Genomic DNA, 56,795 nt, shown 5'->3' on the forward strand with positions numbered 1-56,795 from the left:
TAGTTAATAATATCATTTATATTAATAATAACCAGTATAATGTCAGCGTACATCGAACATCTGATTTATCCCAATTGCTCACAAAAAATCTAATTGAAAATCCAATTATCAACGAATTTATTTTACCGAATGGTGATGTAAATTATTTACAATTCGATGATGTTTTAGATGTTGATTTAGCTAAATTATTATTGCCAAAGCATAGATTGATTTTTGGAAATGATCAGTTATTATTTATCAATGAATCTTTTGTTGCATCTTTTTTAAAACCCCAAAACAAGTATTCATTTCAAAAATTAAGTAATAAATTTCCCTCATTAGATTTACCAATTAATTCTAAAAGATCAGCGAAATTCATTCAGGATGAGAATTATTATAATTATCCTCAAAATATATCAAGAAGTTTTGCATACTATTTAAACTTATTCGATAACGATAGTTTATATGAACAGTTAAATAATTATTTAATTGATTTAAATGGAATAAAGCTACCTCAAATTAATAATGTGATAAATCCAATTTTAATAACTGGCACACAAGAAAATGAAGAGCAAATAATTTATCTTTACCTTTTATCAGAACAATATGATTTTTTAGATAAGATAATATTAAAAAATTATTATGGCGCAACAAGAGATGAGGCAACAAATATGTATCCAGCCGGTTTTGGGGGTTACAATATAGACAAAAACTATTCCATTGAACGCCAACAACGCTTTGAAGATGAAACAATAGAAATACAACATTTTCAAATTACAAAAGAAGGAAAGTTTCAAGAAATACCGGTTACGTCTAATTGCTATAGCAAATGGGCTACTAAAGATCCAAATAAACATTCGGCTAGAAGTCTTTTGTTAACAAGTAAGCAAGCTAATAATTATTTACGTTTTGAGGGTGGTCAATTAGAAGAGCTTGATAGTGCGACATTAACTTTAAACGCTAATGAAAAAAAACTTTGTGTTAATTATCAACAAGTTTATCCGGTAAACTTTGGTAAGACTAATTCAAAACAATTTTTTGATAATGAGGCATTATATCAACAGCAAGTAGAAAATTTTAAAAAATATCACATTGATATCAGTAACGAATTGGAATATGCCACATTTGAAAATATTGATGAACTACCTATAGCTAAATTTTTATTAAATGGCAATCAAGCCATTTATATGAACAATACATTATTTATTGTAGGTAAAGATTATTTTGTGGCTTACAGACAACCAAAAAAAGAGGAGTTAGTGTATACGCAATAGCACAAAGGTATTAATGATTTGCCATGAAACGAGCATTAGCAGATGGATTACTGGAAAGTGAAAAGACAATCATATTAGTTGAAAAAGAGGCCCAATTAGTTAAAGCTGCTAAACTAGCAGGTTGTTTAAGCCCTGGCGTGGGGATTCATTTTACCGATAATACCGAAAACTACTATATTAAAATCAATCCGGTCTATACCTTTAATCTTCCCGCAAGATTTTTTTATACTTCAAACGCGCAGTCAGTATTCGGCACGGAGATTGACAAGGTAGTTAATGGTATTAATGGAAAAATACCGGCGAAAAAAGACGCATCGCAATCGTACATCTTAACGGCGAGCGAGAAAAAGTATTTAATGCTAATGTACCATTCACGTTATCCTGAATTAACCGAGGAAGATATCCCCGATAAAGTTGAGTTAGTTAGTGGCGGAAAAGAACAAGATACGAGGCTACCGAGCGTCTATTCTGAGCCTGCGAATAATGAGGATTTTTTTACAATTCGTTTTATGCTTGAAAACAAGCCGTACTGGATAGAATTAGATAATGTATTACACCTTCAAGGCGAAGATGGTCAACTCAATTCAAGCGCAAGTTATTGGCATGATTTTCCGTTATCATTAGCGAACATCCCTACAGAGGAAGACAAAAATACGGTATTAAGCTCACGCACCCTATCGCTCAATGCATTAGCGCATGACGGCTTGATAGCGATAGATGAAGACAACACAACATGGGTAAAAGTGACAGCACTGGATAAGCAAAGCCTAATGATACACGGTTGGGTCAATATAAAAGACAATGCGCAAGCACATATCAAACGGTGTAGCCCATGGCACTGGCCTGGGTTTGAAACGATAGAAGAAAAAGCCTCGATAGGTGAATTATCTAACAAGATTGGCAAAAATAAAGTGGCGAAATTGGATTTAGAAGATTACACGCCAGCGATGCACGCATTACACCAAATTTTGACAGGAACACTGATATATTCAACACAACGAAAAAAAGGTCTACCGCCACCTACTTTTACAGAAAGGGATTTAAAGGAAGCGCTACGCAGAAGTTGGGCCGCAGAGCTGATAGGGCATTTACTGGTAAAATATGAAAGTGAATGGTATGCCGATGAGGCATTAAGCAAATGGAACGAAGTTGATGAACTGTTTGAAGAAGAGAGACAACAGAAAAAAGAGATGATTGAAGCAGGCTTAAATGAGCTCGGCATCACCCAACCTTACCTACGTGATTATGTCTTCAAGTTGGTGGACGAAGCGTTTAAATATATTCAAACTAATTGGAAAATAGAAAAAGAGCAACGCATTAAACCGTCACTGTGGTGGAAAGAAGTGGCACAAGCACAAGCTCAAAACCCAACCGCAAACACTGATGCCAATACGCCTAAACTGTCCAATCTATCCGCAGACGGCAAGGCGTGGTTTATTCATCCCGTGGCAATGGTGGATTATTTTAAAATAATTGAAAAAAAGAAGTGTTGGGCAGAAAGTCCGTTTGCTTTATTATTAGGAAAAGTAGAATCCAATAATGATTATTCAGCTTATAACCAAACCAAACCAAACCAAAATTAAGGGCTTTTTTTAATACTAACTTGACCTCTATGACAATAGAAGAATTAATTGATAAGCAGACAAAAAGGGAAATATTTGCTGCAGGACGTTTTCAAATAATTCCACAAACTTTAAAAGCTGCTGTAGCTTATTTAAAGTTAGATTTATCACTGAAATATAATAAAGAAACACAAGATACTTTATTTGAAGAATATTTAATAAAAATTAAAAGAAAAAACATAATAAAATATTTAGAACATAATGGTGATATTGAAGATGCAATTTATGATTGGGCTAAAGAGTTTGCATCAGCTGGGGTACGTAAAGGTAAAGCAATAAGTGGAGGACGAGTTGCTGCTTTTGAAGGTTCATCATACTACCAAGGTGATGGATTAAATTCGGCTCATATACTTCCAGATCAAATGGTTGAAGCATTGAGAGAATCAAAAAACGGAAATTGGAGATAAATATGAAAATATTTAAGTATTCTATTTTATGTTTTATTCTGTTTTCAACTAGTTATACTTGCATAGCTCAAGAGAAAGAGCATATTAACTTAAATTTTAACGATTTTACTATTAAAACTAAAACAAAAATAAAAATAAAAAATGCAAACTTTGCTTATCATTATTTAGTAAAGGTCTATGGATGTGGCGGTGGTGCTATTTGCGGAGAAATTAGCAACTTACTATCAAACAAAGTTATTGGTTTACCTAATGCTTATTTAATAGAAGATGAAAATGGAGAAAACGAGTTTTTAATAGAATATCATTTAGATAGTAGCTTGATTGTTATTTCTGGAATAATAGCAGATCCTGATGAAAATGAAGATAAAAACGGTTACAGAAAAAGATACTATAATTTTATTAATGATCAACTAGTGTTAATTAGTTCAATAAAAGAGGATTAGCGCAATAGTTTTTGCTTAATCTGACATTTAAGTTATTTTATAACCAAAAAGTAGCCATGCCATTGAAATTAATTCTAAGCAAACAAAAAATATAGACCATTATTAATTATTGATGATCGCATTATTTATATGTTGCATTTAGAATATTATTCAGGTGAAAACGCTTTAGATTTGAAAAATCCATTCACCAATAGAGCAAACTTACCATACCAGAAGTGTGCAGGTTTATTAGACCCTCTAATTATTAAAAGAAGGGTACAGTAACAGCTTTGGGCTGACCCTGAATAATTAGGAATAAAAGTATGAAAAATATTATATTAAAAATCTTATTATTAATTTTATTATCACAAGTTGTTTATGCATCAGATTTTGATTCAAATAACAATTATTATAGATTAATCAATGAGAAATTAACTCCTGAAACAGACAAAAACATAAAAAAATCATTAAGTAATTTGATTATAGATAATCAGCAAAAGATAACATTTTTAGGTTGCGATTTTAAAGAATTAACTGGAAGTGAAGGCGATATAAATAATGAATTAAATAAACATAATTTTTTTAAAAATTATAGTGATGAATTAAAAGAATATCATCTAACCACTACTAATTTCGCTAAAATTTATACAAATGATAGAGATAGTTTATCAGAAATTTGTAACCGTAATGATTACATGAATATTATCCAACTTGATAACAATGAATTAATGGTTACTTATAAAAAACAATTAGTTTTTTACCAACGGTTACCAGAACAAGAAGAGAAAAACCTTAATAATTATTATAGTAATACAAAATGTATTGCATTAGAACAAGTTGATATGAGTTATACGGATATTTGCTATTATAACAATATGACTATTTTGGATGTTTATAATGCAATGAGTTTTGATCTTGATAAGGTATTTAGAAAGAAAATTAAAGTGGGCGAAAATTTCTCTGTTAACTATGAGGACCGAGATGTGGATATTGATTACAAATGGTATGGTAAAAATAAACTAGAAATTACTCAATATTTTCAAGGAGGCATAACAACTTATACTTTTATTTATCAGAACGGTAAAACAAAATTAATAACAGTTCTCTCTCCTGATTAATTATAAAAAATAAGAAAGATAAAACTTAGCACACATAGAACTCTTTACCTGTGATGATTTACCTGAATTTATCAATAATATCTGAGTATTAGCAGATAAATCACCAGAAAGAAAAAAGACAATTTTGTTAGTAGAATGAGACGCAAAACTAATTCAAGCATCTAAACCAACTGGTTTTTTACCAGCAAGGTCGGGGGGATAAAATTTGTCAGGGATACGAGTCATTATTACGTTAAAGTCAAACCAAAATATACATTGTGGTTATTAGCAAACACTTGATCACGTATGTAATCGTTTTAAAAGTGAAAGGTGATGATTTGCGCGCATCTCGAAACGATTATACGTTGGAGTTTTCAGGAAAAGGAAAAAATGAGTTTATACAAGCGAGCGATTTTGATATAAACAGTGATTATTTTTATATTCGATATTGCCATTTACATGAAGATCTAAAAGTATCTGGAATACAAAAAGGTACCAAAGTTAAAGCTGGTGATCATATCGGTTATACATCCGACACAGGAAATTCGAAAGGGCTTCCTAATACTCATTTACATTTAGAAATTGCTATGAATATTGATAATAATATATCTCTAGAGAAAAATGAAAAAGATCCTCAAAAAAGAAAATTAGGCTATAAGATACCCCCTGATTTTTTTGTCAATTTAAATCATATAGATATAGACGATCAAACAGAAACGGTAATAAATGGTAAGAAGTATTATATTCAAAAATAAAGGTAGAAATACATGAACAGAATAAAATATTTATTAATAATAATCCTATTGCTACCGCAGTTAGCTCAATCTATCTATCGTGTATATACTGGAAATATAGGTGATAGAAAAGTAGAAATTTATATGTATGCTATCTCTGACGATGATTTTCACATTATTTGCGTTGATAATGAAACACACGAAATTACATACTTAGGATTACCTAAAAGAATAGATGATAACTATTATTTTAAAAACTATTCTATTAATTTAAAAGATAACATAAATTCGTTGATTATAAAAAACTTTGATTTTAGCGAAAATCAAACAAAATCCCAAAACGATTTTTTAATAGGATCTTTAAATGAATTTGGTGATTTTAAGTTGAAAAAAGTTTTTGAATATAATTTAGCATGGCCGTGGGATGACAAAGATAAAGTAAAAGAAAAAGATGCTGAGAGAATATTTAATGACACTGAATTTAAAAATGTTGAATTTTTACAAATGAATTCAACCAAAGAATTCTATTTTAAAGTTTTAATATCTAAAGAGAGGAAAGGAGAAATTACAATCACAGGAGTTAACGTATATAGTAAAAAGAACGGCAAGTTAGTACAGACAATTAATAATATAAAAGGTTATGGTTTTTTTGCTTTTAATGCGATTCAAATAGGCGATTTTGATTTTGATGGTAATGAAAATGATTTTTTACTTGCTGATGGCGAAGCACATGCGGCTAATGTCCCACAAACCTATTACATTTATGATGGATTGCAAAATAAATTTATTGATCCTAATTTAGAAGGATATACCATTCGTTTTGATTCAGAAAAAAAAATCGCGACTAGTACTAAAACTTGCGGTAATGAATTTATAGATCCAACAAGTATCACCATAAATAAAATGTATTATTTTAATGAAAACACTAAAAAATATAATTATTTAGATCAATATTGTATTGCTTATGATAATAAAAAGTTTTTTCAAAAAAAGTGTACTAAAAAAGAAAGACAAGATTGTGAAAAGGCGGTCGTAGAGGTCGGTGATGAGCCATAATCAAATGAATAGAAATTTATTTTTTATAAAGAACAATTCAATCTTGCCTCCTAAATTTATTGCTCATTAGTGGTTAAAATGAAACGCTAATATTAAAATATAGTTAAGCCCAAAGAAGCACTTTATAGACGAAAAAAGGGAAAATAATCTAAAAGTGAGGTTGGAATGATTTGTATAAAAAGAATGGTTTTTACCATGGTGTTTTTTTCTAATTTTGTATTTGCAAATTATAGTATTTATGAAGGCACTATAGATAAGTATAAAGTAGAATTCTATTTTGATGCCTTTTATAAGGATGACATTAATATTATCTATATAGATAATAAAACCTATGAACCCAAACAACTTAATAGTACTAATAAATATCAAAATGACAAAAGTATAATATTTAACATTCCTGAAACAAACTTTAGCACATCGAGCATAGATACTATCGTAATAAAAAATATTGATTTTGATGAGGATAGCACCATTATTTTTAATAAAACATTAGAATGTGAGTCAAAATTATATGGCACATTTAAATTAAATAAAAAATTTGACTATGATTTTAAAACACATGTTAATGCTGTTGACCATAATTTAAAACTAGAGAAAAATGTGGAATTTAATAATGTAGAAATTATACAACGAGAATCTACTAAAGATTATTACTTTAAAACTATTATTTCCAAGAAGAAAGGTGAATTTTTACAAGTTGTCGGGATCAATATTTACAGGAAAAAGGATGGTAGTTTATTTCAAACAATCAATAATCTGAAAGATTTTGGTTTTCTTTCTTTCACTAGTATAAATACAGATAGAGATGCTAATTTTGATGGTAAAGATAATGATTTTTACATTTCTAAAACTACAGAAAGCCTTAATGAAAGAAATATCATTGACGCTTATTACTCTTATGATAAGAAACAAGATAAATTTGTTTATCTAAACTTAACAGGTCGTTTTATTGCTTTTGATTCTGAAAAAAAGACAGCAGAGAAAGTAAAATATTGCCCTAAAGATTACTTTAATCATGTCATTTTAACTGATTTATATCAATATACAGATAAAAAAAAATACACTTTATCAAATTCTGAATGTAAGTTTGAAAAGAAATCCGAGGATAATAATAAATTGTTATTTACTCGCCAATGCAATAATGAAGAAAGAAAATTTTGTATCAATGCTAGCGAATTATTAATCGATGATTATTTTGATTAAATATGGTTTTATTAATAAATACAATAAAATTATTTATTAGTGATAACTTTTCTTTACTAGCTAACATAGGCTATATATCGATTTGACAATGGAAATATGGGTGACAAAGAAATAGAATTTCAGATAGAAGAAGCTATAGGTTACATCATCCATAATGTCAGCCAATCCGAACGTTTTGACAAGCCTAAAAAAATCCCTTTATCTAACATGAAGCGAGTGTTAAATAGTGAATTACCACCATTAGCTCATTGGATAATTTACCCAAAGCAACACCGTCTACTTTCCACGCACGGTATTACTTGACACATCGGGGGATGAGAGTTTAATGGCGGTCGATGATGCTAACCCTATTCGGTATGGCGTTATATTCAGGCATTGAATCAACAAGGGGTACTGATACAAGGTTGGGTATGTAACTACCCCCCTAAAATAGTACAGCAAAAAAGTAGAAAATTCTCTATGATAAAAGTAAAAGAGGATTCAATTATGAAAAAAATGACTGAACATCAAATCGTAGCTATTTTAAAAGAAGCTGAAGCGGGTATTCCCGTTAAAGAGCTGTGCCGTAAATAGGACATGGGTAATTCAACTTTTTATAAATGGCGAGAAAAATATGGCGGTATGGAAACTTCGGATATCAAACGTCTAAAAGAACTCGAAGCGGAAAACCGCAAGCTTAAGCAGATGTTTGCCGAACTGAGCTTAAAATCCCAGCTTCAGGAAGAAATCATAAAAAAGCTTTAGTGCCCGCAAAGGTACGTAAAACGTGGGCGCAGCAACTACAAAAAAATCATTTAGTTACTATTGCTATGAGCTGTGCCATTGTTGGCTTAAGCCGTTGTGCTTACTATTACCAACCTAAGTTTCAGGATGATTCCGTGATTATTTCGGTGTTGAATACTGTCACAGACCGGCATTTACGCTGGGGCTTTCCTAAATGTTTTAATCGTATCAGAAAGCTGAGATATCAATAGAACCATAAACCTGTTTATCGGGTGTATTGTGAGTTGAACCTTAATATTAGGGCTAAACGTAAAAAACGTATCCCCCACGAACACAAGAAAAGCTATTGGTGCCTAATAAACAAGGTGAATGTTGGTCAATGGATTTTATGAGTGACAGTAGCCGTAATCAACGTCGCTTTAGGACATTCAATGTCATCGATGACTTTAACCGTGAGGCGTTAGGTATTGATATTGCAGTAAGCTTACCAGCAGGAAGGATTACCCGTTACTTAGATAAACTGGACGAATATCATGGGTATCCATTAAAAATACGGGTCGATAATGGGCCAGAATTTACAGGAAAAACCTTTATAAACTGGGCTAAATCACATGATATAACCATTGATTATATCCAACCCGGTAGCCCATATCAAAATGGCTATATTGAACGATTTAATCGTACCTATCGTACTGAAGTACTCGATTTATATCTTTTTAACAACTTAGCGCAAGCAAGGAGAATAACCGAAGAATGGTTAACGATTTATAACACCGAAAGACCGCATGAAGCATTAAATAACATGACACCGATTGAGTATAAAACACTAAAACAAGCAGCATGATTTTCTACGTGAGTTGTGTACTAAGTTTGGAGTATTTACAGTAGCCACTATCGCAATTATCATCTTTGACGATAATGCGTTGCAAAAATGGTTAGATCGTTGCTGCTTTAGTAAAGATGCCAAACGTGATCAATGTAATGAGCTAACCAAGGATCTAAGTGCGTTTTTATCCAGCAGTTCAGGGGACATTTTAATGTATATAACCTATTTTTACGTAAAATATGTAGAAAAACATTGGTGAAATATTAACTTCATAATAAATATTATAACGTTATAATATATACGATAAATGTAATTAAAAGAAAAAGTGAATTGGCAATTACTGATTATTCGTTATCTGGTTTTAGGAAATTATCAATTAAGATTTATTGTTGTGAGCAAACGCCAATACTAAAAACTCTTGATAACGCGTTATTGTGGGCGTAATGCAGATAACGATTATGATGTTTTTTGGACTAGTGGAATAACAAAAGATGAAAACAAAGCAATATTGGTTTACTTAAATCATATGAGTTTTAAATTGAAGCGTATTTTTTAAGTTGATAGCTAAATTGGTTGTACTAGGAATTGCGTCGGTGGCGGTTAATCGCATTAGCGGTTAAAAATGTATTGGAAAGTAAAAATAAACAGCTTGTAGTAGTAGCATCCCCCCCCAAATTACTATTCTGGTTGTACCATATCCACAATTAAGCTAAAAGGTGAATCTTAGAATAAAAAATTACATATAAAGATCGAATGATTTATCAAGGCTAGATAGGGAATTGCTTTTTCAATCCAGAGAAGGGCGTTAACGTGATTTTTGAATAACGAAATGATCATCATAAGCTATTATAAAATAGCTAATTTTAATATGCTTATATGAGCTTAGTGGTAAAATAAGTGATTTGATGTATAGCTTTAAATTTTTTGTGATTAACATTTTTGCTTATTATTGTTGTTATGAGTGTATTATTTTATCCACATATGAAGTACATGATATTATCAATTTAAGCAATCAATATTTTGGATTTATTGGTTTCTTATAGCATTACTATTGGTGGTTATATTGGTATGTTTATAACATTAAAAGGCAATTATAAAATAAAGGCAAAAATGCTTAAGTAAAGATTTAAAGGCCTAAGCGGGGGAAGACGTAAAAAATTAATGCAAGGCAATTGACCAATAAAAAGTTAGAAAATTAGGCCACCAAAGAAAGATTAAAATTGGTGAAAATTAACCTGTAACTAAATATTTATCAAATAATTATGATGCAAATTTTTACTATTAAAAAGAATATATAGGAAAAGTGTTATACAGATATGAGTGTTTAAATTATTAAATAAAATAGAAGAGTAAGCAAAGATGTGATCATGGCATAAATAGCCAACCTATCTGGCTTTATCTGTTCTAGGCGATGATTTTTTGAAAAACAATGGTATAGAAATTTGTCATATGAAGTTATAATTTAGTCAAACCTAACATGTTACATATAAATCAATAATCATATTAGTAACAAACATAAAAAATTAAGGAATAAAAACAATGGGAAAAAATGTGGTTCGATTAGGTGACCCAACAACACATGGTGGGTCTGTAATATCTGCATCTTCAACGGCAATCATTGAAGGCAAACCAGTTGCTTTAATTGGTGATCTTGTAAGTTGCCCTAAAAAGGGACATGGTATAAATAAAATTATCGAAGGGGCTAAAATGAGCCTTTTTGATGGTAAAGCTGTAGTTATTGATCAATGTTTATGTGAATGTGGCTGTAAAGTGCTTTCTACAATTAGCTCAGCGGTAATGGAATAAATATTATGTCTTGGCCTAAACCTACTGTTATTGATCCGCTAGAAGCACCAAAAGCATTACATCTTGGAAGATGGTTATTCTTTTTTATCCTATTAATTCTCATTACAGGCATTGTGCTTGCATTAATGTGGCCTGATAAAAACTCTTTTTTGCAATGGACGTTTTGGTTAAGTATTGCATTTATTTCGGCAGCAATAGGAAGCATTGCTGTTAGTGTTCGGTTTTATCTTTATGGTCTTGCGCAAGAAGAATATGAAATATGGCAACTTGAGCAAAAACAAATTGAACAAAATTGGCAAGAGTGGGCAATGCAATCATTAATTGTTCTTAATAGTTTTTATGCTTTACCGAGTAAAATCAGCATAGACGATATTATGGAGAATAGTCAAAATCTGACTTCTCATGCAAATAAACCGTTAATTTTTAATGATGATTTTGATATGGCTGGATGTGTTGAAAGCTTATTTTCTTCAATGCAAGATGTATTATCTTTACTTTCTCCGAAAGAATTTATCAATATTATCGTTTACTCGTCACCTGAATCATATGGTCTTTCTGAAAAAGATATCGATGTTGCTTATAAAAATGCAAAAATTAAACAACCTTATACGATGTCTTATCAGATTATGAGTCAAGTAGATACTGACAAGTTAATTGAGCGGATAGAAAGCCCTCAATCCTCCATACAATTAATCATTATCAATAATACTGGCTCATCGGGTTCTGCTTTCATATGTGCTTTTTTATTTACTGATAAAAAATACTATCAAGATTTAGCTATTGATATTGGCAAAAACGAAATTTTACGACCTATGATAACTCAAGATATGCCGATAGGCATTCAGCAGATGGCTGAAATGCAATCAGTAATTCATCAGGTAAAACAACTTTGGTTTTCTAATTTAGATAAAAAACAAGAAGTTAATGTTGCTAAACAGTTGGCGGAATGGGATATATCTCCTGAACTGATGTATCACTTAGAAAATATTGCTGGTAATCAAACTGAGCTATCTTACTGGCTTTCATTGGTATTGGCATGTGAAATGGTAACTAAAACAAAACAAAATAATTTAATTGCTGCAATGAACCATAATCAATGGTTATTTTCAGTTGTGACAACAATAGATAGGGAGTCGTAAATGAAAAATAAATGGAAATGGATTGGCTTAATTTTTATTATATTATTGATTGCACTATTGTTAGCGTTAGGGCTCTTTTTTTGGGGGGATTGGTTTGGCTATGCAACAGTAAGAGAAAAATCTCAATTATGGATACAAGGGATGTTATTGTTATTTGGTTTACTGCTAACCCCTATTCTTATTACAAATAGCTATAAATTGTGGGCAAAAGACAAAACTAAGCGTGAATCTCTCAATCCCGTCAAAAATAAAAAACCAAAAGAGCCACAGCCATTTGCTGAATTTTTGGATATTAAAAAACAGTGTAGATATCGTTTAGGACCATTTTGGCGTTATAAAATTTGCAAATGTTTAGTATTAGGTTTTCATTCCGACGTTGAGCTTTTGTTACCTAATTTACCAAAAGATCAGTGGCAGTTGTGCGATAATACGTTAATGGTATACGGTGGTGATATTCAAGATGAGCCAAATATACCGTGGTTGCAAGCCTTAAAAAAGCATTTTTCGCGTATTTTGCCATTTTTTACTAAACCAATAGATGCTGTTGTTTGGGTTACACCTAAACAGTACCTTGATAATAATCGCCGGCAACAATTATTGCTCGAAAAGGCTGTACTAAAATTACAAGCTCGCAATAAGGCTTTAAAATGGTGTCCGCCACTTTATTTAGTTGCAGGACAACAAAGCCAATGGTCACAAAAAGGGCGAATAGAACAAAGTGTTGGTTTGCTTTTTACTGAATTAAAACAAGAGGCAATGGAGCCGGTTGTTGTATCTCTTAATCAATTAGCTCAAGAATGCAGCCAACGAGGCGTGAGACAAATCAAAGATAATACCAATTATTCGTTTTTACTCAAATTAAGCCAAGACTTGGTTAAGCGCGATATTTCTAATATTAAGCGTTATTTGACTTCTTTGATTTCCTTTCCTTATTCTCCGAATGTTCGTGGGCTTTTTTTTACTCCTCACCAATCACAGACCCATGAAGAAACGTCTATTTTTGAACATTCCTTAGCAATGACTCCGACATGGCAATCTATTCGAGATGATGCCAACGCACAAATGGGTCGGCGAATGGGGATACAATGGGATATTTGGTCCTGTTATGCTGTAATTTCATTTATGGGAATAATGTGTATAGCACTATGTACTTCATATTTTCGAAATGCATCTCTCATTGATGATAGTTTTGAGCTTGTAAAGCAAGCGGACGGTTCGATTAAGAAAGATTATACCTCACGGTTACAGATACAGCATCAGTTACAACAACATCTAGAACAGTTACTTTATCGCCAAGAAAAAGGCGCTCCTTTATTTTATCGTTTTGGTTTAAATCATAATGATGAAGTGCTTAAAAGAATGTGGCTTACCTATCGTGCAACTAACTCACGTAATATTGCAACGCCACTTCATAATATCATGACTGACTATTTGACTTTATTAACCGAATTACCGCCTGGTGATTCTAGAAGGGAAAAATTGGTCGATTCAGCATATGATGTGTTAAAAGCCTATTTAATGATGGGTCGCCCAGATAAGAGCGATGGGCTTTATTTGAGTGAATTTGCCACAAAAAAATGGCGTACGCCAGAAGGTGTGAGTGATGGTGATTGGCAAAGGTTGATGCCCGACTTAGTTCGCTTTTGGGGGCAAATGCTTAACCTACACCCTAATTGGGCACAAAATAATGATGCGCGTTTAGTTAAAGATGTTAGGCAAATTTTAATTAATAAAATTGGTGTGCAAAATGCACTTAATACTCTTTATCAAGAATTGATTCAGCGAGCGAGCCAACATTATGCAAATCAAAATTTGAATCAGTTACTTGAAGGCTTAGACAGCCAAATGCTGTTTTCAACCGATGTTGAAATACCCGGCGTTTATACCCGCAAAGCTTGGGATGACACCATTAAAAGCGAAATTGCTGAAATGGCAAAATATCGCAAAGAACAAATTGACTGGGTGTTGAGTGATGGAGAAAGCGATTTAACTGCTTCGATTTCTCCTGATACGTTAAAAAAACAACTTACCGATCGGTATTTTAGTGAGTATGGTGCTGCATGGCAATATTTTCTAAATACGATACAATGGCATTCATCTAATAATGTTTCAGATGTTATTGAACAACTTACCTTACTTGCTGATACTCGGCAGTCCCCTTTAATTGCTCTAATTAATGTGGTCAAATATCAGTCTGAAGTGGCGTATTCGGGGGACGGGTTATCAGATAACTTAATTCGTTCAGCGCAAGAACTGATTGGGAATAAATCAAAAACAGGATTACCGATAAATAACGAAGCGTCAGGGCCGTTAACTGCTACATTTTCACCGGTTACTAGCTTGCTTAATAGTAAAAATACCGATGGGCTTTCTTTACAAACTTACTTATTACGTATTACACAAGTTCGCTTAAAATTACAAAATATAGCTAATAGTGCCGACCCTCAGGCCATGATGCAAGGATTAGCAAAAAGTGTTTTTAAAGGTACTTCAATTGATTTAACCGAAACACGAGATTATGGTAATTTAATTGCTGCTAATTTAGGTGAAGAGTGGTCAGGATTTGGTTATAGCCTATTTAAACAACCATTAGAACAATCTTGGCAAGTGGTGTTAGCACCCGCAGCCAATAGCTTTAATGAGGTTTGGCAAAATTATATTGTTAGCCAATGGGAAAAATCTTTTGCAGGGCGTTATCCTTTTAAAAATAGTGGTAACGAGGCATCATTAGCTGAACTTGCACGTTTTTTGCGTGCCGATACAGGCCTTATTGATAATTTTATTACCAGTGAACTAAGTGGCGTATTAGAAAAGAAAGGGGGAAGCTGGGTTGTTAACTCTGTAAATGCTCAAGGCCTTAACTTTTCGCCTAAATTTCTTGATACATTAAAATTATTTAATGAAATATCGGCAGAATTACTTGCAACAGGGGATGTGGCTTTGTCATTTGATCTGATGCCACGTAGTGGTAACAAAATTGCGCGGACCGAATTGTTGATTAACAAACAAAAAATAGATTATTTTAATCAAACCCCTACATGGAAGCGCTTCAATTGGCCTGGTGATGGATACTCATCTTACTCACAATTAAGCTGGAGTAGTGATACCTCAGGACTACGACTTTATCAATATCATGGCGGTGATTGGGCATGGATTCGTTTGCTTGAGTCTGCATCTGTTAAACCGTTAGATTCAAGTCGCTATGAACTTATTTGGAAAACGCCTGATCACCGTAAGTTAAAATTCATTTTACGTACTCAGTTAGGTGGTGGGCCATTAACGTTATTGAAGTTGCGTAATTTTACTTTACCGAAAACGGTATTTGAATAACGATTAATTAAAATAAAATGTTGGATTATTATTATGTTTAGCCAATTACTAAGCCGTTTTTTGGGGCAACAAGCTCCTAATGAGTCAGTGAAAGTAGAATTAAATCAACATTGGGATAATTGGTTACAACCAATTACGCCCGATAAGCCTACAGGAGAAGACCTAACATATCACGATACGTTTCAAAATATTAAAGAAGAGATCACAAAATTATCAGGGATTGATTACTCTCTGATTGTTACGGAAAGTGAAACAATATTAAAACAACATAGTAAAGATATCCGTGTTGTAACTTATTATTGTTTGGCTCGTTTATATATAGATGGTGCTGAGGGGTTTGCTGATGGTGTTGAGCTATTAGCTGGATTATTAGATAAATTTGGCTCATCAATTTATCCTTCACGGCAAAATATCCGTAAAAACGCGATAGAATGGCTTGCTAATGCAAAATTTATTGATCAGCTTACTCACTTGCAACCTTTATCTGAGCATTGTTTGACGCGTATTATTGTTGCATTAAATCAAATTGATCATTGCTGCCAAAAGTTATTTGTTAGCGATAATCCTGATCAATCTATCGATCCTCCTAACTTATCTGCATTAGTTCACTTTTTTAATAGTGGTATAAATCAATCGGTTAAACTTTCCAGTGTAGAAAATACAGCTTCAGCTACGCCAGTTTCTTCTCCGCAGCAAGAACCAGCTAAAAATATAACCGAAATAAAGATCAGCTCTCAACGTGATGTACTCGATCAGGCGCGTAAAATGGCCTCTTTTTTGCGTGAAAAACCAGAAGGGTACCTTGCTGCTGGTCGTTTTTTACGAGTGCTTAGGTGGGATACGGTTATTGATTTGCCACCCGCTGATCATAGAGGAAAAACGCGATTACCAGCACCAAGAACAGAGCTTAAACAACATATTAGCCGTTTAATTCTTCAACAACAGTGGACAGAACTTTTTGAGCGTGTTGAAGCGGCTTTTATGGAAAGTGCTAACCATTTCTGGTTAGACTTGCAACGAGCAACGGTAATGTCGCTACAAAAAATGGGAGAGCCTTATCAATCATGGGCTGATATTTATTTAACGGACATTGGTTTAATGTTAGAACGGCTAAATGGTATTGAGCGCCTATTTTTTGAAAATGGTATGCCATTTGCTGACGATGAAACATTAAACTGGATTGCAAATAATGCTCGCATTCATCATTTAGATGAAGGTGACAGCATGGTACCTATAGCTGTATCTGGCGAGAATGATTGGAACGAAATTGAAAAACAAGCTCTTGAGCTTGCTCATGCTGAAAACTTAGAAAAAGCATTTTATTGGCTACAAAATTTGCCATTACTGCGCTCTCCTAAACAACGATATTTGTTGCGCTATACTCAGGCGAGAGTGGCAGAACAGCTTGGTAAACAAGATATTGCATTAAACTTATTAATTGGGCTAAATAATCAACAGCAGTCTTTAACTTTATTACAATGGGAGCAGGAATTATTATTTGATGTTAAGCGATGTTTATTGCGTTTAATTAAGCAAAAAAATAAATCCAAAGAGATAATAAAGCCACATTTATTGGAGTTAAGAGAGTTGTTACAGCAAGAGCTAACCGAACTCGATCCAGCTAGAGCATTAAGTGTGATGTAATTTTATAAACTATAAAAAATAATCAAACTAACGAATATGAAAATAAAGAGATAAATAATGGATGATCTAATTTTACGTTATTACGAATCTGAAATGCGCTACTTGCGAGAAGCTGGAAAAGAGTTTGCTAAAATTCATCCTGATAGAGCAAGCCAACTTAATTTAGATCGAGTTGGTGATCGCGATCCTTATGTGGAGCGATTATTTGAAGGTTTTGCCTTTTTAACGGGGCGATTACGCCAGAAGATTGATGATGATTTGCCTGAACTTACCGAAAGCTTAGTTAGCTTACTTTGGCCTCACTATTTACGGCTGATTCCGTCATTATCTATTATTGAGTTGACGCCAAATTATGAGTCTTTATCTCGCCCTGAAGTTATCCCGATGGGGTTGCAAGTGCAAACAGAGCCACTTGGCCCGACGGGCACAAGATGCCCATATCGTACGACGCAAGCGGTGAAGCTACAACCTATGAACATCAGCCAAGCCAAACTTGGCATCCATCATGATGGTCGCAGTATGATTACGCTTCGCCTAAGTTTTAGTGCGTTAGCCGATTTTGAACAACTTGACTTATCTCAACTACGATTATATTTGAATGCTGATGGGCCAATTGCATCAACATTACATTACATGTTAACCCAACAAGTTGCATCAACACATTTTCGTTATGCAAATCGACCGGGAGAGCGTATAAATTTCCAAGGAAAAATAACACCTGTTGGTTTTGGTGAAGATGAGCGATTGTGGCTAAAACCCGATAATGCTTTTGCTGGATATCAACTTTTATTAGAGTATTTTGCTTTTCGCGAAAAATTTATGTTTGTTGATTTGCATGGGTTAAATGCTTGTGAGCTCTCGAAAGAGTGTAACTACATAGACATTGAACTATTGCTTAACCAAGCTTGGCCAAGTGATATGCCTTTTGACCATGGTAATATTCGTCTGCATTGTGTACCTGTCATTAATTTGTTTGAGATGGAAGCCGATCCTATTATTGTTAACCAATTAGAAAGTGAATACCTGCTTCGCCCATTATTGCGCCAAGATGGGCATGTTGAGATTCATTCTGTCGAACATGTAGAAGCTATCACTCGTAATGGACGTTACCATTATGTGCCTTTTACCAGTTTTAAACATCGGGGTGGTATGTTACGACATGATGCACCAGAAAGGTATTATCATACTCGAGTTCGTAAAGGTGCATCAGGTTTGCATGATACTTGGTTAATTTTGGGGGGCAAAACTTGGGGTAAAGAAGAGGAGCTTGAGGCCGAAACGTTATCATTACGAGTAACGGGTACTAACGGTATGTTACCACGTAAAGCATTACGTAATGCTCGAATTCATGAGCTGTGCTATTCTCAAAACAGCATATCTAAAGTACAGAATTTATGTTCTCCAACATTACCTTGCTATCCACCAACAGAAGATCGTTTTTATTGGCGAGTATTATCCCATTTAGCACCTAATTATTTGTCATTAATGAATGCCGAAGTGTTACGTGGGACACTTGCTTTGTATGATTGGACCGATAACGAATTAAATCGTCGGCGTTTAGAGGGGATAGTAGAAGTATCCCACCGAATGATTAAACGTATTGAAAAAGGGATGTTACAGCGAGGAATAGAAATTGAGGTGACAATTAACAGTTATCAGTTTACAGGTGAAGGTGATGTGATGCTTTTTGGTGAGTTGTTACACCAGTTTTTTGCATTATATGCCGATGTTAACTTATTTACACAATTAGTGATTATTCTTTTACCTACAGGAAATAAAATTGTATGGCACCACAGCAAAGCATCGAAAACAGCCCTTTAATGCAGGCTCTTGAAAAACAACTGCCAAAATTGAATTTTTACCGTTTTTGTCAGTTAATTGAACAAATTTATGCAGATGGGCCGGTGTTGGGTAAACATGAAACTCCAGTTGCGGATCCTTTGCGTTTTGCGCCATCAATAGACATGTCTTTTCCTGCAAGTGAGCTTAAATATATAGAGAGAGCGCCTTATATTAATCGGCCAGCCACAGTTAGAACTCGATTTTTAGGTTTGTACGGTGTTGATGCAGTATTACCACTAGGATTACTTGATAATATTATTCGTCGTGAAGAAAATTACCAAGCTATGACAGACTTTTTAGATATATTTAACCATCGTATAATAACGCAGTTTTATCGAATTTGGTTGAAATATCATTACCCAGCAAGCTTTTTAGATGGTGGAAAAGATCCAATATCACTATCTTTACTTGGATTAACAGGATTCGGTATAAAAGGGGCAACAGAACAAGTTGGTACCCCATCATCGCGTTTTTTAGCATTATTAGGTTTAATTACACAAAAAACGCGCACCGCAGAAGGAATAGTCGGGTTAGTTCGTGTATTAGTCAATGATGCAAAAGTTGTTGTAAGTGAGTTTTTTCCTGTCTGGCAATCAATTGATAATCCTGCTCGGCTAGGAAGCAAAGGGAGACAAAGAGCAGCTTTAGATGGTGGTGCTATATTAGGATCTCGCTTTAAAGAGTGCAATCAAACCGTTCATATCGCAATTACGCCGCAACACGAAAACCAAATTGCAGATTTACTTCCTGGAGGGCAACTATATCGCGACCTGTTGGCTTTGTTACGCGCTTATTTAGGTTATCAAGTTGATGCTAAAATGACACTCTATATTCAACGCCAATTTTTACCTCGTAGTCAATTGGTATCTAAAAATAGTCGATTAGGACAAACAGCATCATTTAATAAAAAAACAGTAAATGCTAAATCGGTTCCAGATGAAGTCGCTATAAATTTAGGGTATTATTCTGGAATTAGTTATGCAGCATAATATAAAGAAAGGAAATAAATATGAGAATAATGAATATATTGATTGCTATTTTATTAACTATATGGCTAACAGGTTGTGGTATAGCACAAAGAGTCTCGGAAAAGGCTGCTGATTTAAGTAACTCTATTTTTACATGGGATGTGAGAACATTACATTTAGATATTACAGCAAGATCTGAATTAAATATGGATGATGATGGTCACTCTTCACCTGTTGTGATTCGTATTTATCAATTAAAAGAAACTGATGCTTTTAATAGTGTTTCTTATCAAGAAATAGTTGAGCAAGATAGTGATGCATTAAAGGAGTCGATGATTGAAAGTAAAGAAATTGTATTAAAACCAAATACTGCTAGTTCCATTGATGTTTCATTTGATCAAAAGGCCAAAGCGGTTGGTATTGCAGCTCTTTATAAAGAGCCAAACTTAAATGAAGATAATTGGCGACTTGTTTTAAAACGAGGAGATTTAAACATTACAAAGCCACGCGAAATAATAGCAAGTCAATATACAATCAAATTGGTGGATGAAAAATAAATGGGTGCATCGTTGTATGACCAACTTTATGGTTATTTTCAATCAGGTATAGCGGTTGATGATGTGGCTGAAAATGAACAAACAATTATCAGCGTGATGGATAATATCGAACGTATTTTAAATAGCCGAGCTGGTGCTATAAAGCACTTGCCAGACTATGGATTACCTGACATGTCAACAATCTTTCAGGCTTTGCCATCATCAGCTTATGTTTTAATGAGAGCGATTGAACAAGCATTGTTAAAGTATGAGCCAAGACTTGCATCGATCGAGGTTAACATTGCTGAAGAAAGTAATGATACAATGGTGCTTGGATATGAACTTGTTTGTTATTTTAAAGAAGGTGGGCTAGTTAAGTATGGAACTTATTTTATGCCTGATGGCAAAGCGCATCTAAAATATACACGAAAAGGTCACCATTACAAATACTCCTAAGGATTAGCTTGTGTGGATTTTACCTATCAATACAAACACAGGCTGGCAAAGATGCTGTAAAACCTTTATACTAACGGGATTATTGTTTAATACGATGATCAATAATCATATTGATTCGTCCTCCCGTTCTTTAACATCATCAATTGGAAGAAAACTATGCATCCGATGCTGAATATCGCTATCCGTGCTGCTCGTAAAGCAGGGAATGTTGCCATTAAGGCTTATGAAAACCCAAGTTCAATCGAGATTGAGGCCAAAGGCACTAATGATTTTGCTACTAATGCTGATCGTGCAGCTGAAGCTTTGATTATTGAGACAATCAAAAAAGCTTACCCTGATCATACTATTATTGCTGAAGAAAGTGGTTTGGCGAAAGGGAATGATGCTGATACGCAGTGGATAATCGATCCAATTGATGGTACGACTAATTTTATCAAAAATATTCCACATTTTGCTGTGTCAATCGCAGCCCGAGTTAAAGGTAAAACCGAAATTGCTGTGGTTTATAACCCAATGAGTAATGAGCTGTTTACCGCTGCTCGTGGTAAAGGTGCTCAGCTTAATGGTTATCGTATTCGTGTTAGTAATGCCAAGGATCTGGAGGGCAGTGTGCTTGCTACTGCGTTCCCATTTAAAGCGAAACAATACAGCGATAGTTATTTTACTGTTTTACAAAAATTGTTTGTTAAATGTGGTGATTTTCGCCGTGCTGGCTCGGCTGCGTTAGATCTTGCTTATGTTGCTGCTGGCCGCTTAGATGGTTTTTTTGAAATTGGTTTAAAACCGTGGGATATCGCAGCTGGTGAGCTTATTTTGCGCGAAGCTGGTGGGGTTGTTACTGATTTTGCTGGCGGAAATAACTATATGGTTTCTGGTAATATTGTGGCGGGTAACCCTCGTGTTGTTAAAGATTTATTGGTTTCTACCCAAAACGAATGGCCAGAAAATCTTCGTAATTAACCTTTCTTTGTTTTCCTAAGGCAGGGTTAATCTTACCCTGCTGTTTTATGCTTATTTTCGTGCCCCCTTTTTTATTTTGGGTATATACTGATTGCCAACAACATAAATAATAAGTGGGGGATGATTTGAATGAAAACTGTCCAATACAATTTTATTGTCGAAGAAATGAGCTGTGCATCTTGCGTTGGGCGCGTTGAAAAGGCACTCAAGAAAGTAGATGGTGTGATTGATGTTAGCGTTAACCTTGCTACCGAAATAGCAACGGTTAATGCTAATGCTTCTGTTAAGCTGGAAGCCTTAATGTCGGCAGTGGATAAAGCCGGTTATCATGCAGTTGAAATTACCGAATCAACGGATAAGCAAAAAAAATCTAAAAGGCAATCATCTATATACCCAATTATTATTGCTATTATTTTTGCCATTCCTTTTGTCTTCCCTATGTTATTAGCTTTGTTTGGTTTGAATTTGATGATGCCAGCTTGGTTGCAATTGGTTATTGCATCTATAGTGCAATTTGGTTTGGGGGCAAAATTTTATCGAAGTGCTTTTAATGCGGTTAAAGCGTTGTCAGGCAATATGGATTTACTGGTTGCTATCGGCACTAGTGCGGCGTATGGGCTGTCGGTTTATCAATTTATAACGGGAAAGACTGAACATCTTTATTTTGAGTCATCAGTGGTGATTATCACCTTAATTTTGGTGGGAAAATGGCTAGAATCAAGCGCTAAACATCAGACCACACAAGCGATTGAAGCACTTTGTGCTTTAAGGCCGGATATCGCCTTAGTTAGGCGTGGTGATCAGGAAGTAAGTTTGCCAATAAGCCAAGTTAAAGTCGGTGATATTGTTATTGTTAAACCTGGTGATCGTATTGCGGTTGATGGCATTGTGATAGAAGGTGTATCAAGTAGCGATGAGTCGATGTTAACTGGTGAGAGTTTGCCTGTCAATAAAATGGTTAACGATGTGGTGACTGGTGGCACGATTAACGGTGAAGGATTATTGATTGTTAAAGCGACCGCCATTCAGGCCGATTCAACACTATCGAAGATTATCGAAATGGTTGAATCAGCTCAGGCAAAAAAAGCGCCGATTCAACGCATTGTTGATCGCATTAGTGCGATTTTTGTGCCGATGATTTTATTAATTGCACTTATTACGTTATTGGCATGGGGAATAATATCGCATGATTGGCAACAAGCATTACTTTATTGTGTTGCGGTGTTAGTGATTGCTTGCCCATGTGCTTTAGGGCTGGCAACGCCAACAGCCATTATGGTGGGTACTGGAGTAGCTGCTCGTCATGGTATTTTATTTAAAGATGCCGAAGCATTAGAAACACTGCACAGTATTAATACGGTCGCATTTGATAAAACAGGTACTTTAACCATGGGCAAACCTGAATTAGTCGAAATGGATATTATAAGCAGCGAGACGCCCGAGCAAATTTTGTCGATTGCTGCATCATTGCAAGCGGGTAGTGAGCATCCACTAGCTAAGGCGATTTTAAGTAAAGCAGGAAAGTTTCGTTATGCGCAAAATATGACTTCAGTAACAGGTTCAGGTGTAATGGCTACCCTTGATAATACCGAATATTATTTAGGAAGTTTGCGTTGGATGAAGTCATTAAACGCTTATTTTATGAATATGGATGATAAAATTAGCGAATTAACTAACAAAGGTTATACCGTTTCATTTTTAGCTAAACAACAGTTAGAAGGCAATGTAGTGATTTTGGCGGTATTAGGCTTTGCTGATACGATTAAAGATGAAGCCAAAAGTGCAATTGATGCGCTTCATCAACTACATGTTAATACGGTAATGTTAACTGGTGATAATCAGAAAGCAGCAAATTATGTCGGTGATCAGTTAGCTATTGATCGAGTTATTGCTGAAGTATTGCCTCAAGACAAAGCAAATTATATCTATCAATTACAGAAAGAAAGCTATACACAAGCCAATAATCAAGTGGCTATGGTCGGGGATGGTATTAATGATGCGCCTGCTTTGGCTGCTGCCGATATCGGTATTGCTATGGGAACGGGCACCGATGTGGCAATGCATGCAGCAAGTATTACGCTGATGCGAGGCAATTTATTTTTAATCGCTGATGCGATTGATATTTCGCGTCGAACTTATAATAAAATCAGGCAGAATTTATTCTGGGCATTTGTCTATAATTTGATTGGTATTCCATTAGCGGCGCTAGGTTATTTAAACCCAATGATTGCTGGCGCAGCGATGGCGTTAAGTAGTGTGAGTGTGGTTACCAATGCATTATTACTCAAACGTTGGAAGGCCAAGAGCGGAAAATAAATCGTATAAAGTTGGTGGTAGCATAAGGAGGCTAATGGCCTCCTTTATTATTCGTTATCATTAATCAATTCAATAAATTCGTATAAATGTTGTTAAAATATTTTAGCTTATGTCTATGTTTAAGCATCAATACCGCAATAGGCTATTTTGCTTTTGTCAGTTGCTTACTCAGCTTTTTTAGGGTGATATTTATCTAACATCATATTGCTGAATTTATTGTTTGGGTCTAACTGTGCTTTAAGTTTAAAAAAACGTGCTGCTTGTGGGTAGGCACGCTGAAACTGTTCAGCTGTTGCATGCAACTGATAGGGTAAATAATAGCTACCATTGTTTGCTAGTGCGGCGTCTATTAGTTCTCGAGTCCAGATGCCTACTTGTTTTTTGCTGTTTTCATCAGTCGCTTGCTGATAATAAATAACAAAAGCGAACACTTCAGTTTTAGCCCATGCTAGTAGCGAGCCACTATCTGGCTTAGCATGACGAATCGAAATATTGATGACATTAGCTTGATGTTTTTTCAAAATAGCAATGAGTTCTGGGTAAAAATCATCAAATCGTTCTATTGGGATAAAATATTCTTCTAGTGCGTAACTTTTGTCTTTATTGGCAATAGGCTCTAAATTAGATACATCGTAGCTTGCTTCATAGTTACGCCACATGACAGGTTGTTTTGTGTAATCAACTTCATCATATAATTTACGCAACTGTTTGCCCAAAGTTGATGAGGTGACGATTTTTATTTTTTGTTCCTGAGTCCGCGAGTATTGTGTATTAGGTTTTAACCTGTCTAAAATAGTTAATGGCTCTTGAGTTTGTTTAAATGTAACGGCGCGGACTGTTTCAAAATCAGGTGGATACATTACCGAGTTGTGGAATATTGCACTTTTGTCAGAACGAATATGTTGAGTAAAATACGAGTAATATTTTGTTATTGGCATGACTTCGCTGATGCGCTTAACTTTAACATTATCAACAAGTTGCAATGTGACTTCAGTAATAATTCCTAAACCGCCATAACCACCAATTGCGCCATAAAATATATTTGAGTTTTCTTTTGGGCTGGCGATGACTATTGAGCCGTCAGCCAGTACAATTTTGAATTTTTCTACTGATAGTATTATAGGGCCTTCCCCAATATAGCGACCATGCACATTAACACTGAGTGATCCACCAATGCTAAAATTGGCATAACTTTGCATAATTTTCACTGATAAGTTGTAAGGATCAATCAATTCTTGCACTTGGCGCCAGTTGGCACCTGATTCAATGGTTAAAAGTTTTTGTTCAGGATTAAAATCAATCACATGGTTAAGTTTTTTGGTATCTATCTGGATAGCCCCTGTTATTGCAGTTTGTCCACCCATGCTGTATTTGCCACCAGCTATACTGATTGGACCCGAGGCATTTTTAACCAGTTCAGCAACTTGTTGGGTGGATTCAGGCTGAACAATAGCCGCGACTTGTACTGGTGTCATGCCTGTCACATCATTGACAACAACAGCTTGCGTTTTTAATGGTAGTAACAGGCAAAGACAGTAGCTTAATAAATGTAATTTTTTTATCATAATTTAATATCTAATTGATATATAATCAAATAATTGATTCTATCTGATTACAAAGAATTCATCAACAAAGGTAAGGTCTAATGTTGTCAAATAGTGATAATAACCAAGATACATTTCATCTTTATAAATTTTTAGGCTCATTTGAAAAACAGGTTCAGTATAATCTCCCGTTAAAATTACACTTAGGCTTTCTTGAAAAGTTAGTGTTTTGATATCTTGCTTCGTATTAAGCTCTAATTCGGTGTAGTTATTATTAAGAATGTGCGTTAAGCTTGTCATGGCGAGTTTTTTTAACTTATTATGGATTAATTCAATATCTGTAGATTTTAGATAATCAGATAGAAGCATCATGATGATAAATCCTAATATTTGCTGATAATCATATTAACCTTAATCGCTTTTATTTATTTAACTAAGCTATATTGGTTTTAACAAATATGATTATTTTAGCTAATCTTTTAAATATATTATTGTTTTGCGTATCAAACTTTATCAATAAAACCTATAAGCCATTATTGATGAGTTTGAAACCGATTTGTGTGCCTTTTCCTTGTTCTGTGACAAAAACGCCCACCGCACAGATCAGCTGTTCATTATAGTAAACCATTGGGATTCGTGTTCGCATCCAAGGTGGAATATGATGTTCTTGCCATAGCTTTTTTATCGCTCTTGAGCCTTTTCTATTAACAATCTGTAGTTGCCCTTGAGCATGAAATCGAACGGTCACTTGCTCATCTGCATGGGGTAAACGGCAAGGTAAAGGGGGGGGATAATTCACCTGTAATTGCCCCACATTATCAGGGAGTGTTAACGGCAACGTTAAATCCCAATTAAGCATTTGCGATTCAATGTTTTGGTATAATGGCAATAGATAAAGCTGGTTTTGATAACGACGGATTTGTTTGTTATGTAATATAAATTGGGGATTGGCATCTTCTTTAGCTAAAGCAACGGTTTGCCAAATTAAGGTGAGTTGCTGTTGGCTTGGCATGTTGATTTGTTGCGATCGAAACCACATGCGTAAAATGGCATTACGTTTATATTCTGAATAGCCAAATAATGGTGTTAAACACAATTGCCCTTGCTCGGTTGTGGCTTGTTTAAAATCAGCCAATAATAATTCATTAATTAATGCTTCTTGTTGCTGGCATAATTCAGCGCTACGAGCCACCATTTGCGAAAAATGTGGCCAACGTTGGTTAAGGTGTGGTAATACCTTTAAGCGTAAAAAATTGCGGTCGTAGTGATCATCTTGGTTACTTTCATCTTCTATCCAGTTAAGCTGATGATGTTTAGCATAAGCTTCAATTTGTGCACGTGTAATGGTTAATAGTGGTCGAAGATGGTTGCCGTTTTCAATCGGCATTGCAGATAAGCCAGTTGGGCCACTGCCACGTTTTAGCGCTAAAAAAAAGGTTTCGCACTGATCATCAAGATGTTGTGCGGTGCACAAGGTTTCATCATGATGTAAATGGTGATAAATGGCTTGGTAGCGTGCATTTCTGGCTTGTTCTTCAATATTGCCTGCTTGTCGATCAAGTTTGACTTTTTCAATAATTAATGGCACTTGCCAAATTTGGCATTGTTGTTGACAATGTGCCGCCCAGTTATCAGCGTTTGCACTTAAACCATGATGAATATAAATTGCTCTAAGTTGTAAATGTGGTAACTGTTGCTTTAAATTGACTAATGCTTGCATTAATACGGTCGAATCGACGCCACCACTAAAGGCAACGAGTAGCGATTGCCGGCCATTTAGGTGTGGTAAAATAGTTTGTTCAACCATGCTGTCGATTTGTGTTTGGCTTTGATGGCTCATCTGCTATCCATTTATACTAATTTATGCTTATTTATACCAAGCTTTGTAACGCATTCACTTTATTTTTATGTCGTTCGATTCTATCTAGGCCTGCGGCAAGATCAGCAATTAAGTCATCAGGATCCTCAAGACCAATATGTAATCGGATTAATGTACCTTTAAAATCAATCCCTGATACTGGACGTATTTTGGTAAGCTCTTCAGGTTGATTAGCTAAAACTAATGATTCAAATCCGCCCCATGAGTAAGCCATGGAAAAGTAGGTCATGTTATCTAAAAAATCAGATAATTGGACATCGCTTAAATGTTCTTTAAGGACAAATGAAAATAGACCACAGGCACCACTAAAATCGCGTTTAAAAAATTCATGCCCTTTGCAACTTTCTAATGCTGGATGATTGACGGTTGCCACTTTAGGATGATTGGCTAACCAATTTGCCACTTTTAAGCTGCTTTCGTGATGTTGCTTGAGCCTAATTGCTAGGGTTCGTAATCCACGCGTTGCCATATAGGCGGTATCGGCATCACACATCTGCCCCATTAAATAAGATCGTTCACGTAACTTATCCCAACAACGTTGGTTGGCAACCGCGGTACCTAACATGGCGTCAGAGTGACCAATTAAATATTTAGTGCCAGCTTGAATTGAGATATCAACGCCGCGCGCTAACGCTTTGAATAACACGCCGGCTCCCCAAGTGTTGTCCATCATAATGACGATTTCAGGATTCACACTGCGAATGGCTTTAACGATTGCTGGCACATCTTGGACTTCCATCGTAAGTGAGCTTGGTGATTCTAAAAATACAACTTTAGTATTGGGTTTGATATATTTGATAATATCACTCCCAACTAGTGGCGAAAAGTAATCGGTTTCTACTCCAAAATCTTTTAATATATGTTCACAAAATTCTTGAGTAGGTTCATAACTGGCTTCAGATACAAGGATATGATCGCCATTTTTCACAAAAGCTAAAATGGCATTAGCAATTGCTGCGGCCCCACAAGGATAAAGGTAGCAACCTGCACCGCCTTCAATTTCGGTCATGGCTTCTTGTAGGGCAAAATGGGTTAATGTGCCACGGCGCCCATAGAATAGAGCCCCTTTTGCTCGATTTTCTGTGGCTTCTTTTTTGGCTTCTATTGAGTTAAAAACCAGCGATGAAGCTCGCTGAATAACAGAATTTACCGCTCCTTGGGTGTAGCGAGTTTTTCGACCAGCATGAACTAATTTTGTTTGTAAAGACATGACGCATCCTTAGTGATCTGATAAATTTCGATAACAGTTAGCATAGCATGCTGTTAAAATAGTAAAAAATAATTTTTGTTTAAACTGGCTTATCCAACATGTTAATTGCCCAACTTGCCCATTTAGATACAGCAGAAGTGAATTATTCACTACTGTCACCACAAGTCATTAATGATGCTCAATTATTAAATGGTGCACGGAAAAAACAGTTTTTAGTTTGTCGATCAATTTTAGCGAATTTACTTAAACAATATTGTCAAATTGCTAATTTGCCGATGATGATCATTGGCGATAATCGCCGTCCCTGCTTTTTAGAGCCACATCTTCCTGATTTTAACATCAGCCATAGCCAAGATTGGGTCGCGGTTGCGATATCGTTAAATGGCAAGGTAGGGCTTGATATCGAAGTTGCTCGGCCGCGTCACAATTATGTAAATGTCGCCAAAAATTTTTTTGCTGATGAAGAATATCAATGGATGCTAAAACAAAGCGATACATTAACCGCCTTTTGGCAACTTTGGACATTAAAGGAATCTGCGCTGAAATTATATGCTAAAGGCGTTTGGCAAATAAGATCGGTAAAAGTAGATATTGAAAACCAGTTAATTAACGCCCCATTTGGACAGGACTTTTATTATCAGTATCAACAAATTGGTGATATTCATCTTTCTGTTAATTGTGATGCACCGATTAAGCAATTGGTATTGCAATCGTAAAGGATAGAACGTTGCCACGCGGTTAGTATGGCAAATAGATATCATCATTGTTATACCTTAAATTTTATTTGATGGGCCACCCCAAAATGGACAAATATCACTTCTATGATATAAATAACAATCATAGAACAACTCATTATAGTCAAAACACTTAGTAGAGCTTAAACAATAGGTGGGGGATTATGCCTTATCTCATGCCCCTCTTTCATTAACTGAAAATCGCTAACCATTTTGGTGCACGTTTAGTCGCATTAAGCTTAGTGCACGATATCAGGCATATAGGGCTATGATGTGTCAGAAAGAACGATAAATCGACATGGTAAAAAATCAGTCAGAAAACATATTGATTTTATTTAAGTTTTTATTGTGTCTATTTTAGGCTTCAATATTACGCCAGAATTTGAAAAATATTTCAAGTTAGATAACGATAGTGGGATTTTTAATCTGCATCTTCAAAGTAATCGCTATCGATTTGCTTCATTTCATAAACCTGTCTCGTTGAAACGCCCACATTGTAATCAATCATTAATTCAGCTAATCTAGCACCATTAATTAAAATGATTTTTACATCTAAATGTTTAACGTAATTGATTGCTTCACAGCTAAAATCAGAAGTCGTGATAAAAACGCCTTTTTTGGCTCTTTCGCCTTGTAGCGCACCAGCAAATTTTTGTATATCAGGTCGTCCAACGGTTGTTTCCCACCTTTTAGCCTGTAGATAGATCATATCTAACCCTAGTTTATCTTCTTGGATGATGCCATCAATCCCGCCGTCTTTGGTTAAACGTGTTGCCTTTCCTGTATCATGGCGAGAGCCACCGTAACCCAATGCTAACATAACATCAACAACTAAACGTTCAAAGAACGCTGGTGAACAAGCTTTAATGCAATTAAGTAATTCTGCGGCTAATGTTTCTCGTATTTTTTGATAAGAAGAATCCATTAATTCTGTTGGTGTATTTTCATCCGTATTGACTTCAGTTTGTTTGGTTTGATTTTCTGATGAGTGCGATAGCTGTTTAAATGATAAAAATTCAGGAATATTTAATAACTCTTGATTGGTTAACTTAGAGGGATTAGTTTGTAAAAACCTTGAGCCTTGTTCACTTATTTGCCAAATACCTCGCTGGGTATTATTAATCAACCCTGCTTTTTTAAGATACGTTTTAGCCCAGCCAATTCGATTTTCAATAATAGGTTGATTGCTATTGGGTAGTTCCTGACTCATCTCATCAGCGGTTAATTTAAATAACCGACTTAAGTGATTATAGGTTTCTCTCGCTGTGTGAGGTTTTCCATCAGATAACCATTTTAAAAGTGGTAACATCAATGTTTGATAATCAGGAATGGCCATTTATTCTCCTTAATAATAAAATATTCAAAAATTTTTCAATATGCGTATTCGACATCATCTTTTAAATTAAATACTTATCCCTCAGGATTTTTTTATTATTCTCATCCAATCCATACTCCTGCTCTAGCCAATTATCAATCGTGTTATAACGTTGTTTGATTGCGTTAATGGCGGCGTTTAAGTACTCTTTTTTAGCCGCAAAAATCACTTTATGGTTTTCAAACTCTTCAGCCGTTACTTTATGTTTGTATTGACTTAATAGATTTTCTCGATAATCCGATAAAAGCTCTTCAGTCAATAAGTAATCTTGCATGATAGTTTCTTCACTCACGCCTAAAGCAAATAACGTTAGCGCAACGCCAACACCTGTGCGATCTTTACCTACGGCACAATGTTGTACTAATGGTTTTCCTTGTGCGTTAAGTAACGTTGATGCAAGTTTTTGATAGGCAAGATTATTAAAAGGAAGTAGCTGATAAAGTTTAATCATAAAATCAAATGGTGAGCTTTTTTTAAGCGTTAATGGGTTATTTCCTATTTCACTTGTTAAACTTGCTGTGACGGTATCGTTTAAAGGGTTAGCAGGTACATTAATATACTGAGTATTTTGCCATAATTTATCGGGATTCCGTGTAATTTCGTCATTATCGCGATAGTCCAAAATATAATGCAGATTTAATTCATCACATAAAAAATTTTGCTCTTCTGGTGTAATAAGTGAGAAGGCACCTGAACGGTATAACATGCCAGAGCGAATTTGGCGACCATCGATTGTTTTAATACCGCCTAAATCGCGAAAATTAATTCCATTTTTTATTGGTACAATACAATTCATGACTAATCCTTATTTATGCTTAACTTTACTTGCTATATTAACATGTTTCTGATTAGAATTAATCCATTGTTTCCGCTTCATAAATGATTAAGGTACTTACTATGTCAATGTTATCAATTTTGCTTTCTAATCAAGAGGCTCCAACCCAGTGGGGAAAAGACGCACTGCTGAGCTTCTCAGATAATACTATTACTATTCACTATAAAGCTGAACGTCGTTTGGATATGATTCAACGTGCAGGGCGAAAGCTAGATAGCCAAGAAATCAATTCAGTTAAGTTAGTTGGCGAAGATTGGGATCTTGAAGCTTGTTGGCATTTTTGGTTAGGTTATCGTAATGCTAAAAAAAGCGCTGAAGTAATTGGGCCAAAACTTGATACTAAAGACGAACAAGAATTGGAACATCGCTTAGAGATTATTGATTGGTGTCGGGATATTGTTAATGAGCAAGCCGAGACATTAAGCCCTGTTGAGTTAGCGGTAAGAGCCGCTAAGTTAATTAGTACTTACTCGTCTGATGTTGATCATAGAATTATTTCAGGCGAAGCTTTAAAAGAACACAATTATATGGGGATCTATACGGTAGGTAAGGGATCGGATAGGCCTGCCGCTTTTCTTGAACTTGATTATAATCCGACTAAAAACCCTAAAGCGCCAATTGTTGCTTGTTTAGTCGGTAAAGGTATTACCTTTGATTCTGGTGGCTATAGCTTAAAACCAAGTAGCTTTATGGAATCAATGCGTGCTGATATGGGAGGCGCTGCACTAGTAACGGGTGCTTTAGCCTTGGCGATTGCAAGAGGGTTAAATCAGCGTATCAAGCTTTATTTGTGTTGTGCCGATAATTTAGTGAGCGGTAATGCATTTAAATTAGGCGATATTATTCATTACCGTAACGGTAAAACGGTAGAAGTTAATAACACCGATGCTGAAGGACGACTTGTGTTAGCTGATGGTTTAATTTGTGCCGATAATGACAAACCACATTATATTATTGACTGCGCAACCCTTACAGGTGCGGCAAAAATTGCGGTGGGTAATGATTATCAATCATTACTTACATTTGATGATAACTTTGCTAACCAATTGTTAGCTAGTAGCCATATTGAAAATGAAGCATTCTGGCGATTACCATTAGCAGAATTTCACCGTTCTCAATTCCCATCATCGTTTGCCGATATGGCAAACTCAGGATTGCCTAATACCGCAGGAGCCAGTACCGCTGCGGCCTTTTTATCACATTTCATTGAAAATTATCAGAAAAATTGGCTACATATCGATTGTTCAGCAACATTCCGTAAAAGCGCCACCGCCTTATGGGCAGCAGGGGCAACAGGAGTAGGGATTAGGACGGTTGCTAATTTGCTTAGTCACCTTAAATAATCTCTAAATTTATCAGAAAGCTAAAAAAGCCACTGTAAAAGTGGCTTTTTATTTATTAAGCAAGTATTAATGTTTAATTGCTTTCAATCACCACAGCTTTTTTAATATAAATAGGCTCAACAGGTACGTTTTGATGGGGTCCCATACGTTTAGTTGGAACAGCGACGATTTTATCGGCAACGTCCATCCCTTTAATTACTTTACCGAATACGGCATAGCCATATTGTTCTGGTGATTGGTAATTAAGAAAATCATTATTGACAACATTGATAAAAAATTGGCTAGTTGCACTGTTTATATCACTGGTTCTTGCCATTGCAATTGTGCCGCGCTCATTTTTTAAGCCATTATTCGCTTCATTTTTAATCGGTGGGTTATTGTCTTTGAATTTTAGTTGATCATCAGCACCACCACCTTGAATCATAAAACCAGGAATGACTCGGTGAAAAGTTAGATTTTCATAAAAACCACTATTAACATAATCAAGAAAGTTTTTCGTAGTGATCGGTGCGTGTTCGCTGTCTAATTCAAGTTCAATATCCCCCATGCTGGTTTGTAATAATACTTTGGTATCAGCTAAAGCAACGGTAGAAAATAAAGCGAGTAATGCTGTAATAAATAGCATTTTGATTTTTTCCATATATTAATTCCTTTATCCTGTGGAAGTTGGCTGATTATACTGGATATTTGATTATTATAAATAACTATTATGAAAAATTAGGTAATTTTTTGTGTTGTAACTCGCAGACGTATTTTCTTGTATACAACGTAAGTAATATTTCTATTGTATTAATGTGTCTTGATAATTTCGAGTAGGCAAAGTGGCACTCTTATAGCCAATTGTTGTTTTGGGTTGCTACCGTTTTATATTAACACGTTATATTATCTGAAATTTTTTACAAACAGTTTATTAAATCTTATGCGATGTGTTTTGTGTGATATGCCTTTATTTTTGCTCCATCATGGCATTTGTTGTCAGTGTGTTAAAAATCTACCTAAATTTTATAAGGTTTGTCATCGATGCTGTTTACCGCATTCTTTATCGACTGATATCTGTTATCGATGTCGGGCAAAGCAACCGCACTGGGATGAGTTGATAGCTGTGTCTGATTATATTAATCCATTAAAAAAATTGGTTCATCATTTTAAGTTCTACAGTAAAATTGAATTAAATATTGCATTGGCAAGATTAATGTTTTTGGCATGGTATCAACGACGAGAAGCAGGTGCTTTAATTAAACCTGATTTGGTGACTTGTGTGCCGTTACATCACATTCGCTACTGGTCTCGAGGTTTTAATCAAGCCGAGTTATTGGCAAAACCGATTGCTAGATGGCTAAATTGTGATTTTTACCCTCATTTGTTATCTCGTAAGCAAAATTTACGTGATCAAAAAAATCTATCTCTTACCGAAAGAATTACGAATGTCGAAACACTTTTTATGTGTCGCCAAGATCTCTCGCACAAATCGGTAATGCTTATTGATGATATTGTCACAACTGGTAATACAATTAATGCCATTAGCCAACAATTAAAAAAATGTGGTGCAACAAGCGTTCATGTTGTTTGTTTGTGCCGTACAGTATTGTAAAATCCTAAACAATCCCTATAATAACCAAGAAAGTTAGTCAACTATTATAATAAATGATGTTAGGTCTATTTGTACCTAATTACATTACTGTGAGGGGTTATGTCTATTATCACTATTTCTGAATCAGCTCAACAGCACTTTAAAAAATTGCTTGCTAATCAACCGGATGGAACACAAATTCGGGTGTTTGTTATGAACCCAGGCACACCAAGCGCAGAATGTGGGGTTTCATATTGTCCAGCTGATACAGTAGAAGATAGCGATATAGAAGAGAAATTTAATGATTTTTCAGTTTTTATCGATGATATTAGTGCACCATTTTTAGAAGAAACTGTCATTGATTATGTGACTGATGAGTTAGGGTCACAATTGACATTAAAAGCGCCAAACTCGAAAATGAAAAAGGTGGCTGATGATGCCCCATTAATTGAACGCGTTAATTATGTGATTCAAGCTCAAGTTAACCCACAATTGGCAAACCATGGTGGGCATGTGAGCTTAGTTGAATTGACAGAAGATAACTATGCTATATTGCAATTTGGTGGTGGTTGTAATGGTTGCTCAATGGTTGATTACACTTTAAAAGAAGGCATTGAGAAACAATTAATGGCAGAGTTTCCTGAACTGGCAGGTGTTAGAGATATTACAGAACACCAAGCTGGCGCCCATTCTTTTTGCTAAATTTGAAAGAAAATAATTTTTACTTAGACCTTGCTTATTGCTAGGATTAAGTCATAATCGGTTGATGTTTGCCATTTGACATTATGATGGGGTTTTATGAATCAAGTTAGTATTATTTCAGATCTTATCGTTTGGATTGAAAGGAATTTGGAACAACCATTATCTATTGATCATGTTGCACGAAAATCAGGTTATTCAAAATGGCACTTACAACGCATGTTTAAAGAAGTTACTGGTCAGGTTCTTGGTACTTATATTCGTCATCGCCGTTTAACTTATGCAGCGCTTGCTTTACGTATGACAAGTAAGCCTATTTTAGATATTGCAATGCAATATCGTTTTGATTCTCAGCAAACATTTACCCGATCTTTTAAAAAACAATTTAATGAAACGCCAGCAAGTTATCGTCGAGGAGAATATTGGGATCCTACAGGGTTAACACCAGCTATTGAGCTAAATAAAAATCAGCTTTTATTGCCTGAGCCAAAATTTGTTAATATGCCAAAACAAACTTTTTGGGGAATTACCTATAAAAATAATTGTACATTAAGTCGATTGCTAGATGAAGAAATTAAACTCCGAGAGCAGTTTTTTAATAATTATTTATCTCGCTGTACACACAAAAATCAGAATCTACCCGATAAAATTTATGCATTTAATCAGATCTTAAAAAGTAAAGATAATGACAATGAGCGAGATCTTTTTTATACCATTGCCTTAGATCAGAATAATAATCTTGAGTACATAGAACAATTTGTAAGTGAGGGTGGTTTATATCTTTGTTTTAAATATATTGGCGCTCCTGATGAGTTTAGAGATTTTATTTCGCAAGTGCATTTAGCCGCGATGCCAGCGTTAAAGGTACGTTTGCGCAGTTCCAGTTGTGTAATTGAAATTCATCATAATCATCATAATGACATTACTGAATCGATTAAGAATATTACACATATGGAGTGTGATTATTGTGTGCCGGTTGTCACAGAAAGTGAAGTCAATATCCAACCAAATTTATAGCGACTAAATGTGTTATAACAAGATCTAAAAAGCAGTAGATAGATATTGACCGATGTATTTAGTTATCTGAGTTTAGTAAAATATTTTCTAACCATTTTTTGAATTCTGGAGTTGCCTCTTTAAGGCTATTTGATCCCCTAGTTACTGTTGCAATCCCAATTTTAAGTTGCTCTTTGAGCTGGCGCTGATTGGTTGAACCATCAAGTAATGAATGTATAATTTTAACGCGAGTAATTAAAGCGTCGCGTTCATCAGCCGTCATTAATAACTTTAATATATCAAGTGAATAACCATCGTTAAATGCTTGGTGTAATAGTTCAACGGTTTGTTTCCATTCTTTAGTTTTCATTGTAATCACCATTAATATTGTTGATTAAATTCATTGGGATTAAGAATATTGACATCTTTCTTTCCTAAGATTGTTTGATAAATATAATCATATACCAATACGTTTTTTACGTAATTACGTGTCTCTGTAAACGGTATGCTTTCAATAAATGCGACTGCGTCAAGTTTACCATTACTGTTATTAAGCCATTTTTTTACACGATTAGGGCCAGCATTATAAGCTGCTGAAGATAATATACGATTATTACTATTTTGTAGGTAAACGGTATTTAGGTAAGAAGTGCCTAATTCTATATTGGTTTTAGGATCAAACAATTGTGCCGATGAGACATAAGTCACTGTATCTACTTTTTTAGCTGTTTCTTTTGCTGTCGCTGGCATTAATTGCATTAACCCGCGAGCACCAGCCGGCGATTTGGCGGTGCTATTAAGAGCACTTTCTTGACGAGATATCGCTAAAGCATAAGAAAGCGGAATACTTTTATTTTTTAATGCATTGTTATATAAGTCTTTATACATAACGGGTAAACGTTCCGTCCAGTTATTCCAAAGCTTGCCAACAATGGTTGCTTGAATGCTAAGATCCCCCCATCCTTTTTGTAAGGCATATTGAGATAATGTTAAGTATTCACTTTTATTTGTTTGGTGATTCAACATATAACGCCATTCGTTACTTAATTCTGATACCATACCAAAATAACGTAATTCGTTAATTCTTTTTACATAAGGTTGATTGTCATATTTGGCTTTTAATGTTGATATTTCTGCTTGTGTAATCTTTGGCGATTGGTTTTTAAGTAAATAAGGTTGGTTAAGTGTTTGTGCACTTATCATGCCATAAAACCCACGTTTGTTTGTGAGCGCTTGTAAAATTTTATTAGCTTCATTTGTTTGTTTATTATTGAGTAATACTCGAGCTTGCCAGTATTGCCATTCTTCTTTTAATTGATCTTCTGGTGATAATTGCGCTAGCCAATAGGCAATATCAGAAAAGTTATAGGTATCTATGGCAAGGCGGATACGCTTTTCGACCAATGCCGTATCATGATATTTAGTAATATAGCTATCACGCCATTTTATTTGTTCATTAGTAGCGGAATCTTTAAAGTAGCTGTTGGCTAAACTCTTTTGTAATTCAGCTTGCTCTATTTCAGTTAACGCCTGCTGTTTAACTAATTTTGGCAATAACAATGCAGCTAAATTCATATCAGTTTTTACTAAGCGAGGGAATGATGCTAAGACTACTTTTTTAGTGAAGGTGCTAGCTTTAATATTTTTTGAAAAATCCTCTAACTTTTTGGGATTATCAAGTACAGCGAGTAAATTGATTTTAGTTGTTTTGTTGTTGTCATCAAGTAGGTTCGTTAAATATTTGGCCAATTTTAAATTATTTGCTTCAATAGCAAGTTCAATGCGTAATAGTATTAAATTAGCTGTTCGTTTACCTGCTTGAGTCCAAGCGTTGATTAATGGATCACATGCAGAAGGAAGCTCTTTGCCAGTCTTCCAAAATGATTCGGTAGTACTAAAGGTAGCTTGGTTATTTCCTTGTTGTAGTAATGCATACTGATAGCGACAATTAGAGAGAATAGAATTATCTTTTGGAAAAGAAACGATTGAATTCCAGTCTTGACGAGAACTTAGTTCTGTTAGATAAGATTGTATTAGTGAGTCTGTTAATGGAAAGTCCTTATATTGGTTAACAAAGTCACTTACCATTTCAGGTGAAACCAATTTGATATTTTTTTGAAAAAACTGTACAGCAGCATAAGGATATAATGGATAATTTTTTATGCTAGAAAGCAATATTTGTTGGTCTTCAAAATTAAGCGATTGATAGGAATTAAGCCATTTTTGATAATGTTCTCGTTGCTCCTTTTGCGACCTGTCTGCGTAAACACTACCTGTGTAAATACTACATGTACAAAGTAGGCATATTATCAAAAAATAACGTAATACTAATTTCATCCCTTAACTCCTATATTAATTTAGTTCGTTAGATTAGCATATTCTGTTACGATTCGTCGATAATCAACTAACGGCTTAATTCCTACTAAAATACTCAACTAAATACTTGACTAAATTAAACGGATATATACAATAAAGCGATAACGCATAGGGGAATGATTAATGAAATTGACATCAAAAGGACGATATGCGGTGACAGCAATGCTTGATGTTGCATTACATGCTGATTCAGGGCCTGTATCACTTGCAGAGATTTCAGAACGTCAAGAAATTTCACTTTCTTATCTTGAACAATTGTTTGCTCGTTTACGTAAAAATGGCTTAGTACAGAGTGTTAGAGGTCCTGGTGGCGGTTATATATTGAGTCGCTCTATGGATCAAATTGCGATTAGCTCAATTGTTAAAGCTGTTGATGAGACAGTGCATGCAACAAAATGCCATGGGCAAGATGGATGCCAAGGTGGTGTGAGATGTTTAACTCACACATTGTGGAATGAACTAAGTGAGCGGATTGAGGACTTTTTAACTAGCATTACGTTAAGTGAATTGGTTAATGATAAAGAAGTTAAAGCCGTTGCTAGCCGACAAAGTAATATACAACACGTTCAGATCAATTAATAAAAATAGAATATAGAATTTGTCATTGGGAGTGATTAATGAAACTACCTATTTATATGGATTATGCAGCGACAACCCCTGTTGATCCTCGAGTTGCTGAAAAAATGATGCAGTATTTAACCCTTGATGGGGTTTTTGGTAACCCAGCATCTCGTTCTCATAAATTTGGTTGGCAAGCGGAAGAAGCAGTTGATATTGCTCGCAATCAAATTGCTGATCTTATTGGTGCTGATTCACGAGAAATTGTTTTTACATCTGGTGCAACCGAGGCGGATAATTTAGCGATCAAAGGCGCTGCTCATTTTAATCAAGCAAAAGGTAAGCACATTATTACTTGTAAAACTGAGCACAAAGCTGTGCTTGATACTTGTCGCCAGCTTGAGCGAGAAGGTTATGAAGTAACTTATTTAGCACCGGAATCTAATGGTATTCTTGATCTAGATAAGCTTGTTGCTGCAATGCGTAGTGATACAACTGTTGTATCTATTATGCATGTTAATAATGAAACTGGTGTTATTCAAGACATCGAGAAAATTGGTGAAATGTGCCGTGAACGGGGCATTGTCTTTCATGTTGATGCAACACAATCTGTAGGTAAATTACCCATTGATGTGGCCAAGTTAAAAGTTGATTTAATGTCATTTTCTGGTCATAAGATTTATGGCCCAAAAGGAATTGGTGGACTTTATGTAAGACGTAAACCTCGTGTGCGAATTGAAGCGCAAATGCATGGCGGTGGTCATGAGCGCGGTATGCGCTCAGGCACGTTACCTGTGCACCAAATTGTCGGCATGGGTGAAGCGTACCATATAGCCAAAGAAGAAATGGCAGCTGAAATGCCTCGCCTTTTAGCGCTAAAAAATCGTTTATGGAATGGGTTAAAAGATATCGAAGAAGTTTACCTTAATGGTTCTTTAGAACACAGTGTTCCAAATATTTTAAATGTGAGTTTTGCATATATTGAAGGTGAATCGCTTATGATGGCTTTAAAGGATTTAGCGGTTTCATCTGGCTCGGCGTGTACATCTGCGAGCTTAGAGCCTTCTTATGTGCTACGTGCATTAGGGCTCAATGATGAGCTTGCACATAGCTCAATTCGTTTTTCATTGGGTCGATTTAGTACTGAAGAAGAAGTGGACTATGTGATTAAATTAATTAAAAATTCTATTGATAAATTAAGAGATTTATCGCCACTTTGGGAAATGTTTAAAGATGGTGTTGATTTAACAAAAATTAAATGGTCAGCCCATTAATATTAGGAGCAAATTATGGCATACAGTGAAAAAGTTGTTGATCATTATGAAAACCCTCGTAATGTAGGTTCTTTTGATCAAAATGATCCTAATGTCGGTAGTGGCATGGTTGGGGCGCCTGCGTGTGGCGATGTAATGCGTTTACAAATCAAAGTGAATGATAATGGCATTATTGAGGACGCTAAGTTTAAAACCTATGGTTGTGGTAGCGCAATTGCATCAAGCTCTTTAGTAACCGAATGGATTAAAGGTAAATCATTAGATGAGGCCGAAGCGATTAAAAATACGGATATTGCTGAAGAGTTGGCTTTACCGCCTGTTAAAATTCACTGCTCGATCTTAGCCGAAGATGCGATTAAAGCAGCAATCGATGACTATAAAACGAAAAAAGGACAACGTTAATGGCAATCACATTGACTAATAGCGCTGCTGATCGTGTTCAAGCTTTTCTGGCTAATCGTGGAAAAGGTGTTGGATTACGATTAGGTGTTAAAACATCCGGTTGCTCAGGTATGGCCTATGTTTTAGAGTTTGCCGATGTGATTAATGATGATGATAGTGTTTTTGAAGATAAACATGTCAAAGTTATCGTGGATAAAAAGAGCTTAGTTTATATTGATGGTACTGAACTTGATTTTGTTAAAGAAGGATTAAATGAAGGTTTCAAGTTTAATAATCCTAATACAAAGCACGAATGCGGTTGTGGCGAAAGCTTTAATGTGTAGTTGGACTAGTTATGGTTAATTACTTCGAGCTATTCAATTTACCACCTCAATTACCGGTGGATGTAGCGCTGTTAACAACTCACTATCAGCAGTTACAACGGCAATACCATCCAGACAATTTTGCTGTTGCAACCGATAGTGATAAAGTGGCAATTGTGCAAAAATCAGCAGCGATTAATGATGGTTATCAAATCTTAAAAAATCCAATTAAAGCTGCGGAATATTATCTATCTTTGCAAGGTTTTGATGTTGCCACAGAAAAAAATATCATTCATGATGCCGATTTTTTAATGGAGCAATTTGCTTTACGTGAGAAGCTTGATAGTATTGAAAACCAAGCTAATTTTCAAGCATTAGATGACTTTCATAAAGAAATTATCGAACGTGAAAAAATGGTATATAACCAACTATTACAACTCATAGTAAAACAAGACATAGTAAAACAAGATTGGCAAAGTGCGCTTAATCAAATCTATAAGCTTCGTTATCTAGCTCGATTGATTGAACAAATCGAAAAGTTACAAGACAAACAATTTGATTTATAATTTACGATAAGTGATGAATCAATAGAGATAGATTAAATGGTATTATTACAAATTAGTGAACCAGGACAAACACCAATGCCACATCAGCGTCGCATTGCAGTGGGTATCGATCTTGGTACAACTAATTCACTCGTAGCAACGGTTCGTAGTGGGCAAGCCGAGGTTTTACCCGATTTGCAAGGTGATTCATTGTTGCCATCGGTTGTACATTACGGCGTTGATCATGATGATAACCCTGTTATTACCATTGGTAAATATGCCAAATCCAATGCTATAAATGATCCTCAAAATACGGTTAGTTCTGTTAAACGATTAATGGGCAGAAGTTTAGCAGATATAGAACAATCCCATTTTCCTTATACCTTTTCGCAAACAGAAAGTGGTGTCCCGTTATTAAATCTGCCTAATGGTCAGGTCAATCCAGTACAAGTCTCTGCTGATATCTTGATTGCACTCGCCGAACGAGCAAGAGAAAGTTTAAACGGTGAAATTGATGGTGCTGTGATAACTGTGCCAGCTTACTTTGATGATGCCCAAAGACAAGCAACTAAAGATGCAGCAAAATTAGCTGGTTTACATGTGCTTCGCTTATTAAATGAACCAACTGCCGCCGCCATTGCTTATGGCTTAGATTCTAAAAAAGAAGGGGTCATTGCTGTTTATGATTTAGGTGGCGGAACTTTTGATATTTCGATTCTTCGCCTAAATAAAGGCGTTTTTGAAGTGCTAGCAACCAGCGGTGATTCTGCTCTTGGTGGCGATGATTTTGATAGGTTGCTTGCTGATTATATAAAAAAGGAATTTGGATTAACCGATAATATAGATCCTATTATTAATCAAAATATTAGTAATCAAGCGACGGATATAAAAATATTACTGAGCAATGAAGATGCTGCTATATTTACACTTAATAATCAATCATTAACTATTACTCGTCAGCATTTTCAACAATTAATAGAGTCATTAGTTAAACGCACTTTGGCTGTTTGCCGTCGGGCGTTAAAAGATGCGCAAATAGGCGTGGATGAAGTGCTTGAAGTCGTTATGGTTGGTGGTTCTACTCGCGTACCGTTAGTAAGAGAATTAGTTGGTGATTATTTTAAAACCCAGCCGTTAACGTCTATTGATCCAGATAAAGTTGTTGCTGTTGGAGCTGCCATTCAAGCGGATATATTAGTAGGGAATAAATCTGATTCTGATATGTTGCTACTTGACGTTATTCCATTGTCTTTAGGGATTGAAACTATGGGGGAATTGGTCGAAAAGATTATTCCTCGTAATAGCACTATTCCATGTGCAAGAGCGCAAGAATTTACCACTTTTAAAGATGGTCAAACAGCCATGATGATTCATGTTTTGCAAGGTGAGCGTGAAAGTGTTGCCGACTGTCGCTCCTTAGCTCGGTTTACGTTAAGGGGAATTCCTGCTATGCCTGCTGGTGGTGCACATATACGGGTGACTTTTCAAGTTGATGCCGATGGTTTATTAAGTGTTACAGCGATGGAAAAATCAACTGGTGTAGAAGCTACAATTCAAGTTAAGCCCTCTTACGGTCTGACCGATAAAGAGATTGCGACCATGATTCAAGATTCAATTAGTCATGCACAGCAAGATAAACAAGCCAGAATGCTTGCTGAAAAAAGAGTTGAAGCAGCACGCGTGCTAGAGAGTTTACAAGGCGCTTTAGACAAAGATGCTGATTTATTAAACGATAGCGAACTTAGCCAAATTTTAGTCGCTCAGCGCCAATTGCAAATAGCACGCGAGTCAGATGATAGTGATGCAATTGAAAAGCACATTAAAATTGTTGATAGTGTGACACAAGATTTTGCCGCTAGACGAATGGATAGGTCAATCCATCGTGCCTTAGCTGGCCATAAAGTTGATGATATTTAACTAACGAGATTATTATGCCAAAAATTACTTTTTTACCCAATGCCGATCTTTGCCCTGAAGGAAAAACTGTTGAAGCGCAGGAAGGTGAATCTATTTTAGACGTGGCATTGCGCAATGATATTGAAATCGAGCATGCTTGTGAGATGTCTTGTGCTTGTTCTACATGTCACTGTATTGTTCGTAAAGGGTTCGAGTCACTAGAGGAAAGTGATGAGCAAGAAGATGATATGTTAGATAAAGCCTGGGGAGTTGAGCCTCATAGCCGTTTAAGTTGTCAAGCTCGTGTAGCGAATGAAGATCTAGAAGTCGAAATTCCAAGATATAGCCTTAATCACGCCAAAGAAGATCATTAATTAATAGTCAGAATGATTACCTATCTATAATTTGATGTAAAGAATAATATTAAGCTTGGTGATTCGTTTTAAATTTCATAATTTTGAACCGATAATCAAGCGAACAGCCATATCTTTCGATTCTAAATATCTGTATTTATTTCTTGCCGTTAGTTAATTAACAGAGTATAATCAGCCCACTTTGTTTATTGCCTTTATATAAACAAATGATGAAAAGATATAATTTCTACAACAGAAAATAGCTAATTATATCGACAATACTCCCGATTTGGGGGTTACGAAAAAGAACGGATTACACTCTCCTGTCAATCGAAACAGGGAAAGAGGAGTAGTCTTTTGTTATAACTTTTAAATAATGGAGCTCTGGTCTCATGTCGAACCAAAGAATCCGTATCCGGTTAAAAGCGTTTGATCATCGTTTGATTGATCAATCAACTGCTGAAATTGTAGAAACTGCGAAGCGCACAGGTGCGCAGGTTCGTGGTCCTATTCCATTACCGACACGCAAAGAGCGTTTTACTGTATTGATCTCTCCGCACGTTAACAAAGATGCGCGTGATCAGTATGAGATTCGCACTCATAAGCGTCTAGTTGATATTGTTGAGCCAACTGAAAAAACAGTTGATGCTTTAATGCGTCTAGATCTTGCTGCCGGTGTTGATGTGCAGATCAGTTTAGGTTAATCCTAGGCTGAATGATTGAGAGGTCGAAACAATGATTGGTTTAATCGGTCGTAAAGTAGGAATGACACGAATCTTCACTGAAGAGGGTGTTTCTATTCCTGTCACCGTAGTAGAAGTTCAAAGTAATCGTATTACTCAAGTTAAAACCCTTGAGAATGATGGTTATCAAGCTATTCAGGTTACTACTGGCAGTAAAAAAGCAAGCCGCGTAAATAAACCTGAAGCAGGTCATTTCGCTAAGGCTGGCGTTGAAGCTGGTCGTGGTCTATGGGAATTCCGTTTTGAAGAAGGTGAATTTACTGTAGGTCAAAGTATTAACGTTGATATTTTTACTGACGTTAAAAAAGTTGATGTTACTGGAACATCTAAAGGTAAAGGTTTTGCTGGCGTGACTAAACGTTGGAATTTCCGTACTCAAGATGCGACTCATGGTAACTCTTTGGCACACCGTGGTCATGGCTCTATCGGTCAAAACCAAACTCCGGGTAAAGTGTTTAAAGGTCGTAAAATGGCAGGTCACTTAGGTAATGAACGTGTAACAGTTCAAAACTTAGATATTGTGCGTGTTGATGCAGAACGTAACCTTTTATTAATTAAAGGTGCAGTTCCTGGTGCAATCAATAGTGACGTAATTGTTAAACCGGCAATCAAGGCTTAACGTCGAGGAGATAGAGATGGAATTAGTAGTAAGAGACGCGCAAGCGCTTTCTGTTTCCGAAACTACCTTCGGACGTGAGTTTAATGAAGCGTTAGTTCACCAAGTAGTTGTTGCTTATGCATCTGCTGCTCGTCAAGGCTCACGCGCACAAAAAACTCGTGCAGAAATCGCTGGTTCAGGTAAAAAACCATGGCGTCAAAAAGGCACTGGTCGTGCTCGTTCAGGTTCTATTAAGAGCCCAATTTGGCGTAGTGGTGGTGTAACATTTGCAGCAAAACCACAAGATCATAGCCAAAAAGTTAACCGTAAAATGTATCGTGGTGCATTAAAGAGTATTTTCTCTGAATTAGTGCGTCAAGAACGTTTAGTTGTGGTTGAAACATTTACTGTTGAAGCACCTAAGACTAAATTATTAACTCAGAAATTGAATGATATGAATCTTAATGATGTTCTTATTATCGCTTCTGAAGTTGATGAAAATCTTTTCTTAGCAGCACGTAACTTGCATAAAGTTGATGTGCGTGATGTAGCAGGTATTGATCCAGTTAGTTTGATTGCATTTGACAAAGTGGTTATCACTGTTGATGCCGTTAAACAAGTAGAGGAGATGTTAGCATGATTCGTGAAGAGCGTCTGCTTAAAGTCCTGCGAGCACCACATGTTTCTGAAAAAGCATCTATTTCAATGGAAAAAACAAATACATTAGTATTGAAAGTTGCTAAAGATGCTACTAAGAGAGAGATTAAAGCCGCAGTTGAACAACTATTTGAAGTTAAAGTAGATGACGTTAATACACTTGTTGTTAAAGGCAAAGTTAAACGTCGTGGTCAACAAATCGGTCGCCGTAGCGACTGGAAAAAAGCTTACGTTACTTTAGCAGAAGGTCAAAATTTAGACCTTGCTGGCGTCGCTGAGTAATTCGGAGGAGTAAGAACAATGGCAGTTGTTAAGTGTAAACCTACATCTCCGGGTCGTCGCCACGTTGTTAAAGTGGTTAACCCAGAGTTGCATAAAGGTAAGCCTTATGCACCGTTGCTTGATTCAAAAAGCAAAACTGGTGGTCGCAATAATAATGGTCGAATCACTACCCGTCATATCGGTGGTGGTCATAAGCAACATTATCGTATTGTCGACTTTAAGCGTAATAAAGATGGTATTCCAGCAGTTGTTGAACGTTTGGAATATGATCCAAACCGTAGTGCAAATATTGCATTGGTTTTATATAAAGACGGTGAACGTCGTTATATTTTAGCGCCTAAAGGCTTAAAAGCAGGTGATCAGATCCAATCTGGTGTTGATGCATCAATTAAAACAGGTAACTGTTTACCAATGCGCAATATTCCAGTCGGTTCTACCGTGCATAACATTGAAATGAAACCAGGTAAAGGCGGACAACTTGCTCGCTCGGCTGGTAGCTATGTGCAAATCGTTGCACGTGATGGTGCTTATGTAACATTACGTCTACGTTCAGGTGAAATGCGTAAAGTATTATCTGATTGCCGCGCCACTATTGGTGAAGTGGGTAACTCAGAACATATGCTTCGCGTACTAGGTAAAGCGGGTGCAACGCGTTGGCGTGGTGTTCGTCCTACTGTTCGTGGTACAGCAATGAACCCGGTAGACCATCCACATGGTGGTGGTGAAGGTCGTAACTTTGGTAAACATCCTGTGTCTCCATGGGGTCAAAAAGCCAAAGGATTGAAAACGCGTAGCAACAAACGTACTGATAAGTATATTGTTCGCCGTCGCAATAAGAAATAATTAATATAGAGGATTAGCTATGCCACGTTCTCTCAAGAAGGGTCCTTTTATTGACCTACACTTGCTGAAGAAGGTAGAGAAAGCGGTGGAAAGCGGGGACAAGAAACCAATTCGTACTTGGTCCCGTCGTTCAACGATCTTTCCTAACATGATCGGTTTGACCATCGCTGTCCATAATGGTCGTCAGCACGTTCCAGTTTATGTTTCCGATGAAATGGTTGGTCATAAATTGGGTGAATTCGCGCCGACTCGTACTTATCGCGGTCACGCAGCTGATAAGAAAGCTAAGAAGAAATAAGTAGGAGAAAGAGATGGAAACAATTGCAAAGTACCGCCACGCTCGTTCTTCTGCACAAAAAGTTCGCTTAGTTGCAGATCTTGTTCGCGGTAAGAAAGTGTCTCAGGCACTAGATATTTTAACGTACACCAATAAAAAAGCGGCTGTACTTGTTAAAAAAGTATTAGAGTCTGCTATTGCTAATGCAGAGCATAACGATGGTGCTGATATTGATGATCTAAAAGTTGCGAAAATTTTCGTAGACGAAGGTCCAACCATGAAGCGCATTATGCCTCGTGCGAAAGGTCGTGCAGATCGAATTTTGAAGCGTACGAGTCACATCACCGTGATCGTCTCAGATCGCTAGGCTGGAGAATAGCAATGGGTCAAAAAGTAAATCCAAATGGTATCCGATTAGGCATTGTCAAGCCTTGGACATCTACATGGTATTCGGGTACAAAGACATTCGCTGATAATTTAGAAAGTGATTTTAGAGTGCGTGAATTCTTAAATAAAGAATTAGCTCAAGCGTCAATCTCTAAAATTGTGATCGACCGTTCAGCAGAAACTAACGTTCGAATTACTATTCACACCGCTCGTCCAGGGATTGTGATTGGTAAAAAAGGTGAGGACGTTGAAAAATTACGTAATGCCGTAGCTTCTATTGTCAATAAATATAAAGACAAAAAAGAGAAGCGTGATGTTGCGGTACAAATTAATATTGCAGAAGTTCGCAAACCAGAACTTGATGCAAAATTAGTTGCTGACAGCATTACTTCTCAGTTAGAACGCCGTGTTATGTTCCGTCGCGCTATGAAACGTGCGGTACAAAACGCAATGAAAGCGGGTGCTAAAGGTATCAAAGTTGAAGTAAGTGGTCGTTTAGGCGGCGCTGAAATTGCTCGCAGTGAGTGGTACCGTGAAGGTCGTGTGCCTTTACATACCTTACGAGCTGATATCGACTATGGATTGTCTGAAGCATTAACTACCTATGGTATTATTGGTGTTAAAGTGTGGATCTTCAAAGGTGAGATCCTTGGTGGTATGGCTGCCGTTGAACAAGCAGAAAAACAACCTGCTGCTCAACCGAAAAAGCAGCGCAAAGGCCGAAAACAATAAGGAGCGTCGCTGATGTTACAACCAAAGCGTACAAAATTCCGTAAAGTGCACAAGGGCCGCAATCGTGGTCTTGCTGTAAGTACTGATGTTAGTTTCGGTACATTCGGTCTTAAGGCTGTAGGTCGTGGTCGTTTGACTGCGCGCCAGATCGAAGCGGCACGTCGTGCAATGACTCGTGCAGTTAAGCGTCAAGGTAAAATCTGGATTCGAGTTTTCCCTGATAAACCAATTACTGAAAAACCACTTGCAGTGCGTATGGGTAAAGGTAAGGGTAACGTTGAATACTGGGTTGCTCAGATTCAACCAGGTAAAGTCCTTTATGAAATGGACGGTGTACCGGAAGAAGTTGCTCGTGAAGCATTTGCGTTGGCAGCTGCAAAACTGCCAATTAAAACCACCTTTGTGATTAAGACGGTGATGTAAATGAAAGCAAAAGAGCTACGCGAAAAAAGCGTTGAAGAGTTAAATACTGAACTTCTTAATTTATTACGTGAGCAATTTAACTTACGTATGCAATTAACTGGAGGTCAGTTAACACAGACTCATATGTTAAAACAAGTGCGTCGTAATATTGCACGTGTTAAAACGTTATTAACTGAGAAGGCGGGTGCGTAAATGACTACTGAAGTAAAAATTCGTACTCAGCAAGGTCGTGTTATTAGCGACAAAATGGATAAATCTATAACTGTAGCTATTGAACGTAAAGTGAAGCATCCGTTATATGGTAAGTTCATTAAACGTACGACTAAATTGCATGTACATGATGAAAACAACGAGTGTGGTATTGGTGATACTGTAGAAATTAAAGAGTGTCGTCCATTATCAAAAACCAAATCTTGGACTCTTGTTCGAATCGTTGAAAAAGCAGTTATTTAATCTTTTTGATTGAAAACTGTACATAATATAATAAACGGCTTAGTAGCCGTTTATTTTATGCTATCCATTTTATGTGAGTGGTGTTATACTATACGCCCCACATAAGTGGGTTTTTGGTTGTCTATTCTTATCCATGGTAGTTGAGGTGGATGAAGGTAGATTAGACAATAATTTATTTATACGGAGCATTAAAATGATCCAAGAACAGACTAGGCTAGATGTTGCCGATAACTCTGGCGCACGTAGTGTAATGTGTATCAAGGTTCTCGGTGGCTCGCACCGTCGTTATGCAGCGGTAGGTGATATCATCAAAGTTACCATTAAAGAAGCAATTCCTCGTGGTAAAGTTAAGAAAGGTGATGTGCTTAAAGCTGTTGTAGTGCGCACTAGAAAAGGTGTTCGTCGTCCTGATGGATCTGTCATTCGTTTCGATCGTAATGCTTGTGTTATTTTAAACAATAACAGTGAGCAACCGATTGGTACGCGTATTTTTGGACCGGTCACTCGTGAACTTCGCTCTGAGAAGTTTATGAAGATCATTTCATTAGCACCAGAAGTACTGTAAGGAGCGGGTAATGGCAGCGAAAATCCGTCGAGAAGATGAAGTTATCGTGTTAACCGGTAAAGATAAAGGTAAGCGCGGTAAAGTAAAAAGCGTTTTGTCTACAGGTAAAGTGATTGTTGAAGGTATTAATTTGGTGAAAAAACACCAAAAACCAGTACCTGCATTAAATCAAGAAGGTGGAATTGTTGAAAAAGAAGCAGCAATTAATGTTTCTAACGTAGCAATTTTCAACCCAGCTACAGGCAAAGCAGATCGCGTAGGCTTTCGTTTTGAAGACGGTAAAAAAGTCCGTTTTTATAAGTCTACTAATGAATTAATCAATTAAGTAATTTGGAGTGTACGATGGCGAAACTGCATGATTACTACAAAGCACAGGTAGTAAATAAACTGCAAGAACAGTTTGGCTACAAATCTGTCATGCAAGTCCCTCGGATCGAAAAGATCACCTTGAATATGGGTGTGGGTGAAGCAATTACTGATAAGAAATTATTAGATAATGCTGTTGCAGATTTAGCAGCAATCAGTGGTCAAAAACCACTTGTCACTAAAGCGCGCAAATCAGTTGCTGGTTTTAAAATCCGTCAAGGGTATCCTATTGGTTGTAAAGTCACTTTACGTGGCGAACGTATGTGGGAATTTTTTGAACGTCTAGTTTATATTGCTCTTCCTCGTACTCGAGATTTCCGCGGTTTAAGCGCAAAATCTTTTGATGGTCGTGGTAACTATAGCATGGGTGTTCGTGAACAAATCGTTTTCCCTGAAATCGATTATGATAAAGTTGATCGTGTTCGTGGTTTAGATATTACTATCACAACTAGTGCACAATCAGATGAAGAAGGCCGAGCTTTATTATCTGCCTTTAACTTCCCATTTCGTAAGTAAGGTAGGGCATAATGGCTAAACAATCAATGATTGAACGCGATAAGAAACGCGTAAAGCTAGCAGAAAAATATTTTGCAAAGCGTCAAGAATTAAAAGCGATTATCTCTGATCTTAATGCATCAGATGAAGATCGTTGGAATGCAGTGCTTAAATTGCAAACGCTTCCTCGTGATTCTAGTCCATCACGTCAACGTCGTCGTTGTCGTCAAACTGGTCGTCCTCATGGCGTCCTTCGTAAGTTTGGTTTAAGCCGTATTAAGGTTCGTGAGTCAGCCATGCGTGGTGAGATTCCTGGTCTTAAAAAGGCAAGTTGGTAATCAGGGGAGTGTTATAGATGAGCATGCAAGATCCTATAGCAGATATGTTGACCCGTATTCGTAATGGTCAATCTGCGAATAAAGTTGCAGTCACCATGCCTTCCTCTAAGCTAAAAGTGGCAATTGCCAATGTGCTAAAAGAAGAAGGTTATATCGGGGACTATAAAGTTGTTGGTGACACTAAGCCAGAATTGGAAATTACTTTGAAATATTTCCAAGGCAAAGCTGTTGTAGAAAGTATTAAACGTGTTAGCCGTCCAGGTTTACGTATTTATAAGCGTAAAGATGAATTGCCAAAAGTTATGGCTGGATTAGGTATCGCAGTTGTTTCTACTTCTAAAGGTGTTATGACTGATCGTGCAGCACGCCAAGCGGGTCTTGGTGGTGAAATTATCTGCTACGTAGCGTAAGGGAGAAAAAAATGTCTCGTGTTGCAAAAGCACCTGTCGTTGTTCCTGCTGGCGTAGAGGTAAAACTCGATGGTCAGGTAATTACGATTAAAGGTAAAAATGGCGAGTTATCTCGCACAATAAATAATGCTGTTGTGATTAATCAAGAAGAGGGTCAAATTAAATTTGCTCCTCGCGATGGCTTTGCTGATGCTTGGGCTCAAGCTGGTACGGCTCGTGCATTGATTAATGCGATGGTTATTGGTGTTACTGAAGGTTTTACTAAAAAACTTCAGCTAGTTGGTGTCGGTTATCGTGCACAAGTTAAAGGTAATGCAATTGGTTTATCTCTTGGATATTCACATCCAATTGAACATCAATTACCTGCAGGTGTGTCAGCTGAATGTCCTTCTCAAACTGAAATTGTACTGAAAAGTGCTGATAAACAGTTAATTGGACAAGTGGCTGCAGATATCCGTGCTTATCGTCGTCCTGAACCTTATAAAGGTAAAGGTGTTCGTTACGCAGATGAAGTTGTGCGTACTAAAGAAGCTAAGAAAAAGTAAGGTAACACTATGGATAAGAAATCAGCTCGTATCCGTCGTGCAACTAAAGCGCGTCGCAAGATGCATGAATTACTTGCAACTCGCTTGGTAGTTCACCGCACTCCGCGTCATATTTATGCGCAAATTATCGCACCAAACGGATCAGAAGTACTGGCAGCCGCTTCTACATTAGAAAAAGCTATCAGTGAAAGTTTAAAATACACCGGAAACAAAGATGCAGCAGCGGCGGTTGGTAAAGCAATTGCAGAGCGTGCATTAGCGAAAGATATCAAAGAAGTTTCATTTGATCGTTCAGGTTTCCAATATCATGGTCGAGTTCAGGCGCTAGCAGATGCTGCTCGCGAAGCTGGCCTACAGTTCTAAGGTAGGAGTTAAAGATGTCAAACATCGAAAAACAAGCTGGTGAACTGCAGGAAAAACTAATCGCAGTTAACCGAGTTTCTAAAACCGTAAAAGGTGGTCGTATTTTTAGTTTTTCTGCACTAACAGTTGTTGGTGACGGTAATGGCCGCGTAGGTTTTGGATATGGTAAAGCACGTGAAGTGCCAGCAGCAATTCAAAAAGCAATGGAAAAAGCACGTCGTAATATGATTAATGTTGCTTTAAACAACGATACTTTACAGCATCCAGTTAAAGGTGCTCACACAGGTTCTCGTGTTTATATGCAACCAGCATCAGAAGGTACTGGTATTATCGCTGGTGGTGCGATGCGTGCCGTTTTAGAAGTTGCTGGTGTTCGTAACGTTCTAGCTAAAGCATATGGTTCTACTAACCCAATTAATGTGGTTCGTGCAACTATTGATGGCTTAGAAAATATGAAATCACCAGAAATGGTTGCTGCTAAGCGTGGTAAAACCGTCGAAGAAATTTTGGGGTAATTAACCATGGCAAAAACAATTAAAATTACACAAACCCGTAGTTCTATTGGTCGTCTACCGAAGCATAAAGCAACGTTAGTTGGATTAGGATTACGTCGTATTGGTCATACTGTTGAGCGTGAGGATACTCCTGCAATTCGCGGTATGGTAAACCAAGTTTATTACATGGTTAAAGTTGAGGAGTAATAGTAATGCGTTTAAATACTTTATCTCCTGCTGAAGGTTCAAAGCATGCACCGAAACGCCTAGGCCGAGGAATTGGTTCTGGGTTAGGTAAAACAGGTACTCGTGGTGTTAAAGGTCAAAAATCTCGTTCAGGTGGTGGCGTTCGCCGTGGCTTTGAAGGTGGTCAAATGCCTTTATATCGTCGTTTACCAAAATTTGGTTTTACCTCACGTAAAGCTTTAGTTACAGCTCAAGTTCGTCTTTCTGATTTGATGAAGGTTGAAGGCGATATTGTTGACTTAAATAGCTTAAAAGTTGCAAATGTGATTAATTCACATATCGAATATGCAAAAATCATGTTATCTGGCGAAGTAACTAAACCAGTAACTGTTCGTGGTATTCGAGTAACTAAAGGTGCTAAAGCTGCAATTGAAGCTGCTGGCGGAAAAATTGAGGAATAATTAGAAAGATGGCAAAGCAACCAGGATTAGATTTTCAAAGAGCACGAAGTGGTAGCGGTGAGCTTACAAGACGCTTAATGTTTGTGCTTTTAGCGCTTATTGTTTTTCGTCTAGGTTCTTATGTTCCAGTTCCTGGTATTGATACTAAAGCGTTATCGGACTTACTAGCAAAAGCATCTTCAAATGGTATTGTTGGTATGTTCAATATGTTCTCTGGTGGTGCTTTAAGCCGTGCTTCAATTTTTGCTTTAGGGATAATGCCTTATATTTCTGCATCGATTATAGTGCAGCTATTAACTACAATTAGTCCTAAATTGGCAGAATTGAAGAAAGAAGGTGAATCAGGTCGTAAGAAAATTAGTCAGTATACGCGTTATGGCACATTAGGGTTAGCGATAGTGCAGGCTGTTGGTATTGCGACTGGTTTACCTAATCATCCAGAGTATGGTCATGTAGTGATTAATCCTGGATTTTCTTTCTATTTTATTGCATCGGTTAGCTTAGTTACTGGCACTATGTTTCTTATGTGGCTAGGTGAGCAGATCACAGAGCGAGGCGTAGGCAATGGTATTTCGATCATTATCTTTGCTGGTATTGTGGCTGGTCTTCCTCATGCAATTTATGAAACTATTGAACAAGCTCGTTCTGGTTCACTGCATCCGATTTTACTATTAGTGGTCGCTGCCTTAGTGGTTGGTGTGACTTATTTTGTTGTTTTTGTTGAGCGTGGTCAACGTCGTATTGTTGTTAACTATGCACAGCGACAACAAGGTCGTCGTATTTATGCGGCGCAAAGCACGCATTTACCATTAAAGATTAATATGGCAGGTGTCATTCCTGCAATATTTGCTTCAACAATTGTTATGTTACCATCTATGATGGCTTCTTGGTTCCAAGGAGATGGTGAAGGCTGGAGATATATTATGGTACTTATCTATCAATATTTCTCTCATGATGAACCGTTATATATAATCTTTTTTGTGGCGGCAATTATCTTCTTTTGTTTCTTTTATACAGCATTGGTTTTCAATCCGAGGGAAACAGCAGATCAGCTTAAAAAATCTGGTGCATTTATTCCAGGTATCCGCCCAGGCGAACAAACATCTAAGTATATTGACAAAGTGATGACTCGTTTAACACTAATTGGTGCGATATATATTACTGTTGTTTGTTTGATTCCGATGTTTATGACAAGTGCAATGAAAGTTCCGGTTCAATTTGGTGGAACATCGTTATTAATTGTTGTTGTTGTAATCATGGATTTTATGGCACAAGTACAGACTTTAATGATGCCAAATCGTTATGAGTCAATGTTAAAGAAAGCGAATCTTAAAGGCTACGGTCGATAAGTTAGCCAGAAGTTACGGAGAAAAATATGAAAGTTCGTGCTTCAGTCAAGAAATTATGCAGAAATTGTAAAATCATTAAACGTAATGGCATTGTTCGTGTTATTTGCGTTGAAGGTAAACATAAACAACGTCAAGGTTAATTTATTTAACTAGAAGTTGATTTGCATATTTTACTTGCCAAAGTATAGTAAAGCTGGCTAGAATAGCCAGCTTAGATTTAGTTGTGAATTCACCGTTTGAGTATCCTGAAAACGGGCTTTTCAGTATGGTGAATTTGCTAAACATTAACAATAAAGGAGTGCATAGTGGCCCGTATAGCAGGCATTAACATTCCTGATCAACAACATGCTGTGATTGCTTTACAAGCGATTTATGGTATTGGAGCTACCCGTGCTAAGACAATTTGTTCTGAAGCCGGTATTCCTGAAAATGTTAAGATCAGAGAACTATCTGAAGATCAGATTGAAAAGTTACGTGAACAAGTCGCTAAATTTACCGTTGAAGGTGATTTACGTCGTGAAGTAACTATGAGTATCAAGCGTTTATTAGACCTTGGTTGTTATCGTGGCATGCGTCACCGTCGTGGGCTTCCTGTTCGCGGTCAACGCACAAAGACTAACGCTCGTACCCGTAAGGGACCGCGTAAGCCAATCAAGAAATAATTGAGGTATAATTAAATGGCAAAGACACCTGTTCGTACACGTAAACGTGTAAAAAAGCAAGTTTCTGATGGTATAGCTCATATTCATGCATCATTCAACAATACAATCGTAACTATTACCGATCGTCAAGGTAATGCGTTAGGTTGGGCAACCGCTGGTGGTTCTGGTTTCCGTGGCTCTCGTAAGTCAACACCTTTTGCAGCTCAAGTAGCAGCGGAACGTTGTGCTGAAGCTGTCAAAGATTACGGAATTAAGAATCTGGAAGTTATGGTAAAAGGACCTGGTCCTGGTCGTGAGTCAACAATTCGTGCATTAAATGCTGCGGGCTATCGCATCACTAACATTACTGATGTTACTCCGATTCCTCATAACGGTTGTCGTCCACCAAAGAAACGTCGTGTTTAATTTATTAAACATTGAATGTTTAGGATTATTGGAGAAATAAAATGGCAAGATATTTGGGACCAAAACTCAAATTAAGTCGTCGTGAAGGTACAGATTTATTCCTTAAATCTGGTGTCCGAGCGGTTGACAGTAAATGTAAATTAGAACAAGCTCCTGGGCAACATGGTGCGCGTAAACCGCGTTTATCAGATTATGGTGTTCAGTTACGTGAAAAACAAAAAGTTAGACGTATTTATGGAATTTTAGAACGTCAATTCCGTAATTACTACAAAAGCGCAGCGCGTATTAAAGGCAATACAGGTGAAAACCTACTTGGTCTTTTAGAACGTCGCTTAGATAACGTTGTTTATCGCATGGGATTTGGTGCTACTCGCGCTGAAGCTCGTCAATTAGTTAGTCATAAAGCTGTTCTTGTTAATGGTCGCGTTGTAAATATTGCATCTTACCAAGTTTCACCTGAAGATGTGATTAGTGTTCGCGAAAAGTCAAAAAAACAAGCACGTATTAAAGCCGCTTTAGAGTTAGCTGAA

The 56,795-nt window shown here is 36.4% G+C and carries 66 protein-coding genes and 1 pseudogene (1 of these 67 running past the window's edge); 58 read left to right on the forward strand and 9 right to left on the reverse strand.

Going from position 1 to position 56,795, the window contains the following annotated elements; translation table 11 throughout:
- The 20 genes and pseudogenes from A9G47_RS14280 to A9G47_RS08535 all read left to right on the forward strand — a co-directional run.
- The coding region (locus A9G47_RS14280; RefSeq protein WP_176700683.1) for a hypothetical protein at window positions 1-1,253 on the forward strand (1,253 nt) is incomplete at its 5' end.
- A 23-nt stretch (window positions 1,254-1,276) separates the two neighbouring features.
- Entirely contained in the window at window positions 1,277-2,836 is a 1,560-nt protein-coding gene (locus A9G47_RS08440) for a hypothetical protein (protein WP_065642686.1), read from the forward strand.
- Window positions 2,837-2,865: 29 nt separating this feature from the next.
- Window positions 2,866-3,282, forward strand: coding sequence for a hypothetical protein (locus A9G47_RS08445; protein WP_065642687.1), 417 nt, complete (start codon window positions 2,866-2,868; stop codon window positions 3,280-3,282).
- Between the two features lie 2 nt (window positions 3,283-3,284).
- The gene (locus A9G47_RS08450) at window positions 3,285-3,725 is read left to right on the forward strand and encodes a hypothetical protein (protein ID WP_065568033.1); all 441 of its coding nucleotides are present in this window, start codon (window positions 3,285-3,287) and stop codon (window positions 3,723-3,725) included.
- Window positions 3,726-4,027: 302 nt separating this feature from the next.
- Complete coding sequence (locus A9G47_RS08455) at window positions 4,028-4,822, forward strand: hypothetical protein (RefSeq protein WP_065568032.1); 795 nt, start codon at window positions 4,028-4,030, stop codon at window positions 4,820-4,822.
- Between the two features lie 302 nt (window positions 4,823-5,124).
- Window positions 5,125-5,556: a M23 family metallopeptidase gene (locus A9G47_RS08460; RefSeq protein WP_065642688.1), complete on the forward strand. Its 432-nt coding sequence runs from the start codon at window positions 5,125-5,127 to the stop codon at window positions 5,554-5,556.
- Window positions 5,557-5,568: 12 nt separating this feature from the next.
- On the forward strand, window positions 5,569-6,591 hold the full coding sequence (locus A9G47_RS08465; RefSeq protein ID WP_065642689.1) for a hypothetical protein: 1,023 nt from the start codon (window positions 5,569-5,571) through the stop codon (window positions 6,589-6,591).
- 165 nt (window positions 6,592-6,756) lie between these two features.
- Window positions 6,757-7,794, forward strand: coding sequence for a hypothetical protein (locus A9G47_RS08470; protein WP_141674843.1), 1,038 nt, complete (start codon window positions 6,757-6,759; stop codon window positions 7,792-7,794).
- 96 nt (window positions 7,795-7,890) lie between these two features.
- On the forward strand, window positions 7,891-8,097 hold the full coding sequence (locus tag A9G47_RS08475) for a hypothetical protein (RefSeq protein WP_065642691.1): 207 nt from the start codon (window positions 7,891-7,893) through the stop codon (window positions 8,095-8,097).
- A 183-nt stretch (window positions 8,098-8,280) separates the two neighbouring features.
- A pseudogene (locus tag A9G47_RS08485) lies at window positions 8,281-9,361 on the forward strand (IS3 family transposase).
- 1,521 nt (window positions 9,362-10,882) lie between these two features.
- Window positions 10,883-11,149, forward strand: a complete 267-nt coding sequence (locus A9G47_RS08490) for a PAAR domain-containing protein (RefSeq protein ID WP_065567186.1) — start codon at window positions 10,883-10,885, stop codon at window positions 11,147-11,149.
- Window positions 11,150-11,154: 5 nt separating this feature from the next.
- Entirely contained in the window at window positions 11,155-12,288 is a 1,134-nt protein-coding gene (locus A9G47_RS08495) for a hypothetical protein (protein ID WP_065642692.1), read from the forward strand.
- Window positions 12,289-15,618, forward strand: a complete 3,330-nt coding sequence (locus A9G47_RS08500) for an ImcF-related family protein (protein ID WP_065642693.1) — start codon at window positions 12,289-12,291, stop codon at window positions 15,616-15,618.
- Between the two features lie 33 nt (window positions 15,619-15,651).
- Window positions 15,652-17,262 (forward strand): type VI secretion system protein TssA, encoded by a 1,611-nt coding sequence (gene tssA / locus A9G47_RS08505; protein WP_065567183.1) that lies wholly within the window; start codon window positions 15,652-15,654, stop codon window positions 17,260-17,262.
- Between the two features lie 57 nt (window positions 17,263-17,319).
- Complete coding sequence (gene tssF / locus A9G47_RS08510; protein WP_065567182.1) at window positions 17,320-19,083, forward strand: type VI secretion system baseplate subunit TssF; 1,764 nt, start codon at window positions 17,320-17,322, stop codon at window positions 19,081-19,083.
- Window positions 19,047-20,093: a type VI secretion system baseplate subunit TssG gene (tssG, locus tag A9G47_RS08515; RefSeq protein ID WP_065567181.1), complete on the forward strand. Its 1,047-nt coding sequence runs from the start codon at window positions 19,047-19,049 to the stop codon at window positions 20,091-20,093. Before tssF ends, tssG begins: the two co-directional genes overlap by 37 nt.
- 20 nt (window positions 20,094-20,113) lie before the next feature.
- A complete protein-coding gene (gene tssJ, locus A9G47_RS08520) occupies window positions 20,114-20,629 on the forward strand; it encodes a type VI secretion system lipoprotein TssJ (RefSeq protein WP_065567180.1) in 516 nt (171 codons plus the stop codon).
- Window positions 20,630-21,064, forward strand: a complete 435-nt coding sequence (gene tssE / locus A9G47_RS08525; protein WP_065567179.1) for a type VI secretion system baseplate subunit TssE — start codon at window positions 20,630-20,632, stop codon at window positions 21,062-21,064.
- Window positions 21,065-21,220: 156 nt separating this feature from the next.
- Entirely contained in the window at window positions 21,221-22,024 is an 804-nt protein-coding gene (suhB, locus tag A9G47_RS08530) for an inositol-1-monophosphatase (protein WP_065579546.1), read from the forward strand.
- A 129-nt stretch (window positions 22,025-22,153) separates the two neighbouring features.
- Window positions 22,154-24,340, forward strand: a complete 2,187-nt coding sequence (locus A9G47_RS08535; RefSeq protein ID WP_065642694.1) for a heavy metal translocating P-type ATPase — start codon at window positions 22,154-22,156, stop codon at window positions 24,338-24,340.
- Between the two features lie 164 nt (window positions 24,341-24,504).
- On the opposite strand, the gene A9G47_RS08540 is transcribed toward A9G47_RS08535, so the two are convergent.
- The 4 genes from A9G47_RS08540 to metC all read right to left on the reverse strand — a co-directional run bounded on the left by A9G47_RS08540 (window position 24,505) and on the right by metC (window position 28,973).
- Window positions 24,505-25,905, reverse strand: a complete 1,401-nt coding sequence (locus A9G47_RS08540) for an FAD-binding oxidoreductase (protein WP_065642695.1) — start codon at window positions 25,903-25,905, stop codon at window positions 24,505-24,507.
- 39 nt (window positions 25,906-25,944) lie between these two features.
- The gene (locus A9G47_RS08545) at window positions 25,945-26,256 is read right to left on the reverse strand and encodes a hypothetical protein (protein ID WP_065642696.1); all 312 of its coding nucleotides are present in this window, start codon (window positions 26,254-26,256) and stop codon (window positions 25,945-25,947) included.
- 151 nt (window positions 26,257-26,407) lie between these two features.
- Window positions 26,408-27,724 (reverse strand): tRNA lysidine(34) synthetase TilS, encoded by a 1,317-nt coding sequence (gene tilS / locus A9G47_RS08550; protein ID WP_176700684.1) that lies wholly within the window; start codon window positions 27,722-27,724, stop codon window positions 26,408-26,410.
- 31 nt (window positions 27,725-27,755) lie between these two features.
- Window positions 27,756-28,973, reverse strand: a complete 1,218-nt coding sequence (gene metC, locus A9G47_RS08555) for a cystathionine beta-lyase (protein WP_065642697.1) — start codon at window positions 28,971-28,973, stop codon at window positions 27,756-27,758.
- 98 nt (window positions 28,974-29,071) lie between these two features.
- Between metC and A9G47_RS08560 the strand changes: the two genes are divergently transcribed.
- Window positions 29,072-29,689 carry a 4'-phosphopantetheinyl transferase family protein gene (locus tag A9G47_RS08560; protein ID WP_065642698.1) on the forward strand — a complete coding sequence of 206 codons (618 nt, stop codon included), beginning with the start codon at window positions 29,072-29,074 and terminating at the stop codon, window positions 29,687-29,689.
- A 439-nt stretch (window positions 29,690-30,128) separates the two neighbouring features.
- On the opposite strand, the gene A9G47_RS08565 is transcribed toward A9G47_RS08560, so the two are convergent.
- A complete protein-coding gene (locus A9G47_RS08565; protein WP_065642699.1) occupies window positions 30,129-31,043 on the reverse strand; it encodes a restriction endonuclease in 915 nt (304 codons plus the stop codon).
- Between the two features lie 61 nt (window positions 31,044-31,104).
- Entirely contained in the window at window positions 31,105-31,878 is a 774-nt protein-coding gene (locus A9G47_RS08570; RefSeq protein WP_065642700.1) for a tyrosine-protein phosphatase, read from the reverse strand.
- A gap of 83 nt (window positions 31,879-31,961) precedes the next feature.
- Between A9G47_RS08570 and pepB the strand changes: the two genes are divergently transcribed.
- Window positions 31,962-33,260, forward strand: coding sequence for an aminopeptidase PepB (pepB, locus tag A9G47_RS08575; protein WP_065642701.1), 1,299 nt, complete (start codon window positions 31,962-31,964; stop codon window positions 33,258-33,260).
- 73 nt (window positions 33,261-33,333) lie between these two features.
- Here the strand turns inward: pepB and A9G47_RS08580 are convergent, their stop codons facing one another.
- A complete protein-coding gene (locus tag A9G47_RS08580; RefSeq protein WP_255307135.1) occupies window positions 33,334-33,885 on the reverse strand; it encodes a peptidylprolyl isomerase in 552 nt (183 codons plus the stop codon).
- A 477-nt stretch (window positions 33,886-34,362) separates the two neighbouring features.
- Between A9G47_RS08580 and A9G47_RS08585 the strand changes: the two genes are divergently transcribed.
- From A9G47_RS08585 to robA, 3 genes are all read left to right on the forward strand, one after another.
- The gene (locus A9G47_RS08585; protein ID WP_176700685.1) at window positions 34,363-34,851 is read left to right on the forward strand and encodes a phosphoribosyltransferase family protein; all 489 of its coding nucleotides are present in this window, start codon (window positions 34,363-34,365) and stop codon (window positions 34,849-34,851) included.
- A gap of 105 nt (window positions 34,852-34,956) precedes the next feature.
- Window positions 34,957-35,532, forward strand: coding sequence for a Fe-S biogenesis protein NfuA (gene nfuA, locus A9G47_RS08590; protein WP_065579554.1), 576 nt, complete (start codon window positions 34,957-34,959; stop codon window positions 35,530-35,532).
- A gap of 96 nt (window positions 35,533-35,628) precedes the next feature.
- The gene (robA, locus tag A9G47_RS08595) at window positions 35,629-36,546 is read left to right on the forward strand and encodes an MDR efflux pump AcrAB transcriptional activator RobA (protein ID WP_065567168.1); all 918 of its coding nucleotides are present in this window, start codon (window positions 35,629-35,631) and stop codon (window positions 36,544-36,546) included.
- 58 nt (window positions 36,547-36,604) lie between these two features.
- Here robA and trpR read toward each other — a convergent pair whose 3' ends face one another.
- The gene (trpR, locus tag A9G47_RS08600; RefSeq protein ID WP_218057077.1) at window positions 36,605-36,895 is read right to left on the reverse strand and encodes a trp operon repressor; all 291 of its coding nucleotides are present in this window, start codon (window positions 36,893-36,895) and stop codon (window positions 36,605-36,607) included.
- 11 nt (window positions 36,896-36,906) lie between these two features.
- Window positions 36,907-38,862 carry a murein transglycosylase gene (sltY, locus tag A9G47_RS08605; protein WP_065642702.1) on the reverse strand — a complete coding sequence of 652 codons (1,956 nt, stop codon included), beginning with the start codon at window positions 38,860-38,862 and terminating at the stop codon, window positions 36,907-36,909.
- A gap of 162 nt (window positions 38,863-39,024) precedes the next feature.
- On the opposite strand from sltY, the gene iscR reads away from it, so the two are divergent.
- The 33 genes from iscR to rpsD form a co-directional block, all read left to right on the forward strand.
- Window positions 39,025-39,480, forward strand: coding sequence for a Fe-S cluster assembly transcriptional regulator IscR (iscR, locus tag A9G47_RS08610; protein ID WP_065567165.1), 456 nt, complete (start codon window positions 39,025-39,027; stop codon window positions 39,478-39,480).
- Window positions 39,481-39,518: 38 nt separating this feature from the next.
- On the forward strand, window positions 39,519-40,733 hold the full coding sequence (locus A9G47_RS08615) for an IscS subfamily cysteine desulfurase (RefSeq protein ID WP_065642703.1): 1,215 nt from the start codon (window positions 39,519-39,521) through the stop codon (window positions 40,731-40,733).
- Window positions 40,734-40,748: 15 nt separating this feature from the next.
- Window positions 40,749-41,135 carry a Fe-S cluster assembly scaffold IscU gene (gene iscU / locus A9G47_RS08620; protein ID WP_065567163.1) on the forward strand — a complete coding sequence of 129 codons (387 nt, stop codon included), beginning with the start codon at window positions 40,749-40,751 and terminating at the stop codon, window positions 41,133-41,135.
- The gene (gene iscA, locus A9G47_RS08625) at window positions 41,135-41,458 is read left to right on the forward strand and encodes an iron-sulfur cluster assembly protein IscA (protein ID WP_065561024.1); all 324 of its coding nucleotides are present in this window, start codon (window positions 41,135-41,137) and stop codon (window positions 41,456-41,458) included. The genes iscU and iscA overlap by 1 nt, the downstream gene beginning before the upstream one ends.
- An 11-nt stretch (window positions 41,459-41,469) precedes the next feature.
- The gene (gene hscB, locus A9G47_RS08630) at window positions 41,470-42,003 is read left to right on the forward strand and encodes a Fe-S protein assembly co-chaperone HscB (RefSeq protein ID WP_065567162.1); all 534 of its coding nucleotides are present in this window, start codon (window positions 41,470-41,472) and stop codon (window positions 42,001-42,003) included.
- 36 nt (window positions 42,004-42,039) lie between these two features.
- Window positions 42,040-43,899 carry a Fe-S protein assembly chaperone HscA gene (gene hscA / locus A9G47_RS08635; RefSeq protein WP_065642704.1) on the forward strand — a complete coding sequence of 620 codons (1,860 nt, stop codon included), beginning with the start codon at window positions 42,040-42,042 and terminating at the stop codon, window positions 43,897-43,899.
- Between the two features lie 14 nt (window positions 43,900-43,913).
- Complete coding sequence (gene fdx, locus A9G47_RS08640; RefSeq protein ID WP_065567160.1) at window positions 43,914-44,252, forward strand: ISC system 2Fe-2S type ferredoxin; 339 nt, start codon at window positions 43,914-43,916, stop codon at window positions 44,250-44,252.
- Between the two features lie 371 nt (window positions 44,253-44,623).
- Complete coding sequence (gene rpsJ, locus A9G47_RS08645) at window positions 44,624-44,935, forward strand: 30S ribosomal protein S10 (protein WP_006120582.1); 312 nt, start codon at window positions 44,624-44,626, stop codon at window positions 44,933-44,935.
- A gap of 31 nt (window positions 44,936-44,966) precedes the next feature.
- Window positions 44,967-45,593, forward strand: coding sequence for a 50S ribosomal protein L3 (gene rplC / locus A9G47_RS08650; protein ID WP_065567159.1), 627 nt, complete (start codon window positions 44,967-44,969; stop codon window positions 45,591-45,593).
- Window positions 45,594-45,609: 16 nt separating this feature from the next.
- Window positions 45,610-46,212 carry a 50S ribosomal protein L4 gene (gene rplD, locus A9G47_RS08655; RefSeq protein ID WP_065567158.1) on the forward strand — a complete coding sequence of 201 codons (603 nt, stop codon included), beginning with the start codon at window positions 45,610-45,612 and terminating at the stop codon, window positions 46,210-46,212.
- Complete coding sequence (gene rplW, locus A9G47_RS08660; RefSeq protein WP_034885052.1) at window positions 46,209-46,511, forward strand: 50S ribosomal protein L23; 303 nt, start codon at window positions 46,209-46,211, stop codon at window positions 46,509-46,511. The genes rplD and rplW overlap by 4 nt, the downstream gene beginning before the upstream one ends.
- Window positions 46,512-46,529: 18 nt before the next feature.
- Complete coding sequence (rplB, locus tag A9G47_RS08665; protein WP_065558580.1) at window positions 46,530-47,354, forward strand: 50S ribosomal protein L2; 825 nt, start codon at window positions 46,530-46,532, stop codon at window positions 47,352-47,354.
- Between the two features lie 19 nt (window positions 47,355-47,373).
- A complete protein-coding gene (rpsS, locus tag A9G47_RS08670) occupies window positions 47,374-47,652 on the forward strand; it encodes a 30S ribosomal protein S19 (protein ID WP_024496505.1) in 279 nt (92 codons plus the stop codon).
- A gap of 13 nt (window positions 47,653-47,665) precedes the next feature.
- Entirely contained in the window at window positions 47,666-47,998 is a 333-nt protein-coding gene (gene rplV, locus A9G47_RS08675; RefSeq protein ID WP_034884235.1) for a 50S ribosomal protein L22, read from the forward strand.
- 14 nt (window positions 47,999-48,012) lie between these two features.
- Window positions 48,013-48,750, forward strand: a complete 738-nt coding sequence (gene rpsC / locus A9G47_RS08680) for a 30S ribosomal protein S3 (protein ID WP_034884234.1) — start codon at window positions 48,013-48,015, stop codon at window positions 48,748-48,750.
- A gap of 12 nt (window positions 48,751-48,762) precedes the next feature.
- A complete protein-coding gene (gene rplP / locus A9G47_RS08685; protein WP_034911153.1) occupies window positions 48,763-49,173 on the forward strand; it encodes a 50S ribosomal protein L16 in 411 nt (136 codons plus the stop codon).
- A complete protein-coding gene (rpmC, locus tag A9G47_RS08690; protein WP_065567157.1) occupies window positions 49,174-49,365 on the forward strand; it encodes a 50S ribosomal protein L29 in 192 nt (63 codons plus the stop codon).
- Window positions 49,366-49,626, forward strand: a complete 261-nt coding sequence (rpsQ, locus tag A9G47_RS08695) for a 30S ribosomal protein S17 (protein ID WP_034911151.1) — start codon at window positions 49,366-49,368, stop codon at window positions 49,624-49,626.
- Window positions 49,627-49,819: 193 nt separating this feature from the next.
- The gene (gene rplN, locus A9G47_RS08700; protein WP_025314392.1) at window positions 49,820-50,191 is read left to right on the forward strand and encodes a 50S ribosomal protein L14; all 372 of its coding nucleotides are present in this window, start codon (window positions 49,820-49,822) and stop codon (window positions 50,189-50,191) included.
- A 10-nt stretch (window positions 50,192-50,201) separates the two neighbouring features.
- Window positions 50,202-50,516 carry a 50S ribosomal protein L24 gene (rplX, locus tag A9G47_RS08705; protein WP_065567156.1) on the forward strand — a complete coding sequence of 105 codons (315 nt, stop codon included), beginning with the start codon at window positions 50,202-50,204 and terminating at the stop codon, window positions 50,514-50,516.
- Between the two features lie 17 nt (window positions 50,517-50,533).
- The gene (rplE, locus tag A9G47_RS08710; RefSeq protein WP_065558584.1) at window positions 50,534-51,073 is read left to right on the forward strand and encodes a 50S ribosomal protein L5; all 540 of its coding nucleotides are present in this window, start codon (window positions 50,534-50,536) and stop codon (window positions 51,071-51,073) included.
- An 11-nt stretch (window positions 51,074-51,084) separates the two neighbouring features.
- Complete coding sequence (gene rpsN / locus A9G47_RS08715; RefSeq protein WP_025314395.1) at window positions 51,085-51,390, forward strand: 30S ribosomal protein S14; 306 nt, start codon at window positions 51,085-51,087, stop codon at window positions 51,388-51,390.
- A gap of 17 nt (window positions 51,391-51,407) precedes the next feature.
- Window positions 51,408-51,800 (forward strand): 30S ribosomal protein S8, encoded by a 393-nt coding sequence (rpsH, locus tag A9G47_RS08720; protein WP_065567155.1) that lies wholly within the window; start codon window positions 51,408-51,410, stop codon window positions 51,798-51,800.
- Window positions 51,801-51,811: 11 nt separating this feature from the next.
- Window positions 51,812-52,345 (forward strand): 50S ribosomal protein L6, encoded by a 534-nt coding sequence (rplF, locus tag A9G47_RS08725; protein WP_065567154.1) that lies wholly within the window; start codon window positions 51,812-51,814, stop codon window positions 52,343-52,345.
- Window positions 52,346-52,354: 9 nt separating this feature from the next.
- The gene (gene rplR, locus A9G47_RS08730; protein WP_025314398.1) at window positions 52,355-52,708 is read left to right on the forward strand and encodes a 50S ribosomal protein L18; all 354 of its coding nucleotides are present in this window, start codon (window positions 52,355-52,357) and stop codon (window positions 52,706-52,708) included.
- Window positions 52,709-52,722: 14 nt separating this feature from the next.
- Window positions 52,723-53,223: a 30S ribosomal protein S5 gene (gene rpsE / locus A9G47_RS08735; RefSeq protein ID WP_025314399.1), complete on the forward strand. Its 501-nt coding sequence runs from the start codon at window positions 52,723-52,725 to the stop codon at window positions 53,221-53,223.
- 6 nt (window positions 53,224-53,229) lie between these two features.
- Window positions 53,230-53,409, forward strand: coding sequence for a 50S ribosomal protein L30 (gene rpmD / locus A9G47_RS08740; RefSeq protein ID WP_025314400.1), 180 nt, complete (start codon window positions 53,230-53,232; stop codon window positions 53,407-53,409).
- A 5-nt stretch (window positions 53,410-53,414) separates the two neighbouring features.
- On the forward strand, window positions 53,415-53,849 hold the full coding sequence (gene rplO / locus A9G47_RS08745) for a 50S ribosomal protein L15 (protein WP_065567153.1): 435 nt from the start codon (window positions 53,415-53,417) through the stop codon (window positions 53,847-53,849).
- Window positions 53,850-53,857: 8 nt separating this feature from the next.
- Window positions 53,858-55,198, forward strand: coding sequence for a preprotein translocase subunit SecY (gene secY, locus A9G47_RS08750; protein ID WP_065567152.1), 1,341 nt, complete (start codon window positions 53,858-53,860; stop codon window positions 55,196-55,198).
- A 26-nt stretch (window positions 55,199-55,224) separates the two neighbouring features.
- On the forward strand, window positions 55,225-55,338 hold the full coding sequence (gene rpmJ / locus A9G47_RS08755) for a 50S ribosomal protein L36 (protein ID WP_025314403.1): 114 nt from the start codon (window positions 55,225-55,227) through the stop codon (window positions 55,336-55,338).
- 165 nt (window positions 55,339-55,503) lie between these two features.
- Window positions 55,504-55,860: a 30S ribosomal protein S13 gene (rpsM, locus tag A9G47_RS08760; protein WP_065567151.1), complete on the forward strand. Its 357-nt coding sequence runs from the start codon at window positions 55,504-55,506 to the stop codon at window positions 55,858-55,860.
- A gap of 15 nt (window positions 55,861-55,875) precedes the next feature.
- Window positions 55,876-56,265, forward strand: coding sequence for a 30S ribosomal protein S11 (gene rpsK, locus A9G47_RS08765; RefSeq protein WP_025314405.1), 390 nt, complete (start codon window positions 55,876-55,878; stop codon window positions 56,263-56,265).
- Between the two features lie 41 nt (window positions 56,266-56,306).
- Window positions 56,307-56,795: the 5' portion of a 30S ribosomal protein S4 gene (gene rpsD / locus A9G47_RS08770; protein WP_065567150.1), read on the forward strand. The gene runs 132 nt beyond the window's last position; the window shows 489 of its 621 coding nt (coding positions 1-489); its start codon is at window positions 56,307-56,309; its stop codon lies beyond the right edge, outside the window.

Source organism: Gilliamella sp. WF3-4, assembly GCF_001690275.1.
Taxonomy (GTDB): domain Bacteria; phylum Pseudomonadota; class Gammaproteobacteria; order Enterobacterales; family Orbaceae; genus Gilliamella; species Gilliamella apicola_C.

What these genes read in the sequence shown, in the direction of transcription:
- A9G47_RS08440 (WP_065642686.1), top strand. Translation starts at nt 1,277, where the DNA reads ATGAAACGAGCATTAGCAGATGGATTACTGGAAAGTGAAAAGACAATC.
- A9G47_RS08445 (WP_065642687.1), top strand. Translation starts at nt 2,866, where the DNA reads ATGACAATAGAAGAATTAATTGATAAGCAGACAAAAAGGGAAATATTT.
- A9G47_RS08450 (WP_065568033.1), top strand. Translation starts at nt 3,285, where the DNA reads ATGAAAATATTTAAGTATTCTATTTTATGTTTTATTCTGTTTTCAACT.
- A9G47_RS08455 (WP_065568032.1), top strand. Translation starts at nt 4,028, where the DNA reads ATGAAAAATATTATATTAAAAATCTTATTATTAATTTTATTATCACAA.
- A9G47_RS08465 (WP_065642689.1), top strand. Translation starts at nt 5,569, where the DNA reads ATGAACAGAATAAAATATTTATTAATAATAATCCTATTGCTACCGCAG.
- A9G47_RS08470 (WP_141674843.1), top strand. Translation starts at nt 6,757, where the DNA reads ATGATTTGTATAAAAAGAATGGTTTTTACCATGGTGTTTTTTTCTAAT.
- A9G47_RS08475 (WP_065642691.1), top strand. Translation starts at nt 7,891, where the DNA reads ATGGGTGACAAAGAAATAGAATTTCAGATAGAAGAAGCTATAGGTTAC.
- A9G47_RS08490 (WP_065567186.1), top strand. Translation starts at nt 10,883, where the DNA reads ATGGGAAAAAATGTGGTTCGATTAGGTGACCCAACAACACATGGTGGG.
- A9G47_RS08495 (WP_065642692.1), top strand. Translation starts at nt 11,155, where the DNA reads ATGTCTTGGCCTAAACCTACTGTTATTGATCCGCTAGAAGCACCAAAA.
- A9G47_RS08500 (WP_065642693.1), top strand. Translation starts at nt 12,289, where the DNA reads ATGAAAAATAAATGGAAATGGATTGGCTTAATTTTTATTATATTATTG.
- tssA (WP_065567183.1), top strand. Translation starts at nt 15,652, where the DNA reads ATGTTTAGCCAATTACTAAGCCGTTTTTTGGGGCAACAAGCTCCTAAT.
- tssF (WP_065567182.1), top strand. Translation starts at nt 17,320, where the DNA reads ATGGATGATCTAATTTTACGTTATTACGAATCTGAAATGCGCTACTTG.
- tssG (WP_065567181.1), top strand. Translation starts at nt 19,047, where the DNA reads ATGGCACCACAGCAAAGCATCGAAAACAGCCCTTTAATGCAGGCTCTT.
- tssJ (WP_065567180.1), top strand. Translation starts at nt 20,114, where the DNA reads ATGAGAATAATGAATATATTGATTGCTATTTTATTAACTATATGGCTA.
- tssE (WP_065567179.1), top strand. Translation starts at nt 20,630, where the DNA reads ATGGGTGCATCGTTGTATGACCAACTTTATGGTTATTTTCAATCAGGT.
- suhB (WP_065579546.1), top strand. Translation starts at nt 21,221, where the DNA reads ATGCATCCGATGCTGAATATCGCTATCCGTGCTGCTCGTAAAGCAGGG.
- A9G47_RS08535 (WP_065642694.1), top strand. Translation starts at nt 22,154, where the DNA reads ATGAAAACTGTCCAATACAATTTTATTGTCGAAGAAATGAGCTGTGCA.
- A9G47_RS08540 (WP_065642695.1), bottom strand. Translation starts at nt 25,905, where the DNA reads ATGATAAAAAAATTACATTTATTAAGCTACTGTCTTTGCCTGTTACTA.
- A9G47_RS08545 (WP_065642696.1), bottom strand. Translation starts at nt 26,256, where the DNA reads ATGATGCTTCTATCTGATTATCTAAAATCTACAGATATTGAATTAATC.
- tilS (WP_176700684.1), bottom strand. Translation starts at nt 27,724, where the DNA reads ATGAGCCATCAAAGCCAAACACAAATCGACAGCATGGTTGAACAAACT.
- metC (WP_065642697.1), bottom strand. Translation starts at nt 28,973, where the DNA reads ATGTCTTTACAAACAAAATTAGTTCATGCTGGTCGAAAAACTCGCTAC.
- A9G47_RS08560 (WP_065642698.1), top strand. Translation starts at nt 29,072, where the DNA reads ATGTTAATTGCCCAACTTGCCCATTTAGATACAGCAGAAGTGAATTAT.
- A9G47_RS08565 (WP_065642699.1), bottom strand. Translation starts at nt 31,043, where the DNA reads ATGGCCATTCCTGATTATCAAACATTGATGTTACCACTTTTAAAATGG.
- A9G47_RS08570 (WP_065642700.1), bottom strand. Translation starts at nt 31,878, where the DNA reads ATGAATTGTATTGTACCAATAAAAAATGGAATTAATTTTCGCGATTTA.
- pepB (WP_065642701.1), top strand. Translation starts at nt 31,962, where the DNA reads ATGATTAAGGTACTTACTATGTCAATGTTATCAATTTTGCTTTCTAAT.
- A9G47_RS08580 (WP_255307135.1), bottom strand. Translation starts at nt 33,885, where the DNA reads ATGCTATTTATTACAGCATTACTCGCTTTATTTTCTACCGTTGCTTTA.
- robA (WP_065567168.1), top strand. Translation starts at nt 35,629, where the DNA reads ATGAATCAAGTTAGTATTATTTCAGATCTTATCGTTTGGATTGAAAGG.
- trpR (WP_218057077.1), bottom strand. Translation starts at nt 36,895, where the DNA reads ATGAAAACTAAAGAATGGAAACAAACCGTTGAACTATTACACCAAGCA.
- sltY (WP_065642702.1), bottom strand. Translation starts at nt 38,862, where the DNA reads ATGAAATTAGTATTACGTTATTTTTTGATAATATGCCTACTTTGTACA.
- iscR (WP_065567165.1), top strand. Translation starts at nt 39,025, where the DNA reads ATGAAATTGACATCAAAAGGACGATATGCGGTGACAGCAATGCTTGAT.
- A9G47_RS08615 (WP_065642703.1), top strand. Translation starts at nt 39,519, where the DNA reads ATGAAACTACCTATTTATATGGATTATGCAGCGACAACCCCTGTTGAT.
- iscU (WP_065567163.1), top strand. Translation starts at nt 40,749, where the DNA reads ATGGCATACAGTGAAAAAGTTGTTGATCATTATGAAAACCCTCGTAAT.
- iscA (WP_065561024.1), top strand. Translation starts at nt 41,135, where the DNA reads ATGGCAATCACATTGACTAATAGCGCTGCTGATCGTGTTCAAGCTTTT.
- hscB (WP_065567162.1), top strand. Translation starts at nt 41,470, where the DNA reads ATGGTTAATTACTTCGAGCTATTCAATTTACCACCTCAATTACCGGTG.
- hscA (WP_065642704.1), top strand. Translation starts at nt 42,040, where the DNA reads ATGGTATTATTACAAATTAGTGAACCAGGACAAACACCAATGCCACAT.
- fdx (WP_065567160.1), top strand. Translation starts at nt 43,914, where the DNA reads ATGCCAAAAATTACTTTTTTACCCAATGCCGATCTTTGCCCTGAAGGA.
- rpsJ (WP_006120582.1), top strand. Translation starts at nt 44,624, where the DNA reads ATGTCGAACCAAAGAATCCGTATCCGGTTAAAAGCGTTTGATCATCGT.
- rplC (WP_065567159.1), top strand. Translation starts at nt 44,967, where the DNA reads ATGATTGGTTTAATCGGTCGTAAAGTAGGAATGACACGAATCTTCACT.
- rplD (WP_065567158.1), top strand. Translation starts at nt 45,610, where the DNA reads ATGGAATTAGTAGTAAGAGACGCGCAAGCGCTTTCTGTTTCCGAAACT.
- rplW (WP_034885052.1), top strand. Translation starts at nt 46,209, where the DNA reads ATGATTCGTGAAGAGCGTCTGCTTAAAGTCCTGCGAGCACCACATGTT.
- rplB (WP_065558580.1), top strand. Translation starts at nt 46,530, where the DNA reads ATGGCAGTTGTTAAGTGTAAACCTACATCTCCGGGTCGTCGCCACGTT.
- rpsS (WP_024496505.1), top strand. Translation starts at nt 47,374, where the DNA reads ATGCCACGTTCTCTCAAGAAGGGTCCTTTTATTGACCTACACTTGCTG.
- rplV (WP_034884235.1), top strand. Translation starts at nt 47,666, where the DNA reads ATGGAAACAATTGCAAAGTACCGCCACGCTCGTTCTTCTGCACAAAAA.
- rpsC (WP_034884234.1), top strand. Translation starts at nt 48,013, where the DNA reads ATGGGTCAAAAAGTAAATCCAAATGGTATCCGATTAGGCATTGTCAAG.
- rplP (WP_034911153.1), top strand. Translation starts at nt 48,763, where the DNA reads ATGTTACAACCAAAGCGTACAAAATTCCGTAAAGTGCACAAGGGCCGC.
- rpmC (WP_065567157.1), top strand. Translation starts at nt 49,174, where the DNA reads ATGAAAGCAAAAGAGCTACGCGAAAAAAGCGTTGAAGAGTTAAATACT.
- rpsQ (WP_034911151.1), top strand. Translation starts at nt 49,366, where the DNA reads ATGACTACTGAAGTAAAAATTCGTACTCAGCAAGGTCGTGTTATTAGC.
- rplN (WP_025314392.1), top strand. Translation starts at nt 49,820, where the DNA reads ATGATCCAAGAACAGACTAGGCTAGATGTTGCCGATAACTCTGGCGCA.
- rplX (WP_065567156.1), top strand. Translation starts at nt 50,202, where the DNA reads ATGGCAGCGAAAATCCGTCGAGAAGATGAAGTTATCGTGTTAACCGGT.
- rplE (WP_065558584.1), top strand. Translation starts at nt 50,534, where the DNA reads ATGGCGAAACTGCATGATTACTACAAAGCACAGGTAGTAAATAAACTG.
- rpsN (WP_025314395.1), top strand. Translation starts at nt 51,085, where the DNA reads ATGGCTAAACAATCAATGATTGAACGCGATAAGAAACGCGTAAAGCTA.
- rpsH (WP_065567155.1), top strand. Translation starts at nt 51,408, where the DNA reads ATGAGCATGCAAGATCCTATAGCAGATATGTTGACCCGTATTCGTAAT.
- rplF (WP_065567154.1), top strand. Translation starts at nt 51,812, where the DNA reads ATGTCTCGTGTTGCAAAAGCACCTGTCGTTGTTCCTGCTGGCGTAGAG.
- rplR (WP_025314398.1), top strand. Translation starts at nt 52,355, where the DNA reads ATGGATAAGAAATCAGCTCGTATCCGTCGTGCAACTAAAGCGCGTCGC.
- rpsE (WP_025314399.1), top strand. Translation starts at nt 52,723, where the DNA reads ATGTCAAACATCGAAAAACAAGCTGGTGAACTGCAGGAAAAACTAATC.
- rpmD (WP_025314400.1), top strand. Translation starts at nt 53,230, where the DNA reads ATGGCAAAAACAATTAAAATTACACAAACCCGTAGTTCTATTGGTCGT.
- rplO (WP_065567153.1), top strand. Translation starts at nt 53,415, where the DNA reads ATGCGTTTAAATACTTTATCTCCTGCTGAAGGTTCAAAGCATGCACCG.
- secY (WP_065567152.1), top strand. Translation starts at nt 53,858, where the DNA reads ATGGCAAAGCAACCAGGATTAGATTTTCAAAGAGCACGAAGTGGTAGC.
- rpmJ (WP_025314403.1), top strand. Translation starts at nt 55,225, where the DNA reads ATGAAAGTTCGTGCTTCAGTCAAGAAATTATGCAGAAATTGTAAAATC.
- rpsK (WP_025314405.1), top strand. Translation starts at nt 55,876, where the DNA reads ATGGCAAAGACACCTGTTCGTACACGTAAACGTGTAAAAAAGCAAGTT.